At 62.6% G+C, this 55,136-nt stretch carries 58 protein-coding genes, 1 tRNA gene and 3 riboswitches (2 of these 62 cut by a window edge); of the genes, 22 read left to right on the top strand and 37 right to left on the bottom strand.

Going from position 1 to position 55,136, the window contains the following annotated elements; translation table 11 throughout:
• Positions 1-90, bottom strand: partial view of an aldo/keto reductase gene (locus tag H6M51_RS06540; protein WP_185809086.1) — the 5' end (the start) only. It extends 741 nt beyond the left edge of the window; only the first 90 of its 831 coding nucleotides appear in the window; it begins with the start codon at positions 88-90; the stop codon falls past the left edge of the window.
• Positions 91-240: 150 nt separating this feature from the next.
• Positions 241-798 carry a L,D-transpeptidase family protein gene (locus tag H6M51_RS06535; protein ID WP_348644415.1) on the bottom strand — a complete coding sequence of 186 codons (558 nt, stop codon included), beginning with the start codon at positions 796-798 and terminating at the stop codon, positions 241-243.
• Between the two features lie 124 nt (positions 799-922).
• Here H6M51_RS06535 and H6M51_RS06530 point away from each other — a divergent pair, with 124 nt between their 5' ends.
• Together H6M51_RS06530 and H6M51_RS06525 are read left to right on the top strand one after the other, a co-directional pair.
• On the top strand, positions 923-1,606 hold the full coding sequence (locus H6M51_RS06530) for a response regulator transcription factor (protein WP_185809085.1): 684 nt from the start codon (positions 923-925) through the stop codon (positions 1,604-1,606).
• A gap of 117 nt (positions 1,607-1,723) precedes the next feature.
• Positions 1,724-2,179: a cyclic nucleotide-binding domain-containing protein gene (locus tag H6M51_RS06525; protein WP_185809084.1), complete on the top strand. Its 456-nt coding sequence runs from the start codon at positions 1,724-1,726 to the stop codon at positions 2,177-2,179.
• Positions 2,180-2,250: 71 nt separating this feature from the next.
• Here the strand turns inward: H6M51_RS06525 and H6M51_RS06520 are convergent, their stop codons facing one another.
• From H6M51_RS06520 to tesB, 6 genes are all read right to left on the bottom strand, one after another.
• Positions 2,251-3,057 (bottom strand): exodeoxyribonuclease III, encoded by an 807-nt coding sequence (locus H6M51_RS06520; protein WP_185809083.1) that lies wholly within the window; start codon positions 3,055-3,057, stop codon positions 2,251-2,253.
• Between the two features lie 116 nt (positions 3,058-3,173).
• Positions 3,174-3,842 (bottom strand): outer membrane lipoprotein carrier protein LolA, encoded by a 669-nt coding sequence (locus H6M51_RS06515; protein WP_185809082.1) that lies wholly within the window; start codon positions 3,840-3,842, stop codon positions 3,174-3,176.
• A gap of 108 nt (positions 3,843-3,950) precedes the next feature.
• Positions 3,951-6,602 carry a DNA translocase FtsK gene (locus H6M51_RS06510; RefSeq protein WP_185809081.1) on the bottom strand — a complete coding sequence of 884 codons (2,652 nt, stop codon included), beginning with the start codon at positions 6,600-6,602 and terminating at the stop codon, positions 3,951-3,953.
• A gap of 203 nt (positions 6,603-6,805) precedes the next feature.
• Complete coding sequence (locus H6M51_RS06505; protein WP_185809080.1) at positions 6,806-8,167, bottom strand: ammonium transporter; 1,362 nt, start codon at positions 8,165-8,167, stop codon at positions 6,806-6,808.
• Between the two features lie 27 nt (positions 8,168-8,194).
• Positions 8,195-8,545 (bottom strand): P-II family nitrogen regulator, encoded by a 351-nt coding sequence (locus tag H6M51_RS06500; RefSeq protein WP_076396987.1) that lies wholly within the window; start codon positions 8,543-8,545, stop codon positions 8,195-8,197.
• 215 nt (positions 8,546-8,760) lie between these two features.
• A complete protein-coding gene (gene tesB / locus H6M51_RS06495; protein ID WP_185809079.1) occupies positions 8,761-9,645 on the bottom strand; it encodes an acyl-CoA thioesterase II in 885 nt (294 codons plus the stop codon).
• A gap of 53 nt (positions 9,646-9,698) precedes the next feature.
• Between tesB and H6M51_RS06490 the strand changes: the two genes are divergently transcribed.
• Entirely contained in the window at positions 9,699-10,943 is a 1,245-nt protein-coding gene (locus H6M51_RS06490; protein WP_348644427.1) for a ubiquinone biosynthesis hydroxylase, read from the top strand.
• Between the two features lie 39 nt (positions 10,944-10,982).
• On the opposite strand, the gene H6M51_RS06485 is transcribed toward H6M51_RS06490, so the two are convergent.
• From H6M51_RS06485 to H6M51_RS06470, 4 genes are all read right to left on the bottom strand, one after another.
• Positions 10,983-11,180, bottom strand: a complete 198-nt coding sequence (locus H6M51_RS06485; RefSeq protein ID WP_185809078.1) for a Trm112 family protein — start codon at positions 11,178-11,180, stop codon at positions 10,983-10,985.
• Positions 11,181-11,183: 3 nt separating this feature from the next.
• On the bottom strand, positions 11,184-11,861 hold the full coding sequence (locus H6M51_RS06480) for an LON peptidase substrate-binding domain-containing protein (RefSeq protein WP_185809077.1): 678 nt from the start codon (positions 11,859-11,861) through the stop codon (positions 11,184-11,186).
• A gap of 86 nt (positions 11,862-11,947) precedes the next feature.
• The gene (gene trxA / locus H6M51_RS06475) at positions 11,948-12,922 is read right to left on the bottom strand and encodes a thioredoxin (protein WP_185809076.1); all 975 of its coding nucleotides are present in this window, start codon (positions 12,920-12,922) and stop codon (positions 11,948-11,950) included.
• A gap of 67 nt (positions 12,923-12,989) precedes the next feature.
• Positions 12,990-13,493: a prolyl-tRNA synthetase associated domain-containing protein gene (locus H6M51_RS06470; protein WP_185809075.1), complete on the bottom strand. Its 504-nt coding sequence runs from the start codon at positions 13,491-13,493 to the stop codon at positions 12,990-12,992.
• A 276-nt stretch (positions 13,494-13,769) separates the two neighbouring features.
• Here H6M51_RS06470 and H6M51_RS06465 point away from each other — a divergent pair.
• Positions 13,770-13,844 (top strand) — tRNA-Gly (locus H6M51_RS06465).
• Between the two features lie 111 nt (positions 13,845-13,955).
• Here H6M51_RS06465 and H6M51_RS06460 read toward each other — a convergent pair.
• The 5 genes from H6M51_RS06460 to H6M51_RS06440 form a co-directional block, all read right to left on the bottom strand.
• A complete protein-coding gene (locus tag H6M51_RS06460; protein ID WP_185809074.1) occupies positions 13,956-14,966 on the bottom strand; it encodes an aldose epimerase family protein in 1,011 nt (336 codons plus the stop codon).
• Between the two features lie 39 nt (positions 14,967-15,005).
• Positions 15,006-16,190 carry a VWA domain-containing protein gene (locus H6M51_RS06455; RefSeq protein ID WP_185809073.1) on the bottom strand — a complete coding sequence of 395 codons (1,185 nt, stop codon included), beginning with the start codon at positions 16,188-16,190 and terminating at the stop codon, positions 15,006-15,008.
• A gap of 93 nt (positions 16,191-16,283) precedes the next feature.
• Complete coding sequence (gene metA / locus H6M51_RS06450; protein WP_185809072.1) at positions 16,284-17,213, bottom strand: homoserine O-succinyltransferase; 930 nt, start codon at positions 17,211-17,213, stop codon at positions 16,284-16,286.
• A 92-nt stretch (positions 17,214-17,305) separates the two neighbouring features.
• A riboswitch (SAM riboswitch) is annotated at positions 17,306-17,383 on the bottom strand.
• 1,588 nt (positions 17,384-18,971) lie between these two features.
• Positions 18,972-19,178, bottom strand: a complete 207-nt coding sequence (locus H6M51_RS06445; protein ID WP_136539253.1) for a DUF1737 domain-containing protein — start codon at positions 19,176-19,178, stop codon at positions 18,972-18,974.
• Positions 19,175-20,095 carry a CoA ester lyase gene (locus tag H6M51_RS06440; protein WP_185809071.1) on the bottom strand — a complete coding sequence of 307 codons (921 nt, stop codon included), beginning with the start codon at positions 20,093-20,095 and terminating at the stop codon, positions 19,175-19,177. Before H6M51_RS06440 ends, H6M51_RS06445 begins: the two co-directional genes overlap by 4 nt.
• 110 nt (positions 20,096-20,205) lie before the next feature.
• On the opposite strand from H6M51_RS06440, the gene H6M51_RS06435 reads away from it, so the two are divergent.
• Positions 20,206-20,436 carry a hypothetical protein gene (locus H6M51_RS06435; protein ID WP_185809070.1) on the top strand — a complete coding sequence of 77 codons (231 nt, stop codon included), beginning with the start codon at positions 20,206-20,208 and terminating at the stop codon, positions 20,434-20,436.
• A gap of 164 nt (positions 20,437-20,600) precedes the next feature.
• Positions 20,601-21,206, top strand: coding sequence for a 3-isopropylmalate dehydratase small subunit (leuD, locus tag H6M51_RS06430; protein ID WP_185809069.1), 606 nt, complete (start codon positions 20,601-20,603; stop codon positions 21,204-21,206).
• Between the two features lie 58 nt (positions 21,207-21,264).
• On the opposite strand, the gene H6M51_RS06425 is transcribed toward leuD, so the two are convergent.
• Positions 21,265-22,197, bottom strand: coding sequence for a pyridoxal-phosphate dependent enzyme (locus H6M51_RS06425; protein ID WP_185809068.1), 933 nt, complete (start codon positions 22,195-22,197; stop codon positions 21,265-21,267).
• Positions 22,198-22,385: 188 nt separating this feature from the next.
• On the opposite strand from H6M51_RS06425, the gene leuB reads away from it, so the two are divergent.
• Positions 22,386-23,498 carry a 3-isopropylmalate dehydrogenase gene (gene leuB / locus H6M51_RS06420; RefSeq protein ID WP_185809067.1) on the top strand — a complete coding sequence of 371 codons (1,113 nt, stop codon included), beginning with the start codon at positions 22,386-22,388 and terminating at the stop codon, positions 23,496-23,498.
• Between the two features lie 319 nt (positions 23,499-23,817).
• Positions 23,818-24,690, top strand: coding sequence for an RNA polymerase factor sigma-32 (locus tag H6M51_RS06415; RefSeq protein ID WP_185809066.1), 873 nt, complete (start codon positions 23,818-23,820; stop codon positions 24,688-24,690).
• 70 nt (positions 24,691-24,760) lie between these two features.
• Here H6M51_RS06415 and H6M51_RS06410 read toward each other — a convergent pair whose 3' ends face one another.
• The 4 genes from H6M51_RS06410 to thiB all read right to left on the bottom strand — a co-directional run bounded on the left by H6M51_RS06410 (position 24,761) and on the right by thiB (position 29,880).
• Complete coding sequence (locus H6M51_RS06410) at positions 24,761-26,260, bottom strand: M48 family metalloprotease (RefSeq protein WP_185809065.1); 1,500 nt, start codon at positions 26,258-26,260, stop codon at positions 24,761-24,763.
• 249 nt (positions 26,261-26,509) lie between these two features.
• Positions 26,510-27,253, bottom strand: a complete 744-nt coding sequence (locus H6M51_RS06405) for an ATP-binding cassette domain-containing protein (protein WP_185809064.1) — start codon at positions 27,251-27,253, stop codon at positions 26,510-26,512.
• Positions 27,246-28,901, bottom strand: coding sequence for a thiamine/thiamine pyrophosphate ABC transporter permease (gene thiP, locus H6M51_RS06400; RefSeq protein WP_185809063.1), 1,656 nt, complete (start codon positions 28,899-28,901; stop codon positions 27,246-27,248). Before thiP ends, H6M51_RS06405 begins: the two co-directional genes overlap by 8 nt.
• Positions 28,902-28,908: 7 nt before the next feature.
• Positions 28,909-29,880 carry a thiamine ABC transporter substrate binding subunit gene (gene thiB / locus H6M51_RS06395; RefSeq protein WP_246780437.1) on the bottom strand — a complete coding sequence of 324 codons (972 nt, stop codon included), beginning with the start codon at positions 29,878-29,880 and terminating at the stop codon, positions 28,909-28,911.
• 93 nt (positions 29,881-29,973) lie between these two features.
• Positions 29,974-30,088, bottom strand: a riboswitch (TPP riboswitch).
• Between the two features lie 125 nt (positions 30,089-30,213).
• On the opposite strand from thiB, the gene H6M51_RS06390 reads away from it, so the two are divergent.
• Entirely contained in the window at positions 30,214-32,004 is a 1,791-nt protein-coding gene (locus H6M51_RS06390; RefSeq protein WP_185809061.1) for an ABC transporter ATP-binding protein/permease, read from the top strand.
• A 6-nt stretch (positions 32,005-32,010) separates the two neighbouring features.
• Here the strand turns inward: H6M51_RS06390 and H6M51_RS06385 are convergent, their stop codons facing one another.
• The 4 genes from H6M51_RS06385 to H6M51_RS06370 form a co-directional block, all read right to left on the bottom strand.
• Positions 32,011-33,843, bottom strand: a complete 1,833-nt coding sequence (locus H6M51_RS06385) for an ABC-F family ATP-binding cassette domain-containing protein (protein WP_185809060.1) — start codon at positions 33,841-33,843, stop codon at positions 32,011-32,013.
• Positions 33,844-33,847: 4 nt separating this feature from the next.
• Positions 33,848-34,501 (bottom strand): thiamine diphosphokinase, encoded by a 654-nt coding sequence (locus H6M51_RS06380; RefSeq protein WP_185809059.1) that lies wholly within the window; start codon positions 34,499-34,501, stop codon positions 33,848-33,850.
• A gap of 118 nt (positions 34,502-34,619) precedes the next feature.
• The gene (locus H6M51_RS06375; RefSeq protein WP_185809058.1) at positions 34,620-34,757 is read right to left on the bottom strand and encodes a hypothetical protein; all 138 of its coding nucleotides are present in this window, start codon (positions 34,755-34,757) and stop codon (positions 34,620-34,622) included.
• On the bottom strand, positions 34,721-35,002 hold the full coding sequence (locus tag H6M51_RS06370) for a cold-shock protein (protein WP_185809057.1): 282 nt from the start codon (positions 35,000-35,002) through the stop codon (positions 34,721-34,723). The genes H6M51_RS06375 and H6M51_RS06370 overlap by 37 nt, the downstream gene beginning before the upstream one ends.
• 360 nt (positions 35,003-35,362) lie before the next feature.
• On the opposite strand from H6M51_RS06370, the gene H6M51_RS06365 reads away from it, so the two are divergent.
• Positions 35,363-36,202: a MoxR family ATPase gene (locus tag H6M51_RS06365; protein ID WP_185809056.1), complete on the top strand. Its 840-nt coding sequence runs from the start codon at positions 35,363-35,365 to the stop codon at positions 36,200-36,202.
• A gap of 137 nt (positions 36,203-36,339) precedes the next feature.
• Here H6M51_RS06365 and rplS read toward each other — a convergent pair whose 3' ends face one another.
• Entirely contained in the window at positions 36,340-36,858 is a 519-nt protein-coding gene (gene rplS / locus H6M51_RS06360; protein WP_185809055.1) for a 50S ribosomal protein L19, read from the bottom strand.
• A 277-nt stretch (positions 36,859-37,135) separates the two neighbouring features.
• On the opposite strand from rplS, the gene H6M51_RS06355 reads away from it, so the two are divergent.
• A complete protein-coding gene (locus H6M51_RS06355) occupies positions 37,136-37,882 on the top strand; it encodes a sulfite exporter TauE/SafE family protein (protein ID WP_185809054.1) in 747 nt (248 codons plus the stop codon).
• Here H6M51_RS06355 and trmD read toward each other — a convergent pair.
• The 5 genes from trmD to ffh all read right to left on the bottom strand — a co-directional run bounded on the left by trmD (position 37,864) and on the right by ffh (position 41,603).
• Positions 37,864-38,556, bottom strand: a complete 693-nt coding sequence (gene trmD, locus H6M51_RS06350) for a tRNA (guanosine(37)-N1)-methyltransferase TrmD (RefSeq protein ID WP_185809053.1) — start codon at positions 38,554-38,556, stop codon at positions 37,864-37,866. The two genes, H6M51_RS06355 and trmD, sit on opposite strands and share 19 nt — an antisense overlap.
• A 6-nt stretch (positions 38,557-38,562) precedes the next feature.
• Complete coding sequence (rimM, locus tag H6M51_RS06345) at positions 38,563-39,141, bottom strand: ribosome maturation factor RimM (RefSeq protein WP_185809052.1); 579 nt, start codon at positions 39,139-39,141, stop codon at positions 38,563-38,565.
• 119 nt (positions 39,142-39,260) lie between these two features.
• Positions 39,261-39,635, bottom strand: a complete 375-nt coding sequence (rpsP, locus tag H6M51_RS06340) for a 30S ribosomal protein S16 (protein WP_113377842.1) — start codon at positions 39,633-39,635, stop codon at positions 39,261-39,263.
• A 65-nt stretch (positions 39,636-39,700) separates the two neighbouring features.
• A complete protein-coding gene (locus H6M51_RS06335) occupies positions 39,701-40,021 on the bottom strand; it encodes a chorismate mutase (RefSeq protein WP_185809051.1) in 321 nt (106 codons plus the stop codon).
• 10 nt (positions 40,022-40,031) lie between these two features.
• Entirely contained in the window at positions 40,032-41,603 is a 1,572-nt protein-coding gene (ffh, locus tag H6M51_RS06330; RefSeq protein WP_185809050.1) for a signal recognition particle protein, read from the bottom strand.
• Positions 41,604-41,911: 308 nt separating this feature from the next.
• Here ffh and H6M51_RS06325 point away from each other — a divergent pair, with 308 nt between their 5' ends.
• The 11 genes from H6M51_RS06325 (at position 41,912) to H6M51_RS06275 (ending at position 52,588) form a co-directional block, all read left to right on the top strand.
• Entirely contained in the window at positions 41,912-42,997 is a 1,086-nt protein-coding gene (locus H6M51_RS06325) for an MBL fold metallo-hydrolase (protein WP_185809049.1), read from the top strand.
• Positions 42,998-43,058: 61 nt separating this feature from the next.
• Positions 43,059-43,179, top strand: a riboswitch (TPP riboswitch).
• A 91-nt stretch (positions 43,180-43,270) separates the two neighbouring features.
• Positions 43,271-45,109: a phosphomethylpyrimidine synthase ThiC gene (thiC, locus tag H6M51_RS06320; protein WP_185809048.1), complete on the top strand. Its 1,839-nt coding sequence runs from the start codon at positions 43,271-43,273 to the stop codon at positions 45,107-45,109.
• Positions 45,106-46,089 carry a glycine oxidase ThiO gene (gene thiO / locus H6M51_RS06315; RefSeq protein WP_185809047.1) on the top strand — a complete coding sequence of 328 codons (984 nt, stop codon included), beginning with the start codon at positions 45,106-45,108 and terminating at the stop codon, positions 46,087-46,089. The genes thiC and thiO overlap by 4 nt, the downstream gene beginning before the upstream one ends.
• Positions 46,086-46,283, top strand: coding sequence for a sulfur carrier protein ThiS (thiS, locus tag H6M51_RS06310; RefSeq protein ID WP_185809046.1), 198 nt, complete (start codon positions 46,086-46,088; stop codon positions 46,281-46,283). Before thiO ends, thiS begins: the two co-directional genes overlap by 4 nt.
• A 1-nt stretch (position 46,284) precedes the next feature.
• Positions 46,285-47,061, top strand: a complete 777-nt coding sequence (locus H6M51_RS06305) for a thiazole synthase (protein WP_185809045.1) — start codon at positions 46,285-46,287, stop codon at positions 47,059-47,061.
• Positions 47,058-47,663, top strand: a complete 606-nt coding sequence (locus tag H6M51_RS06300; protein ID WP_185809044.1) for a thiamine phosphate synthase — start codon at positions 47,058-47,060, stop codon at positions 47,661-47,663. The genes H6M51_RS06305 and H6M51_RS06300 overlap by 4 nt, the downstream gene beginning before the upstream one ends.
• A gap of 87 nt (positions 47,664-47,750) precedes the next feature.
• Entirely contained in the window at positions 47,751-48,659 is a 909-nt protein-coding gene (gene dapF, locus H6M51_RS06295; RefSeq protein ID WP_185809043.1) for a diaminopimelate epimerase, read from the top strand.
• Positions 48,656-49,948 carry a tRNA (N(6)-L-threonylcarbamoyladenosine(37)-C(2))-methylthiotransferase MtaB gene (mtaB, locus tag H6M51_RS06290; RefSeq protein ID WP_185809042.1) on the top strand — a complete coding sequence of 431 codons (1,293 nt, stop codon included), beginning with the start codon at positions 48,656-48,658 and terminating at the stop codon, positions 49,946-49,948. Before dapF ends, mtaB begins: the two co-directional genes overlap by 4 nt.
• 19 nt (positions 49,949-49,967) lie before the next feature.
• Positions 49,968-51,332 (top strand): signal recognition particle-docking protein FtsY, encoded by a 1,365-nt coding sequence (gene ftsY, locus H6M51_RS06285; protein WP_185809041.1) that lies wholly within the window; start codon positions 49,968-49,970, stop codon positions 51,330-51,332.
• A gap of 27 nt (positions 51,333-51,359) precedes the next feature.
• A complete protein-coding gene (locus H6M51_RS06280) occupies positions 51,360-52,001 on the top strand; it encodes a septation protein A (protein WP_185809040.1) in 642 nt (213 codons plus the stop codon).
• Positions 52,002-52,006: 5 nt separating this feature from the next.
• A complete protein-coding gene (locus tag H6M51_RS06275) occupies positions 52,007-52,588 on the top strand; it encodes a DUF2585 domain-containing protein (RefSeq protein ID WP_185809344.1) in 582 nt (193 codons plus the stop codon).
• Between the two features lie 10 nt (positions 52,589-52,598).
• Here H6M51_RS06275 and H6M51_RS06270 read toward each other — a convergent pair whose 3' ends face one another.
• The 5 genes in view from H6M51_RS06270 to ccmA are tightly spaced (at most 59 nt apart) and all read right to left on the bottom strand, a layout consistent with a single transcriptional unit that may run on beyond the window.
• On the bottom strand, positions 52,599-53,192 hold the full coding sequence (locus tag H6M51_RS06270; RefSeq protein WP_185809039.1) for a DsbE family thiol:disulfide interchange protein: 594 nt from the start codon (positions 53,190-53,192) through the stop codon (positions 52,599-52,601).
• Positions 53,189-53,362 (bottom strand): heme exporter protein CcmD, encoded by a 174-nt coding sequence (gene ccmD, locus H6M51_RS06265; RefSeq protein WP_185809038.1) that lies wholly within the window; start codon positions 53,360-53,362, stop codon positions 53,189-53,191. Before ccmD ends, H6M51_RS06270 begins: the two co-directional genes overlap by 4 nt.
• The gene (locus H6M51_RS06260) at positions 53,359-54,126 is read right to left on the bottom strand and encodes a heme ABC transporter permease (protein ID WP_185809037.1); all 768 of its coding nucleotides are present in this window, start codon (positions 54,124-54,126) and stop codon (positions 53,359-53,361) included. The genes ccmD and H6M51_RS06260 overlap by 4 nt, the downstream gene beginning before the upstream one ends.
• Positions 54,127-54,185: 59 nt before the next feature.
• Positions 54,186-54,845 carry a heme exporter protein CcmB gene (gene ccmB, locus H6M51_RS06255; protein ID WP_185809036.1) on the bottom strand — a complete coding sequence of 220 codons (660 nt, stop codon included), beginning with the start codon at positions 54,843-54,845 and terminating at the stop codon, positions 54,186-54,188.
• Positions 54,842-55,136, bottom strand: partial view of a heme ABC exporter ATP-binding protein CcmA gene (gene ccmA, locus H6M51_RS06250; RefSeq protein WP_185809343.1) — the 3' end only. Its footprint extends 353 nt past the window's final position; 295 of the gene's 648 nt are visible here — the last part of the coding sequence; the start codon falls outside the window, past its right edge — the gene reads right to left on this strand; the stop codon is at positions 54,842-54,844. Before ccmA ends, ccmB begins: the two co-directional genes overlap by 4 nt.

Raw genomic sequence — 55,136 nt, 5'->3', positions numbered from 1 at the left:
CGCCTCATCGTTGGGTGTCTGCCAGACGCCGAGCCCCACCTGGGGGATGCGAGCGCCGTCATTCAGGGCAATATGGGTTTGATCTGTCATTTGCTGATATCTCCGGATCGGAAAGTGTCTGCGCTGGAGCGCGAAACCGGTGGCGGCGGCGAAGAGAAAGACGTACCGGCCGCAAGTCGTATTTAGGCCGGTGAGCCCCCGATGAAAGAGGACAAGCGGTCAAAAGGACTGAAGTTCCAATCAGAGAACCTGAAGGGATGTCCGTCGACCAAGATGGGGGAGAATCCGCCGCATGTCGCGAAGGCTGATCGCCACACAACCCTCTGTCGGCGTGTAGCCGGGTCTGGCGATGTGAAAGAAGATCGCGGAGCCACATCTGCGCTTCCGACAGCGGAAATTCCAGTCGAGTACGATGCAGACATCATAGAGCTCGTCGGCACGCTCCAGTTTCTCGTGGCTCGGGCTGAACGGCGCACGGACAGGCCGATTATAGTTCGGGTCGCTGACCGCGTCGCACCAGAGCATGTCGGGTAGCGATCGGCGCATGGCGAGCGGCGTTGCCGGCAGGGGACCTCGATCCCCACGCCGATAGCCGAACAGGAGCGGCATGGTGGCGATCGGCGTTGCGCCGTCACCCTCGCGCTTGCGGCTCGAGCGTCCGCTGCGTCCAAGAGCAGCACGAAAGGTCAGCGGGCCTGCCTGCAGGATGGCCTGTCTCGGATTGCCGGGCGCCGGGCGAACCAGAAGCCGACTGACGGTCTTTCCGGACCTTTTCAGTGCAACTGGCCTCTTGGTCACGACTTTTTGCCTTCTTCGTGAATATTGTTGTATTCATGGCCCTTAAACGGCTGCGAGTTAGGCTTACATGCGGTTTACTTGGGCAGCAAGACCCGAGGACGGGATCAATCTGGAAGGATGACGGATGACGACGCGGACCATTCTGCTGGTAGATGATGACGACGATCTGAGGCAGATCCTGGTCGAGCAGCTTTCGCTCTACGAAGAGTTCGCGCTGCTGCAGGAGAGCAATGCCACCCGCGCCATGCAGACAGCGAAGACAGCCCAGGTCGATCTGATGATCATGGACGTGGGCCTGCCGGACATGGATGGCCGCGAGGCCGTGAAGCTTCTGCGCAAGGGCGGCTTCAAGTCGCCGGTCATCATGCTGACGGGGCACGACACGGATTCCGATACGATCCTTGGTCTTGAAGCCGGCGCCAATGACTATGTGACGAAACCTTTCCGCTTTGCGGTTCTGCTGGCGCGCATCCGTGCGCAGCTGCGCCAGTTCGAACAAAGCGAAGACGCGACGTTCGGGGTTGGCCCCTATCTCTTCAAGCCGAGCCAGAAGCTGCTCACGACCGAGGACGGCAAGAAGATCCGCCTGACGGAAAAGGAATCCGCGATCATTCGCTACCTCTACCGTGCAGGCCAGAAGGTGGTGACGCGTGACGTCCTTCTGGAGGAAGTCTGGGGCTACAATTCCGGTGTCACGACGCACACGCTGGAAACCCATGTCTATCGCCTGCGCCAGAAGATCGAACGCGATCCATCCAATGCCGAAATCCTGGTGACCGAGAACGGCGGCTACAAGATCGTTCCCTGACTGTAGAGATGATTGCGACGGGGATGAAGAGGGCTCACGGGTCGTCTTCATCCCCGTTTTGCGTTATGCACGGACCACGGGCGGACCAGCCAGACCCGATCCGACCAGGGAAACGCCATGTCACTCAGCGACGATATAGAGCTTCTGTCGGCCCTGCCGCTCTTCTCGGGTCTCGACAAGGATCAGTTGAAGTTGATTGCCTTCGGGGCCGAGCACAGGCAGGTCGCGGCGGGTCAGGCTCTCTTTCGGGAGAAGGCGCCTGCCGAATGCGCCTATGTGATCACGCGTGGCGATATCGAGCTCTACGTGATCGGCCGGGACGGCAAGCCGCATCTGGAGGCCCGCGTCGGGCCGGGCGTGATGTTGTCGGAACTCGCACTGATCACCATGGTTGAGCGGAAATACACCGCCGTCGCGGTCGACGATGTCGATGTCATCAGGATCACGCGAGCGCTGTTCCACAGACTGCTCGAGGAATACCCGCAAATGGCCCGCCAGGTCGAAGGTCGCATCAAACAGTCTTTGGCCGCCCTGATCGAGGGCGCCGAAACCCTGGCACCGAAATTCTCCTGATACCACGTGTCAACCAGGGGCCCAGGGCCCGGTCACCATGAAAAATTAAAGAGCCGGCTGTCTATAGCAGGCTATGGAGTCTCGAAATAGGCCGTGACCGGGACATGATCGGAAGGCTGGTTCCAGCCTCTGGCTTCCTTCAGGACATCGATGCGCGCCAGAAGCGGGGCAAGATCGGCCGACGACCAGATATGGTCGAGACGCCGGCCGCGATCCGCGGCAGCCCAGTCCTTCGCCCTGTAGCTCCACCAGGTGTAGAGCTTCTCCGATGCCGGGACATGCTGGCGCATGAGATCCACCCACTTGCCCTGCCGCATGATGTCGAGCAGCCCCTCGGTCTCGACCGGCGTGTGGCTGACGATCTTCAGCATCTGCTTGTGCGACCAGACATCATGCTCCAGCGGCGCGATGTTGAGGTCGCCCACGAGGATCGACGCCGTGTTCGGCTCGGCCTCCGCCGAAAGCGCCTTCATCTCCTCGACGAAATCCAGCTTGTGGCCGAACTTCGGGTTCACCTCGCGGTTCGGTTCATCGCCGCCAGCCGGGACATAGAAATTGTGCAGGCGGATGCGCCGGCCCGCCCACTCGAAGATCGCCGAGATATGGCGGCTATCGCCGACGCCGCAATAGTCCTGACGATGGTCTTCCGCCAGGGGCAGCTTCGAGCAGATCGCCACCCCGTGATAGCCCTTTTGCCCGTGGATGACGATGTTGGAATAGCCGAGCTCGGCGATCTCCGCGGCCGGGAACTGGTCGTTCTGGCACTTGATTTCCTGAAGACACAGGATGTCGGGGTTCACACGCCGGAGGAAGTCCACGACGATGGGCAGACGCAGCCGGACCGAATTGATGTTCCAAGTGGAGATTGCAAGGCGCATGGCTGGTCCCTTCCTGTCCATAACCGCCTCTTAGGGGATTTGCCTCCCCCTGAACAGAAAAAGGCGGCGTAGCCTGCCGGACACGCCACCTTCTCCACAATGAGATCAGACGAGGGTCAGCCGCGCTTCTGGCTGTGCACGTCCGCATAGGGAATTTCAAAGACGCTCGGATCCAACTGCACACCGTTTTGCACGTTGAAGATCATCACCGACGTGTCCTTCTTCTGCACATCCGTGATCGTCCATTGGCGCAGCTCGAACGACTTGGGGTCGAACATCAGCGTGATCGTCGAATCGCCGAAGACGGTGCGGTCACCCAGGACGATCGTCGTCAGGTCCGCCTCCTGCTTGACGTCGCGCACCATCTGGTTGCTCAGATCGATGCGGTCCGCCAGAAGCAGGCTGAGCGGCGTCTTGTTCAGCGGGTAAAGATCCCAGGTTTTGAGCTTGGTATTGCCGATGACGACATTCTTGCCGTCGGAAATCACCCGCATCGGCGACGGCTTTTCATAGTTGAAGCGCAGCTTGCCGGGCCGTTCGATGAAAAACTTGCCGCCGGTCTGTTCGCCGCGCGGGCCAAACTGGACGAATTCGCCCATCATTGTCTTCACGCTGGAGAAGTGGTCGGCAATCTGCTGAGCAGCGCTCGGTGCGGCCCAAACGGGAAACGGCATTGCTGCGCAGGCCATGACCGCAGCCGTCCCGAGCACGAACTGGCGACGGCTGGCCATCTTCGGCTGGTGGACGTCGCTAACTTTGATCTTTGTCATGCTGTGCTCCTTCATATGCTTCCGGTTTCGCCGAAAAAGGCGGCGGCTTCATGGCCATCAACGCCCTGCCGCTGCGGCAACTCGTCTTGAGGCCTGTTGTTCCATCAACGGACCATTTGCCACTCACTCTTCCGTCGGCACTAGGATCTCGCGCTTTCCGGCATGGTTTGCGGGGCCGATGATCCCCTCTTTCTCCATGCGCTCGATCAGCGAGGCGGCCCTGTTGTAGCCGATGCCGAGACGGCGCTGCACATAAGAGGTCGACGCCTTGCCGTCACGCAGCACAATCGCCACCGCCTGATCATAGGGATCGTCGGATTCCCCAAGATTGCCGGTACCGACAGGGCCTCCGCCGTCTTCGCCGTCCTCGTCATCATCGATGGTGATCGCTTCGAGATACTGGGGCGATCCTTGAGTCTTGAGATAGGCGACGATCTCCTCGACCTCGTGATCCGAGACAAACGGGCCGTGGACACGCTGGATGCGCCCGCCGCCGGCCATGTAGAGCATGTCGCCCATGCCGAGCAGCTGTTCGGCGCCCTGTTCGCCCAGGATCGTCCGGCTGTCGATCTTCGACGTCACCTGGAAGGAGATGCGCGTCGGGAAGTTTGCCTTGATCGTACCTGTGATCACGTCGACCGACGGGCGCTGGGTCGCCATGATCACATGGATGCCGGCCGCACGCGCCATCTGCGCGAGACGCTGAACCGCGCCTTCGATGTCCTTGCCGGCCACCATCATCAGGTCGGCCATCTCGTCGATGATGACGACGATATAAGGCAGCGGCTGCAGGTCGAATTCTTCGGTCTCGTAGATCGCTTCGCCCGTCTGGCGGTCAAAGCCCGTCTGCACCGTACGGGTCAGAACCTCGCCCTTTTCCAGCGCCTGGGCAACGCGTGCGTTAAAACCGTCGATGTTGCGCACGCCGATCTTCGACATCTTCTTGTAGCGCTCTTCCATCTCGCGGACGGTCCATTTGAGCGCCACGACCGCCTTCTTCGGGTCGGTGACGACGGGCGAGAGCAGGTGCGGAATGCCGTCATAGACGGAGAGCTCCAGCATCTTGGGATCGATCATGATCAGGCGGCACTGCTCGGGCGTCATCTTGTAAAGAAGCGACAGGATCATCGTGTTGATCGCGACCGACTTACCCGAGCCGGTGGTACCGGCAACGAGCAGGTGCGGCATCTTGGCGAGGTCGGCGATCACAGGCTCGCCGCCGATCGTCTTGCCGAGTGCCATGGCGAGTTTGGCCTTGTTGCCGTCGAAGTCGCGGGAACCGATCAACTCGCGAAGATAGACGGTCTCGCGCGTCTGGTTCGGCAGTTCGATACCGATCGCGTTGCGTCCAGGCACGACGGCAACTCGGGCAGCGATCGCGCTCATCGAGCGGGCGATATCATCGGCAAGACCGATGACACGCGACGACTTGATGCCCGGTGCCGGCTCCAGTTCGTAAAGCGTGACCACGGGACCCGGGCGGACATGGATGATCTCGCCCTTGACGCCGAAGTCGTCGAGAACGCCCTCGAGCAGACGGGCATTGTGCTCCAGAGCCTCGGCCGACAGGGTCGCATCGCGGGTGATCGCCCGTGGCTCGGCGAGCAGATGGACGGATGGCAGCTGGAAGCCCTCGGGCCGCAGCAGCGATCCCTGGGCATCGCGATCGACACGCGGTCCGGGTTTCGGCCGGGCAGCGGGTGCTGCAACACGCGCCGAGGCCGCACCTGCCTTGGCCGGTGCAGGCCGAACGCCATCATCGGACAGAATGCCAACAGGCCGCGGCAGGTCATCAAGGTCGATATCGTCGTCGTCGTCCTCGAAGTTGCCGGCAGACATGGGTGGCGGCGAGACGATCGACCGGCCGGTGCCGCGTACGGATCCGCCATCGAGCGACGGCTCGACGCGGGCGTTGAGCGGCAGTGCCTTGGCACGGACCGGCTCGTTCAGCGTCCCGAACTCGTCATCGTTGAAATCATAGGGCTGCTCGAAGTCACGCTCTCTGCGATCACTCGGCTTCAGCCCGAACAGCCGTCGCACGCGTGCCCGCGTGGTGTACCAGTTATGCGTGACCGCACCGATGACGACGGCGATCGGGCCCTCCCGTTCGTCCTCTTCCTCGTCATCGTCGAACACCGGTGCCTTGGGCTTGGCTCGCGCAATCGGCGCGACCGGCTCCTCATCATCGATGTCTTCGGCCGGCTTGCCGACGATGCCGGCGGCAAACAGCATCAGCCACGTCGCTGGCAGGGCGAGGACGACACCCAGGATCATGGCAAATGTCGAGGTCGGGTAGGCGCCGATGAAGAGCGCGGGAAACCGCAGGATGAGATCGCCGAGCACGCCACCGGTCCCGCTGGGAAGCGGCCAGGTCGTTGGCGGCGGAAAGCAGCCGACGGCGGCAGCAGCCACCAGAGCCCCGGCGATCCAGGCGCCGAGACGGGCAGGCACACGGTTCAGCTTGCGTCCGCCGATCAGCGCAAAGGACCACGCCAGAACCGGCAGCAGGGCGAGCAGACTGCCCAGCCCGAAGAACTGCATCATCAGGTCGGCGAAGACGGCGCCAGAAAGCCCGAGAATGTTGGTCGGTTCGTTTTCCGTGGCATAAGACAGGCTTGGATCGGAAACGTTCCAGGTTGCAAGCGCCGCGACGGCAAGCACCAGCAGCAGGAAGAGCGCAAATCCCGTCAGGGCGAGCACCTGCCGGAACAGGAACGCTGACAACGCGGAGCGGGCGGAATGCTCCGGAAGCGCTGCAGAATGGCCTCTATTCATGGAATGTCTGTCCGTCCGGTTACAGGTGATGGGTCCCAATCCCCTTTCAGCGCGGGGATATCCACTCCGCACCCTACAGGAGGGAGGGTTAATGGTGCATTAACCATGCGCTTGCCGCGGCTACATGGCAGCTTCAACAGAAAACGCCCGGGCGATGAGACCCGGGCGCTGCCGCATTTGGACGTTGAGATCCGCCAGGGATCTTAGCTGTGGTAGGCCGCTTCGCCGTGCGAGGCGAGGTCGAGACCTTCGCGTTCGGCTTCGACCGGAACACGCAGGCCGACAATCATGTCGACAACCTTGTACAGGATGAACGAACCGATACCGCACCACAGAAGTGTTACGACGACGGCGTAGATCTGGGTCATGACCTGACCACCCATGGTCACCCCTTCGGCGTAGCCGATGCCACCGAGCGAAGCGGACGCGAAGACGCCGGTCGCGATCGCCCCAAAGAGGCCGCCGACACCATGAACGCCGAAGACGTCTGCCGTATCATCATAGCCGAACTTGTTCTTCACGACGGCGACGAAGAAATAGCAAAGCGGCGAAACCATCAGACCCATGACGATGGCACCCATCGGGCCGGCGATACCGGCGGCCGGGGTGATCGCGACGAGGCCGGAGATCATGCCCGAAGCTGCGCCCAGCATCGAGGCCTTGCCGCGGGTGAAGGTTTCAACCAGGCACCAGGAGACGATAGCAGCCGCAGTGGCGATGAAGGTGTTGACGGTGGCGAGCATCGCGCCGCCGGAAGCTTCGAGGTTGGAACCGGCATTGAAGCCGAACCAGCCGACCCAGAGCATGGCTGCTCCGACAAGCGTGAGCGTCATGGAGTGCGGTGCCATCATGTCCTTGCCGTAGCCGGTACGCTTGCCGAGCATGATCGCGCCGATCAGACCGGCAACGCCGGCATTGATGTGCACGACGGTACCGCCGGCGAAGTCGAGCGCGCCCCAGCCGAAGATCAGGCCCTTGGCATCCCAGACCATGTGGGCGATCGGAAAGTAGACGACGGTGACCCAGAGAAGGCAGAACAGGACAGCTGCGGAAAACTTGATGCGTTCAGCAAAGGCGCCGACGATCAGAGCGGGGGTAATGGCTGCGAACGTCATCTGGAACAGCATGAAGATGTATTCCGGAATGACCGCGTCCGAGAAAGTCGCGGCCGTGCTCTCCGGTGTGACACCGGCGAGGAAGAGCTTGGCGAAGCCGCCGAAGAAGGGGTTTTCCGAACCGCCGAAAGCGAAGGAATAGCCGTAGATCACCCAGACGAGCATAACTGCCGACCCGATGACCGTGCACTGCATCAGCACGGAGAGCATGTTCTTCGCGCGAACCAAGCCGCCGTAGAACAGAGCCAGACCCGGGATCAGCATGAACAGAACGAGGATGGTGCAAAGGAACATGAAGGCGGTATCGCCCTTGTTCGGAACCGGCGCGGCCGCGACCGCTTCGGCAGCAGCGGGCGCCGCTTCCTGCGCAAAGGCGACGACCGGCGCCAGCAGGGCTGCAGACGCGGCGCCAACGCGCACGAGATTGGAATTCAACTTGGCAAATGACATCAGTAACAACTCCCCTTACAGCCGCTCTTACAGCGCTTCGGTATTGGTTTCGCCGGTGCGGATACGCACGGCCTGATCGATCGCGTAGACAAAGATCTTGCCGTCGCCGATCTGGCCGGTCTTGGCGGCAGAAGCGATGGCTTCGACGGCCTTGTCGGCAAGTTCGGACGAGACAGCGATCTCGATCTTCAGTTTCGGCAGAAAGCTGACGGCATATTCGGTGCCGCGATAGATTTCGGTGTGCCCCTTCTGGCGGCCATAGCCCTTGACCTCGGTGACGGTCAGGCCCTGGATGCCCACAGCCGTCAAGGCCTCGCGTACCTCGTCCAGCTTGAACGGCTTGATGATAGCCATCACAATCTTCATCTGGTTTCCCATCCTTTGCTTGTCCTCGGCTCGGAGCCGACTCTCCTTGCCGCCGGCAGGAACTTTCGCGCAGCGACTGAGAAGGGACATTCAAAAGGCGTGCCAGATTCAAGAAGCTCTATAAGTTATTGAAATGTAAAGCTTCTGTCACACTTACCCAAGAAACAGGCAAATGAGTGCACAATGTGCGCACAAAAAAGACGCAGAAAAATCTTGTTGCTCAGGATTTAATCATTTGCCCGTTTGCGGATCAGGCCTTCCTGAGCCACGGAGGCGATGAGCCGACCGTCCCGGGTAAAAATGCTGCCGCGGGTCATCCCGCGGGCGCCGGCAGCGCTCGGGCTGTCCTGCGTGTAGAGCAGCCAGTCGTCCAGTCGGCAGGCACGATGGAACCACATGGCGTGGTCAAGGCTTGCTACCTGCAGTTCGGGATCGAAGATCGACGTGCCATGGGCATAAAGCGATGTGTCGAGCAGGGTCATGTCCGAAAGATAGGCAAGAATGGCTGCCTGGTAATGCCTGTCATCCGGAACGATGCCCGAAGCGCGAACCCAGATATGCGCTTCCGGCTCCAGCTTCTCGCGGGAGAGATAATGGGTGAGCGATGTCGGACGGATCTCGATCGGCCGCTCGCGACCCCAGTATTTCTTCACCGTCTCGGGCGCCTGGGCAAGGAAGGCCGCGCGGAATTCGGCCTCACCCATCAGCGTCTCGGGCGCCGGCACGCCAGGGATTGTCACCTGATGGTCGAAGCCGGGCTCCTCCACCTGGAACGAGGCCGACATGGAAAAGATCGCCTTGCCATGCTGGATCGCCACCACCCGGCGCGTGGTGAAGGACGAACCGTCCCGGATGCGTTCGACCTGGTAGACGATGGGGATCGACGGGTCGCCTGGGCGCATGAAATAGGCGTGAAGCGAATGCACGATGCGATCCGGGTCGACGCAACGCTGTGCGGCCATCAGGGCCTGGGCAATCACGAGACCGCCGAAAACACGCTGCCAGCCGTTCTGCGGACTGCTTCCGCGAAACAGGTTTTCCTCCAGCTTTTCTAGATCGAGACGCTCGATCAGCTCCTGCATGGGTTTGGTCTGGCCCGATGGCTGCGACATAATGCATTGCTCCGCTTATAGGCACCCGTTCAAGGCTGATCTATATAGGTGACATCAGGTCTACAAGAACAAAGGAATTCGCCATGCTGGATGTACTCGTCGTCGGCGGTGGCTATGTCGGCCTTTCGGCAGCGGTCGCCATCAAGCAAGCCGCACCGCATCTTGCGATCGAAGTTGTCGAAGCAGCACCCGAGGAGGCCTGGAAGAAGGATCCCCGCGCCTCGGCAATCATTGCGGCCGCCACGAAGATGCTCGACGTCTTCGGCCTGTGGGACAGGATCGAGCCGGATGCGCAGCCGATCAACCGGATGATCGTGACCGATTCGAAAACCTCCGATCCGGTTCGCCCGGTTTTCCTGACCTTTGACGGCGCGGTCGAGGACGGGCGGCCCTTCGCGCACATGATCCCGAATGTCAGCATGGTCGCAGCTCTCAGAGACGCCTGCGCCGAGCGCGGCATCACCATCCGCCACGGCCTTCGGGCGACCGGTTTTCGCGACACCGGACCGAGCGCGGAACTGACGCTTTCGGATGGCAGCGTCGTTTCGACGCGGCTTGTGGTCGCCTGCGACGGCGTGCGCTCGAAGCTTCGGGATCTGGCGGGCATCAAGACGGTGGCCTGGCAATACGGGCAGTCGGGCATCGTCACGACGGTGGAGCACGAGCGTCACCATGACGGCGTGGCCGAGGAACATTTCCTGCCGGCCGGGCCGTTTGCCATTCTGCCGCTCAAGGGCAACCGCTCGTCGCTCGTCTGGACCGAGCGCACCGAAGATGCCGATCGCCTCGTCGCCTCCGATGATCTGCTTTTCGAGGCGGAACTCGAGCGCCGCTTCGGCCACAAGCTCGGCACCATCCGCGCGACTCCCGATCGCCGCGCCTTCCCGCTCGGCCTGACGCTTGCCCGCGCCTTCGTCGCCCCGCGCCTGGCGCTGGCCGGCGACGCCGCCCATGGCATTCATCCGATTTCCGGCCAGGGGCTCAATCTAGGCTTCAAGGACGTCGCGGCACTGGCCGAAACCGTGGTGGAGGCCGATCGCCTCGGGCTCGACATCGGCTCGGTCAACGTGCTCGAGCGCTATCAGGTCTGGCGGCGGTTCGATACCTTCCGCATGGGCGTGACCACCGACGTCCTGAACCGCCTCTTCTCCAATGACGTGACGCCCATTCGCGTGCTCCGGGACTTCGGCCTCGGTGTCGTGGATCGTATTCCGGCGCTGAAGACCTATTTCATCCGCGAAGCGGCCGGATCTTCAGGCCACGACCGTCCCCGGCTTCTCGGTGGACAGACCATCTGAAAAGCCACACGGCTTCAGGACAATGGCCGCTGTCCGCCATCAGGCCGGCATGTCGAGCTTGCGCGCCTCTGAAACCAGCATGATCGGGATCCCGTCGCGGATCGGATAGGCAAGCCGCGCCTTTTCCGAAACGAGTTCGTTCTTCTCGCGATCCCATTTCAGCATGCCCTGCGTCAACGGACAGACCAGAAGCTCCAGCATCTTGGGGTCAACGAGACTGGTTGGATTATCGGGCATCGGTCACTGCAGCATGGTGTCGGCATCGCCGAAGGTCCGTGCAAGCACGATTTCGGTGATGGCAATCAGGGTCTCGGCGCGGGTCTTGAGGTCGGGCGCCTCCAGAAGCGCCTGCTTTTCAGGCGGGCCAAAGGGCGACATCATCGACAGGGAATTCACCAGTGTCAGGTTGGAAGCGCGCTCCACGCTTTCCCAGTCCGCCTCCAGCTTGTTCGCATCGAGATAGGCTTTGAATGCCGCAAGCAGCCCCTCGCGATTGACCTGGCCTTCATCCTCCGCCGATGTCAGGTCAGCGATGAACGGCGCGATGTGAAAACTGCGGAAGGGTTTGCTGGTCGCCGCCTCGTCCATCAACCGGAAGCGGCAGACCCCGGCAAGCGAGACGATATAGCGTCCATCGCCGGTTTCGGTGAAGGATGTGATGCGTCCCAGGCAGCCGACCGGCGCCAGCTGCGGGCGCTCGGGCAAAATATTGGCCTGCACTTCCGACATCGCCGGCTGGATCATGCCGATCAGCCTGTTGCCCGCCAGCGCCGCGTCGAACATCGCGAGATAACGCGGCTCGAACACGTTGAGCGGCAACTGGCCGCCTGGCAGCAGCAGCACGCCGGAGATGGGGAAGACCGGGACCGTCTCTGGAAGGTCCGCAGCCGTCAGATATCGGGCATTTCCCACTTGCATCGAAGCACATCCTGTCCGGAAAATCCGGTGTTCATTCTTGGCTTCTATCTGGGTCGCGCCGGCCAAAACTCAAGACCGGTCGCGGCTCACGAAAACAGGATCGAAGAGAGCTTGCGCCGTGCCATGACTGTGGCCGGATCCTTGGGTCCCCAGACCTCGAAGAACTGCAGCAGCTGCTTGCGCGCGCCGTCATCCTCGAAGCTGCGATCCCGCTTCATGATCAGCAGCAGATGTTCGGCCGCTTCCTCGCGCCGACCCTCGACATTGCGGATCTTGGCAAGCTTCATCCGCGCCTCATGATCGTCCGGATTGAGCGACAGCGTATGTTCGAGCGCCACGGGATCGCCGAGCTTGCGGGCCTCGTCGATCTGGTCGAGACGCTTGAGGATTGCCTGGATTTCGGCAGCCTTGGCCAGATCTTCCGGCAACTGGCTCACGAGTTCGCGCGCACGCTGGTGCTGGTTCGCTCCGATCATGCAATCGGCAAGCCCGGCAATCGCCTTGGTGTTGTCGGGGTCGGCCTGCAAGACCGCCGCAAACAGCTGGGCAGCGCCGTCGATATCGCCTGCCGCAAGCATCCCTGCGGCTTCTTCAAGCACGGCCGCGATCTCTGCAGCCTGGTCCGCACCGGCCGGACCGGCAACCTTGTCGATGAAGGCCTTGACCTGGCTTTCGGGCAGCGCGCCCATGAACCCGTCGGCGGGGCGACCATTGACGAACGCAACCACCGCCGGGATCGACTGGATGCCGAGCTGGCCGGCGACGGAGGGATGGTCGTCGATATTCATCTTGACGAGCTTGACCCGGCCACCGGCTTCCTTGACCGCCTTTTCGATGACGGGCGTCAGCTGCTTGCACGGGCCACACCACGGCGCCCAGAAATCGACGAGCACCGGCTGGTTGCGCGATTCGTCCATTACGTCACGGGCGAAGTTCGCCGTCGTCGTGTCCTTGATCAGCTCGCCGGCCGGAGCCTGACCCTCGGGAGCGCCGCCAAACTGTGCCTTGGCCGTCATGGTCTGGTTGCCATAGCCGCCGTAAGGGTTGCCGTAGTCGCTCATGCTCTGCATCTCCCGCCTGATTCGCAGCCTTCGGAGAGGCTGCCGTCCTTGCCGTTAAGATCGTATGTCAGGCCGTGACTTTCAAGACAAGCGGCGTATGCCCGGTCGCCTCCATGAAGCGGATCAGGTCATCCCGGCCGATCGAGGTCGTCGCGTCGTTGGAGAGCGGATGGCAGTTGATGATCTCGTGCTCCATCAGATCCTTGTCGAGCACGAAGGTGACATTCTTGCCGGTATCGTTGATGGCACCGAGCGCCGTGACGGAGCCGGGAACGACGCCAAGATATTCCATCAGCTTCTCCGGCTTGCCGAAGGAGACCTTGCTCGCCGCACCGATGATCGTGTGGACGGTCTTGAGGTCGACGGACGCATGTTCCTCGACGGTCAGCAGGAAGAAATTGTCCTTCTTGTCCTTCACGAACAGGTTCTTGGTATGGCCGCCGGGGATCTCGTCGCGCAGCGACACCGATTCGGCGACCGTGAACACCGGCGGATGCGTCTTGGTCTTGTGGGCAATTCCCAGCTCGTCCAGAAAGCGGAAGAGATCGTCAGGCGTTTTCGGCGTCGTCATGATGGCCTCGCATGGAATGTCGGTATGTTCATGCCCCGTGCTTAACGGGATTTGCAGAGAGGCATAGGCCCAAGACCGACATCCTGCAATCTTTCAAGACTCCCAAAACCCTGCGAAAGCTCAGCTTTCTCAGCCTCTTGGCCCGACCTCAAATTTTTTTCGCGCTGATCCGTCATTTCCCTGTTGCATTTGAAAATCGATTGGGCCATATAGCGCCCGTCGCCGCAAGACGGACGGCCCACGATCCAGACACTACCCCAGGATCGCGGTTGATGAGCGGGTGTAGCTCAGGGGTAGAGCACAACCTTGCCAAGGTTGGGGTCGAGCGTTCGAATCGCTTCACCCGCTCCATTCTTCCTCCAGATATCTTCTGACTATGCAGGATCGATGGCGCCTTTGCGCCTCGCTCGACGAGACGCGTGACCGGCCACAGGTCACCCCGCAGCCGATCCCCTCCTGACCTCAACTCTTCGAGAAGACGTAATCGGTCTCCTGGCGCAATACCTCGCCCGGCCGTAGCACCGCGTTCGGGAAGTTCGGATGATTGATCGCATCCGGCCAGACCTGGGTTTCCATGCAGAAGCCGGCAAAGGCTCCGTAGCGGCGCCCTTCGAGGCCCGGAACGGCCGGCGAGACCTTGCCGCCGGCATAGAACTGCACGCCCGGCTCCGTCGTCAGGATCTCCATGGTCACACCGGAATTGACGCTGCGCGCCAGAGATACGCTGCGCTTGGCAACGCGGCTGCTCGAAAAGCAGAAATTATGGTCGTAGCCGAGCTGTTCGCCATCGACCTCCAGACGGATCGGCCGCATGTCGCGGAAGTCGAAGGCGGTGCTTTCGACCGGGCGGATTTCACCCGTCGGAATGAGGCGCTCGTCGACCGGCGTGTAGTGGTCGGCAGCGATCATCAGGTCGTGGCCGAGGATATCCGGGCGACCGTCGAGATTGAAATAGGCGTGGTGGCAGACATTGGCGATGGTCGGCTTGTCGGTCACCGTCTCGTAAAGCGCCGAGAACACGCCGCCGGGCTTGAGTGCAAAGGTCGCACGGGTGCGCGTCGTACCCGGATAGCCGGCGCGTCCATCCGGATCGGTCACCTCCATCACGACGGAATCCGCAGCGTGCTCCAGGATCGTCCAGTTCTGCCGGCCCATCCCGTCGGAGCCGCCATGCAGGTGGGAGACACCCCGTTCATTCAGCTCCAGCTGGTAGTCGGTGCCATCGAGCGTGAAGCGCCCGTCACCGATGCGGTTGGCGCAGCGGCCAGGCGTCGCGCCGAAATAGGGCGAGTGGTCGAGATAGCCGGCGAGATCGTCGAAGCCGAGCACCAGCGGAGCGTCGTGGCCGTCGAGCCGCAGGTCCTGCAGGACCGCGCCAAAGGTGATGATGGAGGCGGTCAGGCCACCGCCCGTCAGCACAACCTTCTCTACCGCTTCCCCCGTTGGCATCACGCCGAACACCGTCTTCGTCATCTTGTCGTTTCCTCGCCTCTTGTCATGATTGTTTGTCGTTCACCGCGAAAGCTCGCGGGCTGCCGCCTCAAGACCACCCAGCGTCAACGGATACATCCGGTCGCCGATCAGCCGGCGAATCAGTCCGACCGACATGGTATAGTCCCAGTTCGCCTGTGGCAGGGGATTGATCCAGAGATGTCGCCGGAAATGGTCGGTCAAGCGTGTGAGCCAGGCCGCCCCGCTCTCCGTGTTCCAATGCTCGACCGAACCGCCAGGATGGGTGATCTCATAGGGGCTCATCGCCGCATCGCCGACGAAGATCAGCCGGTAGTCCGCGCCGAATGTCCTGATCACATCCACCGTCGGAATGGTATCGGCATGGCGGCGCTGGTTGTCCTTCCAGACGCGCTCATAGGGGCAATTGTGGAAGTAGAAATACTCCATGTGCCGGAATTCGGAGCGTGCCGCTGAAAACAGCTCCTCGACCTCGCGCACATGGTCGTCCATCGAGCCGCCGATGTCGAAGAACATCAGGAGCTTCACGGCATTGCGGCGCTCCGCTTGCGTCTTCACATCCAGATAGCCGTGCTCGGCAGTCGATCGGATCGTGCCTGCGAGATCAAGTTCCTCGGCCGCCCCTTCGCGCACGAAGCGGCGCAGCCGTCGGAGCGCCACCTTGATGTTGCGCGTGCCGAGTTCGACGCGGTCATCGAGATTGCGGAATTCTCTGCTGTCCCAGACCTTGACCGCCCGTCGATGGCGGCTTTCCTCCTGGCCGATGCGCACGCCTTCCGGATTGTAGCCATAGGCGCCGAAGGGCGAGGTGCCGGCCGTGCCGATCCACTTGTTGCCGCCCTGATGGCGCTCCTTCTGTTCGGCCAGCCGCTTTTTCAGCGTTTCCATCAGCTTGTCGAAGCCACCGAGGCTCTCGATCAGCTTCTTGTCCTCGTCCGACAGATGCTTTTCCGCCAGCCTGCGCAACCAGTCTTCGGGGATCAGCTGCTGATCGACGGCGTCCGCAGCCCCCTCGCTCAGGATACCGCCGAAAATCTCGGAAAACACCCGGTCGAAGCGATCGATGAAGCGCTCGTCCTTCACCAGGGTGGTGCGGGCGAGATAGTAGAAGCCTTCCGGATCGAAATCGACGAGACCCGCTTCAAGGCCTTCGAGCAAAGCCAGGTATTCCCGCAGGGTCACGGGAACCTTCTCTTCTCTCAGGCGCAGAAAAAACGGCAGGAACATCGGACGAAAATGGCTCGGTTCATCGGCGGCGGCATCCTGTCATAGAGGAACCCGCCTGTCCTCACAAAATCGGCTCCCGTCCCCGTACCGCCGTCAGCCCGCCAGATCCTTGCCGATCTCACTCAGATCATAGGGCGTCATCTGGTAGATCTCGTTGATCCAGTTGCCGAACAGGAGATGCGCATGGCCGCGCCAGCGGTTGAGCGGCGTCAGCGTGTCGTCATTGTGCGGGAAATAATTGTGCGGCAGCTTGATCGGGATCCCCGCCGATTTGTCGCGGAAATACTCGTCCCCCAGCGATGTCGAGTCGTATTCGACGTGGTTGAACATATAGAGCCGGTTTGCCCGCTTCTCCTGCACCAGGCAGACACCCATCTCGTCGGATTCCAGCAGGATCTTCAGATCCGGCACCTTCTCGATGTCTTCCCGGCGCACTTCCGTCCAGCGCGACACCGGCACCTGGAAATCGTCGGAGAAGCCGTTGAGATAGACCGAGGACGGGGCTAGGTTGCGGTGGCGATAGACGCCGAATGCCTTTTCCTTCAGCGGATGTTTGGGCACCCGATGGAAGTGATAGATCGCCGCCATGCCGCCCCAGCAGACATTCATGGTCGAATGAACGTTGGTCTCCGTCCAGTTCAGGATGTCTTCCAGCTCCGGCCAGTAGGTGACCTCCTCGAAGGGCAGCGTTTCCACGGGCGCACCGGTGATGATGAAGCCGTCGAACTTGCGGTCCTTCACCTCGTCCCAGGTCTGGTAGAAGGAGAGGAGATGCTCTTCCGGCGTGTTCTTGGCCTTGTGGCCACCGACGCGCACCAGCGTCAGCTCCACCTGCAGCGGCGATGCACCGATCAGACGGGCAAATTGCACCTCGGTCTTGATCTTGTTGGGCATGAGGTTGAGCAGGCCGATCTGCAGCGGGCGAATGTCCTGGCGAATGGCCACGGTTTCGGTCATGACCCGCACGCCCTCGTGCACGAGGGTCTCAAAGGCGGGCAGCGTATCGGGGATCCTGATCGGCATTTGACTCTCGACTTTCCTTGTCACGGCGGCTCCAGACCGCGGAAACAAAAACACCGGCAGCTTTTCTATCGCCACCGGTCCTCGGAAAGTCTTGTTAACTCGCCTCGGCCCTTTAGCGACTTATTTTACGTGGCTGCAAGCCGGCCGGCCAAATCACCACGGAACACGTGGCCTTTTACGCCTGTCGGGGACGCGAATCAATGGGGAAGGCGAGGGCCCCTCCCCCCATGCGGGGGAGGACGGAAAATCGAAGGCTTAGGCGAGTGTAAGCCGCCTAAACTTCAGATTTTCCAGGAGAGGGGCACAGTTCCGTTGGCACTCACCTCACCGAGCCCCCCTCTTGCGAAATCTGAGGTTTGGCCCTGATCGGGCCAATTCCTCTTCCAGCCTTCGCGCGACGTCGCGCTCAGGCCTTCGTTCGCTGAAATCGATTCACGGGATCGATTTCTGGCCTTCGGCCACCGCTCCGAAGTCTCCCCCACCAAGGGGGAGATGGGCGTCGCGCTTGCAGCCTTTGCCCCTCATCCCAATCACTTCAGCCCCTCATCCGCCCTTCGGGCACCTTCTCCCCGCCTGCGGGGAGAAGTCCGAGACCTCAACCGCGCGTGCCTCCCTCTCCCCGCCTGCGGGGAGAGGGTAGGGTGAGGGGCAAAGCCACGAATTCGACGCCAACTCCCGAAAAAAGGGGGGACGACTTTCACAAATCTCTTAACAAAATCAACAAAACAAAGTTTTTTCATCCCCGCCCATTTTTCCTCTCCTAGACTCAAAGCTGTCCCGCCCTCGGATACACCTGACGATGCGATGTCAGGCGAGGCGGGGCCGGCGCCGGGGTGGAGGGTTGTCGCAGACCTGAAGTCCCGGCCCGCTGCAACGGTCTCCCTCCGGACGAAGGGCTTGACGAGGGTGATGGGGTCGGATGCGTCCCAAAACCTGGATACCCTGATCGGAAGGACGTGCCTCAGAGGCACACAGACAAGGCGCCCGCGCTGTCGCGAACATCCAGACAGCGGGGCGAAACAAACGGTGGGGATGAGGACCGAGGTCGCAAATGACGAGAGCCCCATCCCCCGGGCGAGGGTCCCGGTCGGAATGGTGCACCATCCGGCGGGAACCTCCCGGGCCACCGGCCAGGCTGAAGCGTCATCTCACGGTGATGCCAAAGCCGGACCCGCGCCCGGTCGAACGTCGGACGGATCGAAGGATCGTCACGACGCCCGTCGCCGCCTTGCCAGAGAGACGCATGCAGCGGGAAAAAACGCCGAACGAGGCGCCGGAAGGAGCCACATATTTACTTAGACAGGTTGCTTCTGGCGCCTCGTCCGATCCTCGGGCTTAACCCGAGGGCAAGCATGACCCGAACCGGAGGGAGATGATCCCGACCGATGGCGAAGCTTGCGCTTTTTGACAGCAACAGATCACCCCTCATGCTGAGGTGCCGGGCTTGCCCGGCCTCGAAGCACGAGGCCACAGGTACGGAAAAAAGAGGGATGCTTCGAGGCCCGCGCTTCTCGCGGGCACCTCAGCATGAGGGCGCCGAGATGCAAGCGCGGAGCCCGATCTCCCCCCTTGCGGGGGAGAAAGCGAAATCGAGGAATTGGCCCGATCAGGGCCAAACCTCAGATTTCGCAAGAGGGGCGCTCGGTCAGGTGAGCACCAGCGGAACGCTGCCCCTCTCTTGGAAAATCTGAAGTTTAGGCGGCTTGCGCTCGCCTAAACCTTCGATTTTCCGTTCTCCCCCGCAAGGGGGGAGAAATGCTACTGCTCGCCCAGCTTCATGCTGGGATCATAGTCCTTGCCATGCACCGTCTTCACCACGGCCTGGCCGCAATACATGCGGTTTTCGGCGGCGTTGAAGGTGTGGCTCGGCGAGCCGTGCAATTCCCAGCCCTTGTTCAGCGCGTCGGTGACGCGGTGGCAGAAGCTCGAATCATCCGGGCCGGTGAGGAAACGATAGACTTTCATGGCTTGTCCTTTCTGGCGGTGAGCAGCGCGACTTTGGCGAGAAGGCGGGCAGCCTCCTCGGCATGCAGGCGTTCGATCATCCGCCCATCGATGTTGATGACATTGAGGCCCGCATGGGCCGGGTCGGAAAAGGCGTCGACCACGAGACGGGCCTCGGCGACAGCGGCATCCGAGGGGCCGAAATGGCGATTGGCGGGTTCGATTTGTGCCGGGTGGATCAGCATCTTGCCGTCAAAGCCCATGGCCCTGCCCTGCCCGCATTCGTTCGAGAAGGCTTCGAGGTCGCGAAAATCGTTGGACACGCTGTCGATCACGTCGAGCCCATAGGCGCGGGCAGCGAGCACGACCTGCATCAGATAGGGCACGAGATAGGTGCGTCCGGGGGCTGCCGGAATGGCGGTCGCCTTGCGCAGATCGTTGAGTCCAACGACGAAGGCGTCGAGCCGGCTGTCGCTGGTGCGCCCTGATGAGGCAATCGCCGCGGCATTGAGAACGCCGCGCGGCGTTTCGATCATCGCCCAGATCCTGAGACCATCCGCCGCATCGCTCTCGCCGAGCAGATCCGCCACGTCCTGAACCGTCACCGGCTCCTCGACCTTCGGCAGCAGCACGGCGTCGGGCAGGACATTCAGAACAAGCGCCATATCCTCGAGATGGAATACGGTATCGGCAGCATTGACCCTGATGATCCGCTCGCGGTGGCCAAGGTCCTTATCCCGCAGGAAATTCAGGAGGTTGGCGCGTGCATCCGCCTTGCGGTCTTCGGCTACGGAATCTTCCAGGTCGAAGATGACCGCATCGCAGTCCAGGCTGGTGAGCTTGTCGAGCGCACGGTCGTTGATCGCCGGAACCGTCAGGATTGAACGGCGGACACGGGACGGGTGATGTGCCCGGAAGGAGGAGGCCTCTGACGTCATGGCCGAGTTCTGGCAAGCTTTGCCCGGCCATGCAAGATGACAATTGGGTGAAAGGCCCTTGCAATGCCTGGGAATTAGGACCACCTTGGTGATCGAGAAAGGACATGATCATGCAGAATCTTCGATCCGCCGTTTACGCCCTTGCTGGCCTCGCCTTTGTCGGTCTTGCTGCCGCTTTCGCGGTTTCGCTGACGCTGGTGGTCGGTGCGCTCCTGACGGTAACGCTCGGCGCCCGTATGCTGATGGGCAAGACCAAGCGCGCTCCGGTCTACGTCAAGGCGAAGCGTCGCGATGACGTGCGCGTCTGGAATGACGGCAAGGGCACGATCATCGATCTGTGATCCCACCTCCGGGCGATCCTTCATCTCATCCGACATTCGGGTGAGATGAATTTGCTGCGCATAGAGCGCCGAAAGAGCCTTTCTAAGATTCTCCTTCAAATTATTCCGGTTTTGCTCTATGGGCGGGTCATCAAACGCGCATTAGCCAGATCGAAGGCAGACTGATGGACAAGTTCGTAAAGCTCACCGGTGTCGCGGCACCGCTTCCGGTCGTCAACATCGACACGGACATGATCATCCCCAAGGATTACCTGAAGACCATCAAGCGCACCGGTCTCGGCACCGGCCTGTTCGCCGAGGCGCGCTACAAGGAAGATGGTTCGGAGAACGCGGATTTCGTTCTGAACAAGCCGGCTTACCGGAATGCCCAGATCCTCGTGGCCGGCGACAATTTCGGCTGCGGCTCCTCGCGCGAGCATGCACCGTGGGCCCTGCTCGACTTCGGCATCCGCTGCGTGATCTCCACGTCGTTCGCCGACATCTTCTACAACAACTGCTTCAAGAACGGCATCCTGCCGATCGTTGTCAGCCAGTCCGATCTGGACAAGCTGATGGACGATGCCTCCCGCGGCTCCAATGCCGTGCTGACGGTCGATCTGGAAGCCCAGGAAATCACCGGCCCGGATGGCGGCAAGATTTCTTTCGAGATCGACGCCTTCAAGCGCCACTGCCTGCTGAACGGTCTCGACGACATCGGCCTGACGCTCGAAAAGGCATCGAGCATCTCGACCTTCGAGCAGTCCAACGCCGCCCAGCGCCCCTGGGCCTGAGGCTTGCTCGAAAACTGACGTGATGAAGCCGGGCTCACGCCCGGCTTTTTCGTTGGCCTCAAAAGAATCGAGCCCGCCAGGCTTCCAGCGTTGCGAGCGACACGCCGATGCCGCCGCAGATCTCGATCAGCGGCGCCTTGAAACGCGACAGCCGATAGGCATGCACATCGGTCACAGCGAGTGCTGCACCGCAGGCGGGCTCGACGAGGATCCGCTGCGCATCGGCAAACTTCAGGCAGGCCGCAACCGCCTCAGCGTCGGTGACCGTAACGCTTTCGATCGGATGCTGGCCCAGTAGGTCGAAAACATGTTGCGCGACCTGGCGCGCACCGAGCGAATTGGCAATCGAGGTGATGGCCGGTAGCGTGACGCGTTCCTTTGCGAGAACGGCAGCGTTGAGCGAGGCGGCCCCTTCCGTCTCGACGGCAATGACGGGGATCTCGCGCAGCCCGTTGCGCCTGAGGCCCTCGACGATACCGGCGAGCAGCCCGCCTCCGCCGACGCTGGTGACGACGCAGTCGAATTCGGCGCCGGCCTTGACCACCTCGTCGATCAGGGTCGCGTGGCCTTCCCAGAGCAGCGGATGATCATAGGGGTGGACGTAAGCGGCCTTGCGTTCGGCGGCGAGTGCGACGGCATGGGCATTCGCCTCATCGAAGACGGCGCCATGCACCAGCACATTGGCGCCGGTTGCGGCAATCCGGGCGCGGACCTCCGCGGATGTGGTTTCCGGCACGACGATCGTCACCGGCACGCCGAGCGCCTTGCCGGCAACGGCGGCCGCGATGCCGGCATTGCCGCCGGAGGCGCAGAAGATCTCGCGCGCGCCCTTGGCGACTTCATGCTGGCAGAGAAGGCCGACGCCGCGCAGCTTGAAGCTGCCGGATGGCTGCAGGGCGTCGAGTTTCAGCCAGAGCGGCAGGCCGCTTTTGCTGTTGTCGGCGGAGGTGCGCAGAAGTGGCGTTTCGATGTGAAGGGGAGAAAGCGGCATGGGGCACTCGAAAGGGGACTAGGGATACTGAAGGTGTGGCGTGTTTTGAACCTCCAAACCTTCAGGGTCAACCATCCCTTGCCCTTCGGTAGGCGCGCCAAACCGTACCGTTTCCGGCCTATCTCGCTTGAAATGCCCCTGCCCCGCGCGTAAGACACCGCGACTTCTTTTTCGAGTGGAGGGTTTCCATGACGGCTCGCAATCTTCTCCTTTTGCCCGGCGACGGCATCGGCCCCGAGGCCATGGCCGAAGTTCGCAAGATCATCGGCTACATGAACGAGGCGCATGGCGCCGGTTTCGTCACCAACGAAGGTCTCGTCGGCGGTTCCGCCTATGATGCCCATGGTTCGGCGATTTCCGAGGAAGACATGGCAAAGGCGCTCGCCGCCGACGCCGTGCTCTTCGGCGCTGTCGGCGGCCCGAAGTGGGACGACGTGCCCTATGAGGTGCGCCCGGAAGCCGGCCTGCTTCGTCTGCGCAAGGATCTCGAACTCTTCGCCAACCTCCGTCCGGCGATCTGCTATCCGGCGCTCGCCAACGCCTCCTCGCTGAAGCCCGAGCTGGTCGAGGGTCTCGATATCCTCATCGTCCGCGAACTCACCGGCGGCGTATACTTCGGGGAGCCGAAGACCATCACCGATCTCGGCAATGGCCAGAAGCGCGCCGTCGACACCCAGGTCTATGACACCTACGAAATCGAGCGCATCGCCGCCGTCGCCTTCGAACTTGCACGCACCCGCAACAATGCCGTCTGCTCGATGGAAAAGCGCAACGTCATGAAGTCGGGCGTCTTGTGGAACCAGGTCGTTACCGCGACCCACAAGGAGAAGTTCTCCGACGTCCAGCTCGACCACATGCTGGCCGATGCCGGCGGCATGCAGCTGGTGCGCGCACCGAAGCAGTTCGACGTCATCGTCACCGACAACCTGTTCGGCGACATGCTTTCTGACGTTGCCGCCATGCTGACCGGCTCGCTCGGCATGCTGCCGTCGGCTTCGCTCGGCGCTCCCGATGCCAAGACCGGCAAGCGCAAGGCGCTTTACGAGCCGGTGCATGGTTCGGCACCCGACATCGCCGGCAAGGGCATTGCCAACCCGATCGCCATGATCGCCTCCTTTGCCATGTGCCTGCGCTACTCCTTCAACATGGTCACGGAAGCCGATCGCCTCGAGAAGGCCATCGCCAATGTGCTCGACAAGGGCATCCGCACCGGCGACATCATGGCCGAGGGTTGCCGCCAGGTCGGCACCGTCGAAATGGGCGATGCGATCCTCGCAGAGTTCAAGGCTCTCTCGGCCTGAGCCGCACCAACTGAAGTTTCAAGCGACGGCGCGGGGTAACCCGCGCCGTTTTGCATTCCTGGCTTCTGGTTGTGGCGCTCACCCGCCTTTTCTCTCACTTCCCCGTGATCGCCTCGGCTCGACAGAAGGTCGCACCCCCTGCGGCAATCCGATGGCGCATGGGCCGCGTAGTATTGGTCAGACAAGCAGATGAGAGCGACGCAACCACCGCCCTTGCCGGACATCATTGGAACCTGACCGAGGCTCAGCCGTTCAGGGTGCAATGCCGGCAAATAGGCCTGCGAGGGCCAGCGGTCCCGAGAGACCATGGAGATGTTCGATGAAAGCCACATCCGCTGACAGACACATCATCAAGTATGCCATGTCACAGCCCTACCTGGAGCGCGAGGAGGAACTCGACCTCGCCATCCGCTGGAAGGAGCATGATGACCAGGGCGCGCGCAACCGTATTGCCCAGGCGCATATGCGTCTGGTCATCGCCATGGCGTCCAAGTTCCGTGGTTTCGGCCTTCCCCTCAACGACCTGATCCAGGAAGGTTACATCGGCCTTCTCGAGGCGGCCGCCCGCTTCGATCCAGGCCGCGAAGTCCGCTTCTCGACCTATGCCGGCTGGTGGATCCGGGCCTCAATGCAGGATTACATCCTTCGCAACTGGTCGATCGTGCGCGGCGGCACGAGCTCCAGCCAGAAGGCCCTGTTCTTCAACCTGCGTCGCCTGCGCGCGAAGCTTGCCCAGGGCGACAATCGTCTGTCCGACCAGGCGATCCATCGGGAAATCGCCTCGGCGCTCGGCGTGAGCCTTGCCGACGTGCAATCAATGGACGCGCGCCTCTCCGCCAACGACGCCTCGCTGCAGACCCCGGTCGCAGGGCGCAACGGCGAAGGCACCGAACAGCTCGATATGCTGGAAAGCGACGAAGCTCTGCCGGACGAGCAGGTCTCCTCGATTATCGATGGGGAGCGCTGGAATGGCTGGTTGAAGGACGCGATGAATAGGCTCAACGAGCGCGAAAGCCGCATTATCAAGGCCCGCCGCCTGACGGAGGACGGTGCCACCCTCGAGGAGCTCGGCGCCGAGCTCGGCATCTCGAAGGAGCGGGTTCGCCAGATCGAAACCCGGGCGCTGGAAAAGCTGAAAATCGCACTGACGGACAAGGCACCCGCTGCTACGCGCTACGAAATGGCGTATTGAACAACCGCACGTCACAAGCGACAAAGTCGGCCTTCGAGCCGGCTTTTTTGTTTGTCCGAGCTTCAGTGCGTTACTCGGAGATGATCTTGACCCGCATGCCCGGCGTGACCGTCGAGGTCGGGCCGAGTGCGTTGATCAGGCGGAAGAGCTCAAGCTTGCGATCCGTGCCCATCATGCGCGCAGAGAGCGTGCCAACGGTATCGCCGGAGCCTACGGTCACGACGCGGACGCGCAGCGGCTTCAGGGATGCTGCTTCCTGAGACGTGATCCGGCGGAAGGACGCACGCAGTTGTGCCGCCGTCGATTCCAATGCCGGACTGCCCTTCGGCACGGCCGTCAGGAAACGGAAGATCTGCGGGCCGATGCGGATGACGGTGATGTCGAAGTCCCAGCGATCGGCCGAGGCACGCGCGGTTGCGGCTTCCAAGCCGTTGACGGTGATCGTGCGGATCGTATCGGGCAGCAGGCCTGTCACCCAGCCGCTCGAAATATAGTTCGGCAGGCTGATCTTCTGACTGTCAGCCACGCCATCGAAACGAATAGCGACGTCGCCCGGTCCTGTTGCCAGGACGGCCTCGACCTTGTTGTCGATCTGGAAGCCGGGCGGCACGTCGAAGCGGATGCCGAGCTGCCCGTGCAGGAAGGTCTGGCCGCGGACGAAGCCTTCCTGCGGGCTGTCGCCATAGAGCAGGCCGTCGATGCCGTTCAGGTAATAATCGCGACCCGTCTCGCCATGGGTGCCTTCCGGGCCGAAGGCGCGGGCATGCCGCTTGGCAAGCTCGACGCGCTGCGGTGCGTTCGGGTGGCTCGAGAGGAAGTCCAGGCTCTGGTCTGCATCGGGATCGACAGAGGTGAACTGGCTGTAGCGCGCCATGGAATCGAGGAAGCGGGCGGCGGCGTAGGGGTCATAGCCGGCTTCGCCCAGCGTGCGCACGCCAATGACATCGGCCTGTAGTTCCTGCTGACGCGAGAAGGCGGCGAGGCGCAGCTTGCCGCGGGCGAGCGCCTGCTTGCCGGCGAGATCGCTGGAGAGCACTTCCGCCACGACGCGGCTTGCGATGACTTCCGCTTCTTCGCGGCGCTGACGCTCGATGCCATGGTTGGCCGTCACGTGGGCCATCTCGTGGCTGAGCACGGCTGCGACTTCCGAGGCGTCGTTGGCAAGCGCCAGCAGACCACGCGTCACGTATAGATAGCCGCCCGGCAGCGCGAAGGCGTTGATCGCCGGTGAATTCAGGATGGTGATGCGGTAGGACTGGTTCGGATTTTCCGAGACAGCCGTCAGCGCGCCGGCGATCCTGGCGACGAGGCGTTCGGTCTTGGCGTCGGAATATTCCCCGCCGTAGGAAGCAACGATGCGCGGATGCTCGCGGGCCCCCATCTGGGCGCGCGGATCGCCCTTCTGAACTTCGTCGACGATCTGCGGATTGCTCGACGGGGCGACCGAGGGCTCATAGGCCTGTTCGAACAGCGACTGGCATGACGACAGCACAAGACCAGCGCTCACGAGCGCGGCAACGCTCGCCGCGAGCCTTGCAGGCCGGCGCCGCCGATCTCGATCGGCAGTCATCGTGCTGTTCCGGCTCAAAAACTGCATCCTGCCCCTTCACGCTGTGCCCCGATCTCGCCGATATGGCCGAAATCCGGGTGCAGCATCCAATTGCCATCTGCCGAGATCGCATCATGCCGATCCGGCAGCCCTTCACATAATGCGAAATTGCCGCATGCTCCAGAAGATAGTCACGCCAACGGAAATGACCAATGGTCTTGCCGGGGGAACAACCATTCCCTACGCGCATGGCAGGCGGGGGCGACCAAATTAAGGCGATTTGCCTGCAAAAACCGTGTCGCCGAGGAAGTCGCGGACCGGCTTTAGGTCAGTTGTTGCGAGAAACTGCGCCTTCGGCGCCTGCAAGAACACCTGCCCGTCATTGATAAAGAGGACGTGATCGGCAAGCCGCACGACGTCACGCGGGTCGTGGGTCACGAGCAGGATCGTGGATCTGGTTTCCGCATGGAGATCGCCCAAGAGTTCCACCATGGCGGCCCGCAAGCCGGGATCGAGCGCTGCGAAGGGCTCGTCGAGCAGCAGCACCGGACGTCTGCGAACCAGAGCCCGGGCAAAGGCTGCCCTTTGCCGTTCTCCGCCGGAAAGCGACCCTGGCAGCCGTCGCTCGTAGCCTTCCAATCCGACGCGGGCGAGAGCATCGGAGATCGCCTTGCGATCGGCCGGCGTCAGCCGCAGGCCAGGATGGATGCCGAGGCCGATATTGGTGAAGAGATCGAGATGCGAAAACAGGTTGTTGTCCTGGAAGACCAGCGATACGGGGCGCTCCGCCGGCGCAAGACCCGTCACATCGTCGCCCGCGATCTCGATGCGGCCGGATATCGGCTGTTCGAAACCTGAGACGAGATTGAGGAGGGTCGACTTGCCCGAGCCAGAGGGGCCGACAATGGCCGTGATGCCCCCGCTGTCGAAGGCGCAATCGAAATGGAAGCCGCGATTGCCGAGCGTTAGGCGCGCGTCACACAGGCGGATCGCGCTCAAAACTTCGTCACGCATCGCGTCTCTCCCGCTGATCGCTGTTTTTTTGTAACCCCGGAGCACCGATCAGGGCAAGTGCCAGACAGACGACACCCAGCAGCAAGGCCAGCCCATCGGCATCCGTACTGCGATAACTGCCGATCTGGGCGTAGATGAGGGCTGGCAGGGTCGAGATGTTTTCCGAGCCGAACAGGGCGACCGCGCCGAGATCACCGAGCGACAGCGCCATGGCAAAGGCAAGCGCCATCAACAGAGGACGTTTCAGGACCGGCCAATCGATGCGGCGCAGGCGCTGTGCGACCGACAGGCCGAGACTTTCGGAAAGGCGTCCGGTGCGCGCCCGATGCTCGCGATAGGCCGGCTCCAGAACGCGGACGGCAAAAGGCAGGGCCATCAGCGCGTTGATACCGGCAACCACGAAGGGCGCAAAGCCGGCGACGTCGGCGCGCGGCCTCAAGGCCAGGAACCAGCCGGTGGCGAGCACGCTGGTCGGAACGAGCAGGACCAGCGACGAGGCGGCGGCCAGCGCAACGGAGAAGATGCGGCTGCCGGCATTGCGGTTTCGGATCGTTGCGATTTCGGCTCTCGCGGCCACGGCGCCATAGGCGAGCAGGACAGAAAGTAGGCCTGATGTGATCGCCACGACAAGGCTGGTCAGCGCTGCCTGATGAACACTCGCCTGCGAGACAAGCCGCCCGAGATCGGCCTGAAGCCCTGATACGACCACCTGACCCAGCGGCAGAACGAGGAAGAGACCGGCCAGCAGCAGCAGCAAGCCATCGATCAGCCGTACCAGAGGCCGCTCTCCATCGAAGCGCTGATAGCGGCGGCCGGTGGTCACGCCGGTATCGGAGGCGGCCGGCAGAAAGCTCAGGGCTGCGAGGATGACGGCCGTGACCGTGATCTGCAGGAGGGCCAGCGAGACAGCGCGCTCGGGATTAAAATCGAAGCGCAGCGCCTGATAGATGGCGACCTCGATCGTGGTTGCGGCCGGTCCGCCGCCAAAGACCAGAACAAGCGTGAAACTCGTGACGCAGAGCATGAAGACCAACCCTGCCGCGCCGGGGATGACGCGAGCGAGCACCGGCCATTCGATGAAGCGGAAGGTGGAGAGTGGCGAAAGGCCGAGGCTCGCCGACATGCGCCAGTATTCCGCCGGCACCCGTTCGAGCGCCGAGAGCATCAGCCGTGTCGCGAGCGGCAGGTTGAAGAAGACATGGGCGACGAGGATGCCGGTCAGCCCGTAGATCGAGATCGGCTGGGAAAGGCCCATATAGCGCAGCGCATCATTGACGATGCCGCTGCGGCCGAAGATGCCGATCAGGCCGAGCGCGCCGATCAGAACGGGCAGGCCCATCGGTACGGCCATCAGGCGGATCAGCCAGATCCGACCGGGGAAATCCCGCTGTCGGGCCAGTGCACTGGCAACAGGTAGGGCAAGGCCGACGGAGATGACCGTAGAGAGGAAAGCCTGCCAGAGGGTGAAGGAGAGCACCGACCGCACGACCGGATCGGCAAAGGCTGACAGAAGGCCGCCGGACAGCCGGCCCGCTAAGAGTGCTGCGAGCGCCACGCCGACAAAGCCCGCCACCACCAGCAAAACGAAAAGGCCGCCCGCGAAAGCGGGCAGCCTCTGGCGTCTCGACTGGTGAAGCGGACGGAGCATTTCGGTCCTACTTCAGCGTCATGGCTTTCAGCCACTCGTCGATCCAGGCCTGGCGGTTGGCGGCGACTTCGGCCGGATCCATCAGGAAGGTGGTCTTCGGCTGCACGAGCTTGCCGAAGGCCTCCGGCAGGGGCTCGGAGGTGGCGGCGACCGGCATCATCCAGTTGTTGGTCGGGATGGTGTCCTGGAAACCGGGCTCAAGCATGAAGGCGAGGAACTGGCGGGCGAGCTCCTTTTCCGGCGCATTCTTCAAAACGCCTGCGACCTCGATCTGGATGTAATGCCCTTCGGAGAATTCGGCAGCCTGATAGCGATCGGTCTCTTCGGCAATCATGTGGTAGGCCGGCGAAGTGGTGTAGGAGAGCACCATCGGCGCCTCACCCTTGGTGAACAGGCCGTAGGCTTCCGACCAGCCGGGAGTGACGGTCAGGACGCGGTCCTTGAGCTTGGCCCAGGCTTCCGGTGCCTTGTCGCCATAGACCGACTTGACCCAGAGCAGCAGGCCGAGACCCGGCGTCGAGGTTCGCGGATCCTGGATGACGATCTTCTGGGCCGGATCGCCCTCGACCAGTTCCTTCAGGCTTGTCGGCGGTGTCTTGATCGTCTCGGTGTCGTAGATCACGGCGAAATGGCCGTAGTCATAGGGCAGGAAGACATCGTCGCTGAAGCCGCCCGGCACTTTCAGAGCAGCGGCTTCAACGCCATGCGCTTCGAAGAGACCGGTCTGCTTGGCTTCCTCGACGAGATTGGTGTCGAGCCCGAGAACGACATCGGCCTTGGATGTCTCGCCTTCCAGCTTCAGGCGGGTCAGAAGCGCCACACCATCGGCGACGCCGACGAAGTTGACGGTGCATTCGCAGGTCTTCTCGAAGGCTTCCTTGACCTTGGGGCCGGGACCCCATTCCGAGACGAAGCTTTCATAGGTGTAGATAGTCAGCGTCTTGCCTGCGGAAAGTGCCGGCGAGGCGAAGCCGATCATCGCGGCGGCAACGCCGCCGATAAACATGGAAACAGTCGTGGGTCGCATGGCGCCCTCCTCCTTCATCATCATAACGTTCGGGATAGGGCGTTTGCGATCGACGCGTCTAATCCCTCCGCCGGTGTTAACCGGATCAGGTTCCGCGGGTTGGCTGACGCCTCTCAGCATTCCGATCGTTGGAGATCGGAAGGCACCCCGTTAGAGCAATCTTGAGATAGCGCGCCGCTTTGCAGAGCGCAAGGTGGGGACAATTCACCGCATCGTCACAGCCATGGGGAAACTGACACGTTGCGCGTGTTACAAAGGTATCGGGATAAGTGAGAACCGGTGCGCATGGCAGGCTTGCAGTCGAAGGGCTTTACTGAAACGGACCGCGTCGTAGCCGAGGTCGAGGCCAGTTTCAGCCGTCAGCTGGCCATGGCGTTGGACAGCTTCTGGAAATCCGACGCCCGCAACCGCATTCTCGGCTTTGCCTTTGCGCTTGTGGTGGTGATCCTTGCCACCGTCTACGGCACCGTCCAGCTCAACCACTGGAACGCACCCTTCTACAACGCGCTCGAACGCCGCGACCTGCCGGCATTTCTGACGGAGCTGCGCAACTTCGCGATCATTGCCGGCGTGCTGCTGGTGCTGAATGTCGTGCAGGCCTGGCTGAACCAGATGACAGCGCTCTACATGCGCGAGGGCCTGTCGCGCGACGTCGTGGATCAGTGGCTGAACGGCGCGCGTGCCTACCGGCTTTCGGTGTCGAGCGCGCTTGGCGTCAATCCGGACCAGCGGCTGCATGAGGATGCGCGCAAGCTGGCGGAGATGACGACCTCGCTTTCGATCGGCCTGTTCAATGCCACGATCCTGCTCGTCAGCTTCATCGGCGTTCTCTGGGGCCTGTCCAGCGCGTTCACCTTCAAGATCGGCGACTGGAGCTTCCAGATCCCGGGCTACATGGTCTGGGGTGCACTCCTCTATGCGCTCGCCGCATCGCTGCTCAGCCAGCTGGTCGGACGCAAGCTGTCGCGGCTGAATGCCGATCGTTATGCCCGCGAGGCGGATCTGCGCTTTTCGCTGATGCGCGCCAACGAGAATCTCGAGGCGATCGCCGTCACGCGCGGCGAGGCGACCGAAAGGCAGCATATCAACGAGTCATTGGATGGCGTGCTGCTGTCGATCCGCCATCTGGCGCTGGCGCTCACCAATCTGACCTGGGTAACCGCCGGCTTCGGATGGCTTGCGATCATCGTGCCGATCCTGATCGCTTCACCGGCCTATTTTGCCGGCACCATTTCCTTCGGTGGCCTGATGATGGCCGCTGCCGCCTTCACCCAGGTCTATTCGGCGCTGCGCTGGTATGTCGACAATTTCGGGGCGATTGCCGACTGGCGGGCGGCCCTGATGCGGGTCACGGTGCTCCGAGCCGCCCTGACCACGATGAACGACAACGAAGGCGGCAGCGGGCGGCTGACGCTCGCCCGCAGTGAGGATGGGACGCTCAGGCTGGAAAATCTCGAGATCTGCGCTCGCGTCAACGGCGACGCCTGCGAAAGCGCCTTCCATCTCAAGGAAAGGGATGTCGTGATTTCCGCCGGCGATCGCGTGATGGTGAATGGCGACCACGGCGTGAACCGCAAGCTGCTCTTCCACGCCATGGCCGGGCTCTGGCCTTTCGGCGAGGGACGCATCCTCCTGCCGGAGGAGGAACTCGTCTTCGTGCCGCAGGCCGGTTACCTGCCCGAGGGGCGCCTGCGCAGCCTTCTCACCTATCCTTCGCTCTCCGGCACTGTCGACGACGCCGCTCTCGTCTCGGCCCTGCAGAGGGTCGGGCTTGGCGAGTATGCCCGCCGTCTCGATGAAAAGGGACGCTGGGAGAGGATCCTCGACAAGGACGAGCAGATGGCGCTGGCTTTCGCCAATATCCTCATCCGCAAGCCCCGCTGGCTGGTGATGCAGGATGTGCTGGAAGGGCTGGAGCCGGAAACCGAAAGCCGGCTCACGAAAATTCTGGCGACGGATCTGGCCGAGACAACGCTCATCTATCTCGGCCGGTCGCTTGCCTTTGCCAATGCGACGGGGGCGAGGGCGCTTCACCTTGAGAAATCAGGTTTGCTCTGGCCGGACGCGGCCACCTGAGGGCAATCAGCCCTCGAGTTCCTCGCGCAGCATCTCGAGCTCGAGCCATTCCTCTTCCATGCGGGTAATATCGGCGCGCAGCTTTTCCATTTCGGCGGCGAGCTTGTTGAAGGTTGCCGGATCCTTGGTGAAGAGGTTGGGGTCGGCCATCTTCGCCTCCCGCGCGGCGATCTCCTTCTCGGCCTTTTCCATTTCCTTCGGCAGGTTTTCCAGCGCGAACTTCTGCTTGAAAGAGAGCTTGCCCTTGCCCTTCGAGCCGGCCTCTGCGGGCTTGCCGCCGGAGGCTTCCTGGGCCTTCGCCTTCTCGGCCTTTTCGACCCGCTTGCGCTCGTCCTCGACGCCCTTGCGCTGGGCAAGCATATCGGAATAGCCGCCGGCATATTCGATCCAGCGACCATCCGGGGCATCCGGATAGGCCGGCGCGATGGTCGAGGTCACCGTACGGTCGAGGAAGTCACGGTCGTGGCTGACCAGGATGACGGTGCCGGAATAGCCGGCGACGATCTCCTGCAGCAGGTCGAGCGTCTCGATGTCGAGGTCGTTGGTCGGCTCGTCGAGGATCAGGAGGTTCGAGGGCTTGGCCATGATGCGCGCCAGCATCAGGCGCGCGCGCTCGCCACCCGAGAGGTTGCGGATCGGCGTGCGGGCCTGTTCCGGCTGGAAGAGGAAGTCCTTCATGTAGCCGGTGACATGCTTCTGCTCGCCATTGACCAGAAGGTTTTCGCCGCGACCGTCGGTCAGGTAATGGGCCAGCGTATCGTCGGGGTTCAAGTCCTCGCGCTTCTGGTCGAGAACCGCAATCTCCAGATTGGTGCCGAGCTTCACCAGACCTTCGTCGGGTTCGAGCTGGCCCGTCAGCATCTTCAGGAGCGTCGTCTTGCCGGCCCCGTTCGGGCCGATCAGGCCGATGCAGTCGCCGCGATGGACGCGGATGGAGAAGGGCGCGACGATCGGGCGATCGCCATAGGTCTTGGTGATCTTGTCCGCCTCGATGACGAGCTTGCCGCTTTCCTTGCCCTCAGTCACCGATGCCTGGATCGTGCCCTGGGGTCCCTTGTGCCCACGATAGTTGGCGCGCAGCGCCTGAAGATTGCCGAGACGCCGCATGTTGCGCTTGCGCCGCGCGGTGACACCATAGCGCAGCCAGTGTTCTTCGCGTTCGATCTGGCGACCCAGCTTGTGCTGCTCGATTTCCTCTTCTTCCAGCACCTGGTCGCGCCATTCCTCGAAATGGGCAAAGCCGCGATTGAGCCTTCGCGACTGGCCGCGATCGAGCCAGACGGTGGCGGTCGAGATCTTTTCGAGGAAACGGCGGTCGTGGGAAATCAGGACGAGCGCACTGCGGCTCTTCGACAATTCGCCTTCCAGCCATTCGATCGTCGGCAGGTCGAGATGGTTGGTCGGCTCGTCGAGCATCAGGATGTCGGGCTCGGGCGCGAGAACGCGGGCAAGGGCCGCGCGGCGGGCTTCGCCGCCTGAGAGGCGAGCCGGATCTTCCTGGCCGGTCAGCCCGAGATGTTCGAGCAGATAGGTGACCCGATAGGGATCGTCTCCCGGTCCAAGACCGGCCTCGGCATAGGCCTGCACGGTCGTGAAGCCCGCGAAATCAGGGGCCTGTTCCAGATAGCGGATCGTCGAGGCCGGATGACGGAAGACCTCGCCCGACTGCGCTTCCACAAGTCCGGCTGCGATCTTCATCAGCGTCGACTTGCCGGATCCGTTGCGGCCGACCAGGCAGATGCGGTCGCCGGGTTCGACCTGCAGGCCGGCGCCGGCGAGCAGCGGCGTGCCGCCGAAGGAGAGTTGGATATCGTCGAGTTTCAGAATGGGAGGCGCCAAGGCATCAGGCTCCGGAAAGGTCATAGGGGCGGGCGAGCAACATGGCTCGGCCACGGGACAGCGAGACCGAGATCGGCCCCTCGGCGATATTGGATATGGTGCGCGACGATCCGAAGGGCAGTTTGAAATCCTGCAGCGGATAACGTGCATTGCGGATCGTCAGGCCTTCGAGCGCCGTAAAGCCGAGGACCGAAAAGAGGGCGCCCCTGGGCAGTTGCAGCGCAAGCTCGCTTTCCTCCGAGAAGGGATAGGCCTCCTCTTCACCCGATGTCAGCACCACCTCATAGCCGTCTTCGACAAGGCCAAGCGCGTTCAGATAGTGCTGCAGGGCGTGGTCGGAGCGTTCGCCGGCGAGCGCACCAGCGAAGATGAGCCGGGTGGCACCGCGTGCGATGGCCTCGGCGACCGCGATCTCGCCGTCGGTGACGGCCTTCGCGGCCGGATAGGTGCGGCGCTCGACCGACGGGAAACGGTCGATCAGGGCGGCGTCGGTGCTGTCGAAATCACCGACCCAAAGCTCAGGCGTCAGGCCGAGGCCGACGGCATGGCGCATGCCGCTATCGGCCGCGATCACGCGGCTGCCCTGGGTCAGGGCCCGCAGGCGATCCGTGACGGTCAGGTTGCCGCCGAGCAGAAGGGTAAAGGAGGTCGCGTTCATGCGCCTGCCCATACCGCATCTTCGGCAAAAAGGGAAAGCCGAAAGCTTGGGCGATCAGGAGGTTCGGAGGATGCAGGGGCGGGGATGGCGGACTGCGATGAGACCGCCGCCCCGTGGGTCAGCGCTTCTTGGGCGAAGCGGCCTCGGCATTCTTGATCTGGGTGGTGAAGCTCGACACCGGAGCCGTGGAGGGCTTCGGCTTGTCCTGCTTCGGTTTTCTCACTTCGCGGTTCGAACGCTGCTGGCCTTTAGCCATGATGTGCTTTCCTTTTTCGGAGTGGCCGGTGCCCGGGCGGATGCCTTGCTGCGGCTTGGGTCGATGTCGGTTTCGGCGATGCAGCGGTCAAAGCTCTCGCTTTCGAAACGCACGCGGTATTGTCGGCTTCCACCCGTCTCTGGCAGGGTCGCCAGCACCTTGCAGGTGCCGGTGCTGCGGGCCAGGCGGACGGGGCCTTCCTTGAGGACGAGCAGGTCGCCGATCGAATAGATGTGTCTGGTCAATGCTGTCTCCTGCAGTGGGATGCTGCGATCGGGAAAGCCTTCCGGCGCGACATGGCCGAAAGAATCTGTGGGACGGTGTGGCCGGGCAAACGGCTGGCCATGGCGGCCAAACCGAGCGTTCGGCCTGCGAGATCTTGGTCGTGGGAAGGTCGGTGATGCCCGGCGCCCGATGTTCCGACCTCGCGGAATGGGCAATTGCAAACTAGGCACGCATCAGCTTTCGTCCACTCAGGGTGTCAGAACGTGGCAAAAACACAAGCTTTATCTGCGCTGTCGGGTGAAACTCTGCACTTGCCTTGCGCTTGCGCCGCCAGGGCCTGCTCACTAGTTTCTGCGTATCGTGGAAGAGGTTGAGACATCATGCAGTTTACCGGAACCGCCGACTATGTGGCCGACAAGGATCTGATGATCGCCGTCAATGCGGCCATCCGCCTCGAGCGGCCCCTGCTCGTCAAGGGAGAGCCCGGCACCGGCAAGACGGAACTGGCGAAGCAGGTGGCGTCGGCTCTCGGTCTCGATATGCTCGAATGGAATGTCAAATCGACCACGAAGGCACAGCAGGGGCTTTACGAATATGACGCCGTCTCACGCCTGCGCGACAGCCAGCTCGGCGACGCTCGCGTCAACGACGTGAGCAATTACATCCGCAAGGGCAAGCTCTGGCAGGCCTTCGTCGCGGAGCGGAAATGCGTCCTGCTGATCGACGAGATCGACAAGGCGGATATCGAGTTTCCCAACGATCTCCTGCAGGAACTCGATCGCATGGAGTTTCACGTCTACGAGACCGGCGAGACCGTGACTGCGAGGGTAAGACCGATCGTGATCATCACCTCGAACAACGAGAAGGAGCTGCCGGACGCATTTCTGCGCCGCTGCTTCTTCCACTATATCCGTTTTCCCGAGGCGGAGACCCTGGAGCGGATCGTCGAGGTCCATTATCCCGGCATCAAGAAGACCCTGCTGCGCAACGCGCTAACGCAATTCTACGAAATCCGCGAAACACCGGGGCTGAAGAAGAAGCCTTCGACCTCTGAGGCGCTCGACTGGATCCGGCTGCTGGTTGCCGAGGACGTCGACCCGGCGGATCTGCGCGGCGAGGCCAAAAACGCCCTGCCCAGACTGCACGGCGCGCTCCTGAAGAACGAACAGGATGTTCATCTGTTCGAACGGCTTGCCTTCATGGCCCGGCGCGACCGCTGATCGCCTGCACCGTCACGTGTTGGCTTGCGAGCGCGGCACTCATTGCATCGCGCAGCGTCTGATCATCCGGATCGGTGCGCAACGAAAAAAGGCTCCGGAAACCAGAGCCTTTGATCATGCGATAGGACGGCTGCTGCTTATTCGGCAGAAGCTTCAGCGGCAGCGGCCTTTTCGGCGGCTTCTGCTGCGGCCTTCTCGGCTGCGAGAGCCTGAGCGGCTGCAACCTTTTCAGCCTCGATGCGTGCCTTTTCCTCGGCGATCGCAGCGCGCTCGTTTTCGTTGAGCTTGCGGGCACGGGTGCCGGTGTTCTCGACGATACGAGCCGACTTACCGCGACGGTCGCGCAGGTAGTAGAGCTTGGCGCGGCGGACCTTGCCGCGACGGACGACTTCGACGCTTTCGACGAGCGGCGAGTAGACCGGGAATACGCGCTCGACGCCTTCGCCGTAGGAGATCTTGCGAACGGTGAAGCTTTCGTTGATGCCAGCGCCCGAACGAGCGATGCAAACGCCTTCATAGGCCTGCACGCGGGTACGGTTGCCTTCCTTGACGGTGACGTTGACGCGGAGCGTGTCGCCCGGGGAGAATTCCGGGAGCTTGCGCTTGGCTTCGATCTTGGCGGCCTGTTCGGCTTCCAGCTGCTGAATGATGTTCATGTCTAACCTCGGTTTCTTCTGAAACAGCCAGAGCGCTCGACGATGATCCCTTGGAACGATGCCTGAGGATTTTGACCCTGATGGGCCGGAGCGAATTCGCAGTTCTTTGTTGTGGCAGACGGGCGAAACGCCCATTTCCGAGGCGGCCAATACACCAAGACATGCGCCTTGTCACCCCTCTGGCACCGATTATTTGCGTCGCCGGAGAGGGTTCATCGCCTTGCAGCGCAGGATCTCTGCCCCTATCACGGTACAGTCTTGGAGGAGATAGGGTCTGATGTCCATTGCATTGATGCTTCTGCTGTTCGTGGCAGGTTTTCTATCAGGGGCGGTCAACGCGATCGCGGGCGGCGGAACCTTCCTGACCTTCGGCGCGCTGACGCTTGCCGGCCTGCCGCCGATCAGCGCCAATGCCACCTCATCGGTCATCCAGTTTCCCGGCTACATCACCTCGACACTGGCCTATGGCAAGGAGCTGAAGGCCATGGGACGCGGTGTGTGGGTCCTGGCGGCCGTCTCGGCTGTCGGCGCGCTCGGTGGCGCACTCTTTCTGATCTCGCTTTCCAACCCGGCCTTTCGCGCCATGGTGCCCTGGCTGCTCTTGGGCGCGACCGTGATCTTCGCAGCCGGGCCGAAGCTCCGGCCAAAGACCAAGGGGGAAAGCCATCCGGCCACCCCGCTGGGCCTGACACTCCAGGCTGCGACCTCCTTTTATGGCGGCTTCTTCGGTGCCGGCATGGGCATCATGATGCTCGCATCGCTCGGGCTCGCAAGCGGTGGCGATTATCACCGCCTCAACGCGCTGAAGAACTTCCTGTCGATCGTGATTGCAGCCGTGGCGATCATCGTCTTTGTCGGCGCGGGCGCGCTATCCTGGCTGCATGCCGCGATCATGATCCCGGCCGTGGCAGCCGGCGGCTATGCCGGTGTTGCCGTGGCGAAGAAGGTGCCGCAGGCGATCCTGCGCTGGATCGTGGTGGCGGCCGGCCTGGCGCTCGCCGTCTACTACTTCTTCACCGGCTGATCGGGCAAAAGGTCTGGACGCCGTTCACGAGTGAGCGCAACAGCCTGCTCGCGGCGCCATTTTTCGATCGCCGCATGATTGCCGGAGGTCAGCACCTCGGGAATCTCCCTGTTCTCGAAGACTTGCGGGCGGGTGTATTGCGGGTGTTCGAGCAGACCGCCCTCGAAGCTCTCATGCACGCCGGAAAGCTGGTTGCCCATGACGCCGGGGAGGATGCGCACCACCGCATCCAGCAAAGTCAACGCCGCCGGCTCGCCACCGGACAGAATATAGTCGCCGATGGAAACCTCTTCGAGCTGACGGGCATCGATCACCCGCTGGTCGACACCTTCGAAACGGCCGCAGACAATCACCACGCCCTCGCCTTCCGCCAAGGCGCGCACCCGCTCCTGGGTCAGCGGCCGGCCACGTGGGCTCATCAACAGCCGCGGTCGTCCATCGTCGGCTATGGAATCGATGGCCCGCGCCAGGACATCGGGACGCAGCACCATGCCGGCACCACCGCCAGACGGGGTATCATCGACGCTGCGATGCTTGTCCTCGGCGAAATCGCGGATCTGCACCGCTTCGATCGACCAGTCGCCACGCTCCAGCGCGCGTCCGGCAAGCGCCAGGCCGAGATGCCCGGGAAACATGTCAGGGTAAAGCGTCAGGATGGAAGCCTTGAAGGGCATGGGCGCTCAGCGACCGTTGTTCGGCCGCGGCTTACCGCCGGCATTGCCGTAAGGCTTTTCCTCGCCGTCGTCCTTCAGGCCGGCGGCGATCGGATCGACGAGCAGGCGTCCGCCTTCGAGATCGATCTCTAGCACGGCGGCCTCGGAGAAGGGAATGAGCACGGGCCGCTTGCCGGGGCCCTTGAGCTCCAGCAGATCGCCGGCGCCGAAATCATAAACGGCAGTTACCGCGCCATAGTGATTGTTCTCGGCGTCATAGACCTCGAGCCCCTCGAGGTCTGCATAGTAGAATTCGTCTTCGTCCAGATCATCGTCCGGCAGCGCATCACGGTCGACGAAAAGCTCGGTACCGTTGAGCGCTTCGGCGGCATTGCGATCGTTCACGCCACGGAAACGGACGATGGCGACCGTCTTGCCGTCACGGATTTCGAGGATCTCGAACTTGCGGCCATCGGCGGCATAGAGGAACCCGTAGTCGCCGAGACCCAACGGATCCTCGGTGAAGGTCTTGACCCGCACCTCGCCCCGGAGGCCTTGGGCGGCACCGATCACGGCCATCAGTATCGGGTTTTCAAGCTTGCTCATCGGTGAGAACGATCCTGCACATCGGTTCGACATCCCTTTTAGGCGGAAGCGACCGGAAAGAAAACGCAAAAACGGGCGGTGGGATGACCCACCGCCCGCTGGAAACGGCTGAATGCCGATTATTCTGCGGCAGCTTCCGAAGCAGCGGCAGCAGCGTCGGCTGCCTTCTGTGCCTTCTCGGCAGCGCGCTCCTGGGCCTTCTTGCCCGGCTTTGCCTTGTCCGGGTTGCTGCGGGCAGCGCGCTCGGCAATGCCGGCTTCTGCCATGAAGCGCAGAACGCGGTCGGTCGGCTGTGCGCCCTTGGCAACCCAGGCCTTGATGGCGTCTACGTCGAGCTCGACGCGCTTTTCGTTGTCCTTGCCGAGCATCGGGTTCCAGGAACCAACCTTGTCGAGGAAGCGGCCATCGCGCGGCGAGCGGGCGTCGGCGACGACGATCTGGTAGTAGGGGCGCTTCTTGGAACCACCGCGGGCGAGACGAATCTTGAGGGACATGTGAATACTCCTTGGGTTTTCAGTCCGGGCCGCCGGAGCGAACCCTGTTCTTGTTGAGGCCGCCGTCAGGCGGTCTTTTCGGTGACACCGCCATGTTCGGCGGCTATGGCTTCATGATGCCGGATGACTTCCTTGATGATGAAGTTCAGGAACTTCTCGGCGAAATCCGGGTCCAGATTGGCATCCTGGGCCAAGCGGCGCAGGCGGGTGATCTGGTATTCCTCGCGCGCCGGATCGGCGGGCGGCAATTCGTGGGTGGCCTTCAGCACGCCGACGGCCTTGGTGCAGCGGAAGCGTTCCGCCAGCATGTGGACCAGCGCCGCGTCGATATTGTCGATCGACTGGCGATAGCCGGAAAGCTGCTCCTTGACGGACGAATCAATCATCGGCGCCCTCTCACTTCTTCTTCGGCAGACCGGGAAGACCCGGGAAACTGCCGCCACCGAGGCCGGGAAGCTTGGGGCCTCCGAGGCCCGGCAGGCCGCCAGCGCCCAGACCGGGCAAACCGCCCGGCTTGATACCGGCGGCTTCGGCCTGCTTGGCAAGCGCTTCGAGCTGCTTCGGGTCCATCTTCGACAGATCCGGCATGCCCATGCCGCCACCCATGCCGCCGAGGCCCATTTTCGAGGCAAGGCCGCCCATCATCTGCTTCATCATGCCGCCTTTGCCCTTGCCGCCCATGGCCTTCATCATGTCGGCCATCTGGCGATGCATCTTCAGAAGCTTGTTGATGTCGGACGCATCCGTACCCGAGCCGGCCGCGATGCGCTTCTTGCGGGAATGCTTGAGCAGGTCGGGATTGGCGCGCTCGGCCTTGGTCATCGAGGAGATGATCGCGAGCTGGCGCTTGAAGATGCGGTCGTCGAGGCCGGCAGCGGCCATCTTGTCCTTCATGCCGGACATGCCCGGCATCATGCCCATGATCCCGCCCATGCCGCCCATGGCCTGCATCTGCTTGATCTGTTCGGCGAGGTCGTTGAGGTCGAACTTGCCCTTGGCCATCTTCTCGGCCATGGCGCGTGCTTTTTCGGCATCGATGTTTTCGGCGGCCTTTTCGACCAACGAAACAATGTCACCCATGCCGAGGATACGGTCGGCGATACGGCGCGGGTGGAACTCGTCGAGTTCCGTCATCTTCTCGCCGACACCGATCAGCTTGATCGGTTTCCCGGTGACGGCACGCATCGAGAGCGCTGCACCGCCGCGGCCGTCGCCGTCCATGCGGGTCAGCACAAGGCCGGTGATTCCAACGCGTTCGTCGAAGTTGCGCGCGAGATTGACGGCGTCCTGACCGGTGAGCGAGTCGGCAACGAGCAGGATTTCATGCGGCTTGGCGCGAGACTTGATCTCGGCCATCTCGATCATCAGCGGCTCGTCGATATGCGTACGGCCGGCGGTGTCGAGGATGACGATGTCATGACCGCCGAGCTTGGCCGCCTGCACAGCACGCGATGCGATATCGGTCGGTGACTGGCCTGCGATAACCGGCAGCGTATCGATGCCGGTCTGCACGCCGAGCTGGCGAAGCTGTTCCTGAGCGGCCGGACGACGCGTGTCGAGCGAGGCCATCAGGACCTTCTTCTTCTCGCGATCCGTCAGGCGCTTGGCGATCTTGCCGGTGGTGGTTGTCTTACCGGAACCCTGCAGGCCGACCATCATGATGACGACGGGGGCTGCGGCATTGAGGTCGATGGAAACCCCTTCCGTGCCGAGCATCTCGACCAGCTCGTCATGGACGATCTTGACGACCATCTGCCCGGGCTTGATCGACTTCAGAACCGCCGCACCGACGGCCTTTTCGCGGACCTTGTCGGTGAAGGCGCGGACCACTTCCAGCGCCACGTCGGCTTCGAGAAGAGCACGACGGACCTCGCGCAGAGCAGCCGAGACATCCGCCTCGGACAGTGCGCCACGGCCGGTCAGTCCATTCAGAATGGATCCAAGACGGTCCTGGAGGTTCTCAAACATCGGCTCTTCCTTGCATGGTCAGGGGAAACCCAAACCTCGGTCTTCTCCGCGCGGAAAACAAGACGCAAAGCCAAAAAGCACCCGAGGGCGCAACGCGCTGTCGGGTGTTGACCTCCGGGATCTCTTTATACCTTCTCGGGTCCCGGTCGGCGGCTCGGAGTTCTCGTCTCTTCGCAGATTGCGGCGGATAAACAGGAAAACGGCCCGGAAGTCAAGCAAAGTCCCGATTTTTCGGGAGATGCGCAGCACCCGGCAATCTGCGGCAGCGCTATTGCCGTAGAATTGACAAAACCACATATGGGTAAGCCATGAACAGACGCAGCTTTCTCAAATGGTCGGGCTTCGGCCTGGTTGCCGCAACGCTGGGAGGTCTCGGCATGCGCGAAGCGCAGGCGGGCAACCGCTATTACACGGGTCCCGTCTCCGATCATTTCGACGGCAAGGTGTTCTTCAACCCAGGTGGAGAGGAGCCGCGCGGCTTTGCTGACCTGCTGCGCTGGCAGTTCGGCGGCGGCAAGATCGACTGGCCCAAGGCGGTGGCAGCAGCGGATTTCGTCACGACCAAACCCGAGCCGCGCGTCGATGGCAGCCGGCTTGTCGTCAGCATGGTCGGCCATGCGACCCTGCTCATCCAGACGGCAGGGCTGAACATCCTGACCGACCCGGTCTGGTCGGAACGGGCAAGCCCGGTTTCCTTTGCCGGACCAAAGCGCAACAATCCGCCGGGTGTCGCCTTTGACGACTTGCCGAAGATCGATATCGTCATCGTCACCCACAATCACTACGACCATCTGGATACCGCAACGCTGAGGCGCCTTTTCAGGCGGGACAATCCGCGCATCGTCACCCCCCTCGGCAACGACACCATCATGCGCGACGACATGCCGGGCATGGTGGCAAGCGTCATGGATTGGGGTGATCGGGTCGATCTCGGCAATGGGGTCGTGGTTCACTGCGAGCCCTGCCACCACTGGTCGGCGCGCGGCATGGGCGACCGGCGCATGGCGCTCTGGGCTGCCTTCGTGATTGAGACGCCGGGCGGCAAGATCTACCATATCGGTGACACCGGCTATGCCGAGGGTAAGCACTATCGCGAACTCAAGGCCAAGCATGGCGACATCAGGCTCGCGATCATGCCCATCGGCGCCTATGAGCCACGCTGGTTCATGAAGGCGCAGCATCAGAACCCGGAAGAGGCGATCGAAGGCTTCCGCTTGAGCGGGGCGGCCTTTGGCATCGGCCACCATTTCGGCACCTTCCAGCTGACCAATGAAGGCATCGACGATCCGCCGAAGGCGCTCGTGACGGCCATGTCTGCGGCCGGGATCGGCAATGAGCGCTTCAAGGGATTGCGACCCGGCCAGCAGTTCGAGGTGCCTCTCACAAACGCTTGAGGGGCAAGACCCAAGAGACACGAGCCGCGTTGACACGGCTCACGCTTTTGACCAGACTTGACGCATTCACCAGGGGTGTCCCGACAAGGGGCTGAGATATCGCTACGCCGAGATGGCAGCGCGGTGACCCGTTGAACCTGATCCAGTTCATACTGGCGTAGGGACGGTGCGAGCGCTGCTAAACGATGATTCGAAAACCCGAATCCCGTGGCGTCTTTCCATCATTCCGGCTGACATGACTGGGTCTCCAACCTGAACACTTGGAGCTCCATGATGAACATTGCCCCTAACTTCCCAAAGCCCGACGTCACCACCGGGCCGCTTCCCGCCTCGACCAAGATCTTCTTGGCGGGGGACATGCACCCGGATATCCGCGTGCCCCTGCGAAAGATCGCGCTGCACCCGACCTCCGGCGAACCGCCTGTCAATGTCTATGACGCGTCAGGACCCTATACCGACCCACAGGCGACCATCGCCATCGACCAGGGGCTTGTCCGGCACCGGACAGCCTGGGTTACGGCACGCGGCGATGTCGAGGCCTATGACGGCCGCGCGGTCAAACCCGAGGACAACGGCTTCGTCTCTGCCGACAAACTGACACCAGCGTTTCCCGTGAAACATCAGCCGCTTCGTGCCACGGGCGGCAAGGCCGTGACGCAGCTTGCCTACGCCCGCGCCGGCATCATCACGCCGGAAATGGAATATGTGGCGATCCGCGAAAACCTTGGCCGCAAGGCTGCGAAGGAAGCGCTTGTGCGTGACGGCGAAAGCTTCGGCGCCGCGATCCCCGACCACGTGACGCCGGAATTCGTCCGCCAGGAGATTGCCCAGGGACGGGCGATCATCCCGGCCAATATCAACCACCCGGAACTGGAGCCGATGATCATCGGGCGGAATTTCCTGGTGAAGATCAACGCCAATATCGGCAACTCGGCCGTCACCTCTTCCATGGCCGAGGAAGTCGAGAAGATGGTCTGGGCGATCCGCTGGGGGGCCGACACGGTTATGGATCTCTCGACCGGCCGCAACATTCACAACATCCGCGACTGGATCCTGCGCAATTCACCTGTCCCGATCGGCACCGTACCGCTCTACCAGGCGCTGGAAAAGGTCGGCGGCATTGCTGAGGACCTGACCTGGGAGGTCTATCGCGACACGCTGATCGAGCAGGCCGAACAGGGCGTCGACTATTTCACCATCCATGCCGGCGTGCGGCTGCATTACATCCCGCTCACCGTCAACCGCGTTACCGGCATCGTTTCGCGCGGTGGTTCGATCATGGCTAAGTGGTGTCTGCATCACCACAAGGAGAGCTTTCTCTACGAGCATTTCGAGGAAATCTGCGACATCTGCCGCGCCTACGATGTCTCCTTCTCGCTGGGCGATGGGCTGCGCCCCGGCTCGATTGCCGATGCCAATGATGCCGCCCAGTTTGCCGAACTGGAGACGCTGGGTGAGCTTACGCAGATTGCCTGGGGGAAGGATTGCCAGGTGATGATCGAGGGCCCCGGCCATGTTCCCATGCACAAGATCAAGGAGAACATGGACAAGCAGCTGAAGACCTGCGGCGAGGCCCCCTTCTACACGCTGGGGCCGCTGACGACGGATATTGCACCCGGTTACGACCACATCACCTCCGGGATCGGGGCTGCGATGATCGGCTGGTTCGGCACGGCGATGCTTTGCTATGTCACGCCGAAGGAGCATCTGGGTCTGCCCGACCGCGACGACGTGAAGACCGGCGTCATCACCTACAAGATTGCGGCTCATGCCGCCGACCTCGCCAAGGGTCATCCGGCAGCGCAGCTGCGTGACGATGCACTCAGCCGTGCCCGCTTCGAGTTCCGTTGGGAAGACCAGTTCAACCTGTCGCTCGACCCGGAAACCGCCCGAGCCTTCCATGACGAAACCCTGCCGAAGGAGGCGCACAAGGTCGCGCATTTCTGCTCGATGTGCGGGCCGAAATTCTGCTCGATGCGCATCTCGCATGACATCCGCGCCGAGGCCCAGAAGGAGGGCCTGACCGCCATGGCGGAGAAATACCGCGCCGGCGGCGATCTCTACATGACGGCGGACGAGGTCGCAGCGCTCGAAACGGGAGAGCGGCCATGACAGTTCTGATAAAGGGCGCCGGTGTCGCAGGGCTGGCGACGGCCTTGGAACTGGCGCGAAGAGGTATGCCTGTCGAGGTCGTGGAGCGCCGGGCCGATATCGGGCTTGGCGCCTCCCATTGGGCGGGCGGCATGCTCGCCCCCTATTGCGAGCGGGAGGCGGCGGAGGAGATCGTGCTGACATCAGGTCTCTTGGCCGCCGACTGGTGGGACGAGGCAGTGCCCGGTCTCGTCCAGCGCCAGGGCACGCTGGTGCTGGCCAATCCGCGCGATCTTGCCGACCTCAAACGCTTTGCGAGCCGCACGCGCGGCCATCGCTGGCTGGGCGAGGACGAGATCGCAGAGCTTGAGCCGGATCTCACCGGGCGTTTCGGCACCGGCCTCTTCTTCTCAGAAGAGGCTCATCTCGATCCACGCAAGGCTCTGCGGGGTGTTTATCAGGCGGCGCGGCAGCTCGGGGTCTCCTTCCGCTTCGGGGAGGAGGCAGGTGATGCGGCAGGCTACGCGAGCGTGGTGGATTGCCGGGGACCACAGGCGATCGGTGAGATCGACGGATTGCGCGGCGTGCGCGGGGAGATGCTCTATCTGGAGACAGGCGATGTTGCCCTCTCCCGGCCCGTCCGCCTTCTGCATCCCCGCCACCCCCTCTACATCGTGCCGCGCGGCAACGGGCTGTTCATGCTGGGCGCGACCATGATCGAGGCTGAGGATGACGGGCCGATCACCGCGCGTTCGATGATGGAACTGCTCAACACAGCCTATGCGCTGCACCCGGCCTTTGCCGAGGCGCGCATCGTGGAAACCGGCACCGGCATACGCCCGGCTTTCCCTGACAATGTGCCTCGCCTCGTCGAAACCGCCGAAGGCCTGGCCGTGGCGGGCATGCACCGCCATGGTTTTCTGCTCGCTCCGGCACTGGCGCGTGAGGCGGCGGAGAGGCTGACGACCACACACGCATCTGAGAGAAGGAGGAGCGCATGAAGCTCACCGTCAACGGAGAAGCCCTGGAGCTCGATGCGGGCAACCTCGCCGATCTCCTGGCAAAGCTCGACTACGAGGGCGACTGGCTGGCAACCGCCGTCAATGGCGACCTGGTTCATCGCGAGGAGCGTGCCGCCCATGCTTTGAAGGAGGGCGACCGGATCGAGATCCTTTCGCCCATGCAGGGAGGCTGAGATGGCCCTGGAACTCTATGGAAAGACCGTCTCCTCGCGCCTCTTGCTCGGCACCGCGCGCTACCCCTCGCCCGCGATCCTGGCCGAGGCCGTAAGGCGATCGAAGACCGAGATCGTCACCGTCTCGCTGCGCCGGGAAACCGCGGGCGGCAAGGCGGGTGGGGCCTTCTTCCAGCTGATCCGCGATCTCGGCGTCCACGTCCTGCCCAACACCGCCGGCTGCCACAGCGCCCGCGAGGCGGTGCTGACGGCAAAGATGGCGCGGGAGGTCTTCGGCACCACTTGGATCAAGCTCGAGGTGATCGGGCATCACGACACGCTGCAGCCCGATGTTTTCGAACTGGTGGAAGCGGCGAAGATCCTCGGTTCCGAGGGCTTCGAGGTCTTCCCCTACACGACAGACGATCTGGTGGTCGGGGAGAAGCTGCTCGCCGCCGGCTGCCGAGTGCTGATGCCCTGGTGCGCCCCGATCGGCAGTGCCATGGGGCCGCAGAATCTGCCGGCACTCAAATCCATGCGGGCGGAATTTCAAGACGTGCCGCTGATCGTCGATGCCGGCATCGGTCGTCCCTCCCATGCGACAGCGGTGATGGAACTCGGCTATGACGCCGTGCTGCTCAACACCGCCGTTGCCAGCGCCGGCGATCCGGCTGATATGGCCGAGGCCTTTGCCAAGGCGATCGAGGCAGGACATATGGCCCATCAAGCCGGCATGCTGGAGCCGCGCGACATGGCGGTACCGTCAACACCCGTCATCGGAAAGGGGGTCTTCGCATGAAGCTCGATCCCTTCTACCTCATCGTCGACAGTGCCGACTGGATCGAGCGGCTGGTGCCGCTGGGGGTCAAGCTGGTGCAGCTGCGGATGAAGGACGCCGAGGAAAGCGTGCTTCGCCAGCACATCCGCCGCGCCCGGCAATGCTGTGCCGATCATGGCTGCCAGCTCATCGTCAACGACCACTGGCAAATCGCCATCGACAAGGCCTGCGACTTCGTGCATCTCGGCCAGGAGGATCTGGCAACGGCGGATCTCACCGCCATCCGCAGCGCGGGCCTGAAGCTCGGTCTTTCGACCCATGACGAGGCGGAACTCGAAACGGCGCTGGCCGCCAAGCCTGAGTATATCGCCCTCGGCCCGGTCTATCCGACGATCCTGAAAAAGATGCCCTGGGCACCGCAGGGCCTGGAACGGCTGACGGTGTGGAAGGAAAAGATCGGCCCCCTGCCCCTGGTCGCCATTGGCGGGCTTCGGCCCGACCGGCTTCCGGGCGTCTTCGCAGCAGGGGCCGAATGTGCGGCAGTAGTGACGGACATTACCTTGCATGCCGATCCCGAGGCGCGAACCCGGGAATGGCTTGACGTGACCGAACCATGGCGTTGACCATGCACGCGCGGTTTTGGTCGCTCTACTGGTAATTCGGCTGCTTTTCCGCCATATAGGCTGAAAATGCAGCTTTCTGGAGTGACGATGTCGGATCGGGTCGAATTCGCGAGGATGAACGGGCTTGGCAACAAGATCCTGGTCGTCGACATGCGCGGTCGCATCGACCGGTTGACGCCGGCTGCGGCAATCGCGCTCGCCGCCGACCCGGCGACCGCCTTCGACCAGATCATGGCGATCCACGATCCGAAGCTCGACGGCACGGACGCCTATATCGACATCCTGAATTGCGACGGCTCAAAGGCGCAGGCCTGCGGCAACGGCACGCGTTGCGTGGTGCAGGCGCTCGCCAGCGAAACCGGCCGCAAGAGCTTCACCTTCCAGACCATCGCTGGCATTCTGAACGCCGTCGAGCATCAGGATGGCACGATCTCCGTCGACATGGGAAAGCCCGTGTTTGCCTGGGACAAGATCCCGCTCTCGGAAGAATTCCACGACACCAGCCGCATCGAGCTGCAGATCGGCCCGATCGACGCGCCGATCCTGCATTCGCCCTCGGCCATGTCGATGGGCAATCCCCATGCTGTGTTCTGGGTCGATCGCGATCCGATGACCTATGATCTGGAACGCTTCGGTCCGCTCCTCGAAAACCACCCCATTTTCCCGGAAAAGGCCAATATCACGCTCGCCCAGATCACCTCGAAGACATCAATGGTGACGCGCACCTGGGAACGCGGCGCCGGCCTGACGCTTGCCTGCGGCTCTGCCGCCTGCGCCGCTGGTGTATCCGCCGCGCGTACCGGTCGCACCGAGCGCAAGGTGACGATCACGGTGGCGTCGAGCCCCAATCGCGGCATGCTGACCATCGACTGGCGTGCCGACGACAAGGTCGTCATGACCGGGCCCGCCGAATGGGAATGGTCCGGCACGGTCGATCCGGTGACCGGCAGCTGGCAGCGCGATGTGAGCGCCGATGCAGAGGCCGCCACCCCGTGACCTCTGCGCGACAAGGCGCCGTCGAGGTCATCACATTCGGCTGTCGCCTGAACACCTATGAATCCGAGGTCATGAAGGCGGAAGCGGCCAAGGCCGGGCTGAACAATGCCATCCTCGTCAACACTTGTGCGGTCACCTCCGAGGCCGTGCGCCAGGCCCGCCAGGCAATCCGCCGGGCGCGACGGGAAAACCCTGAGGCCTGCATCATCGTCACCGGCTGTGCTGCCCAGACGGAAGCGCAAAACTTCGCGGATATGCCCGAGGTCGACGCCGTCCTTGGCAACGAGGAAAAGCTAAAGGCCGAGCACTATCGCCGCCTGCCGGATTTCGGCGTCTCGGCGGAAGAGAAGGTTGCCGTCAACGACATCATGAGCGTGACCGAGACGGCACCGCAGATGGTGGCGCATATAGACGGCCATGTGCGCGGCTTCTTGCAGGTGCAGAACGGCTGCGATCACCGCTGCACCTTCTGCATCATTCCCTATGGCCGTGGCAATTCGCGCTCCGTGCCGATGGGCGCCGTCGTCGAGCAAGCGCGCAAACTCGTCGAGAACGGCTATCACGAAGTGGTGCTGACGGGGGTGGACGCGACGAGTTATGGCGCGGACCTGCCCGGCACTCCGACGCTTGGCCTTCTGGCCAAAACATTGCTGAAGCAGGTGCCGGAAATCCTGCGCCTTCGCCTTTCCTCGATCGACAGCATCGAGGCAGACAGCCATCTCTTCGACCTGATTGCCGATGAGCCGCGTTTCATGCCGCATCTGCATCTATCGCTGCAGCATGGCGACGACATGATCCTGAAGCGCATGAAGCGGAGGCATTCGCGCGCCGATGCGATTGCCTTTGCCGAACAAGTCCGGCGCCTGCGCCCCGGCTTTGCCTTCGGCGCCGACATGATTGCCGGTTTCCCGACGGAGACCGAGGAGATGGCGGCAAACTCTGCCCGCCTCGCCGAGGAAATCGGCATCGCGCATCTGCATGTCTTTCCCTACAGCCCCCGCCCCGGCACGCCGGCAGCCCGGATGCCGCAGCTCGACCGTACGCTCGTCAAGGCACGGGCGGCGGAACTCCGCGCGGTAGCCGATCGATTGCAGGCTATGCATCTCGCCTCGCATGCCGGCACACTTCAGAAGCTGCTGGTCGAGCGCAACGAAATGGCGCATACGGAAGACTTCACCCTCGTTGCAGCGCCCGGGATGACACCCGGCAGCCTCATCGAGGTCTCGATCGGCGGCCACAACGGTCGCCATCTGACGATTGCATCGGCAGCGGCAAGCGCGGCTGACTGACACACGGAATAGAGCGACCATGGCCCTCGGCTTCATCAAGAAAGTCTTCACCTTCGGCAAGGAGAAGCCGGCAGAAACGCCTGCAGCGCCGGTGGAGCTGACGTCCGAGGAGAAGGCCGCGATCTCGGCTGAAAGCGAGCCGAAGGGTCGCGACGAAGACCTTCCCCTGGCAGAGGATCCGGTTCTCGCCGAGGAAATGGAAACGGCAGGCGGTCCATCCGACGATCTGTCGCCTGAAGATCTATCCATGGTGCCGCTCGAACTGCTTGAGGCGGAAGCCGAAGAAGAGGCTGAAGACGCCTCGGTTCAGCAAGCCGCACCGGCCGCAACGGAACCGGAGGAAGAGCAAGTCGCCGCCGCCGTCGCCGAGACTTCGGCGGAACCGGTTGTCCCCGTGCTGCCCAAAGGTTTCGCCACCGCTGAGGCGAGAGCGCCAGAACCCGAAGCCCCTGCCCCGACTGAGAAGCTCAGCTGGTTCCAGCGCCTGAAGGCTGGCCTCTTCCGCACCTCTTCCCAGCTGACGAGCCAGATCACCGCGCTCTTCACCAAGCGCAAGCTGGACGACGAGACGCTGGAGGAACTGGAAGACCTGTTGATCCAGGCCGACCTCGGCGTCGAAACGGCACTCCGCGTCACGGACACGCTGGCCTCGGAGCGCTATGGCAAGGATGTGACCGGCGAGGACGTCACCAAGACCATGGCGACAGAGATCGTCAAAGTGCTGAAGCCGGTCGCCAAGCCGCTGGCCCTTGATCTCAGCCACAAGCCGCATGTCATCCTCGTCGTCGGAGTGAACGGCACCGGCAAGACGACGACCATCGGCAAGCTCGCCGCCAAGCTTTCGGGCTCGGGGCTGAAGGTAATGCTCGCAGCCGGCGACACCTTCCGTGCCGCGGCCATCGAACAGCTGAAGATCTGGGCCGACCGCACCGGTTCGACCTTCATCGGCACCAAGCTCGGCGCCGACGCGGCCGGCCTCGCCTACGAAGCCTTCGAGCGCGCCAAGGCGGAGAAATCCGACGTGCTGATCATCGACACCGCCGGTCGCCTCCAGAACAAGGCGGAACTGATGGCGGAACTCGAAAAGATCGTCCGCGTTCTCGGCAAGCTCGATCCGGATGCGCCCCACACCGTGCTGCAGACGCTCGATGCGACGACGGGCCAGAATGCCCTGCAGCAGGTCGAGATCTTCCGCAACGTCGCGGGCGTCAACGGCCTGATCATGACCAAACTCGACGGCACGGCGCGCGGCGGCATTCTTGTTGCCATTGCCGCCAAGCATAAGCTGCCCGTCTATTTCATCGGCGTCGGCGAAGGCATCGACGACCTCGAACCCTTCGAGGCGGAAGACTTCGCCAGCGCCATTGCCGGCATCGCGCGCTGAGCGCCGGAAACATCAGGAAGCGACATCATGTCGGACACATCCACCGATACCCATGCATCCAAGGCTGAAAGACAAAATCCTCTGCTGAAGATGGCGCTCGAACTCGGGCCGCTCTTGATCTTCTTCTTCGGCAACCTGCGCGGCGAATGGCTGGCGAAGACCTTTCCGGAGCTCACCGCCATCGGCGGACCGCTCCTGATCGCGACCGCTCTTTTCATGGTCGCAACGGTCATCTCGCTGATCATCTCGAAGATCGTCTTCAAGCACCTGCCGGTCATGCCCTTCGTCTCGGGCATTGTTGTCCTGGTCTTCGGCGGCTTGTCGATCTGGCTGCAGGACGAGACCTTCATCAAGATGAAGCCGACCATCGTCAATACGCTCTTCGGCGTGGTCCTGCTCGGCGGGCTCGTCTTCGGCACTTCGCTTCTCGGCTACGTCTTCAACGCCGCTTTCCAGCTCGATGCGGAAGGCTGGCGCAAGCTGACGCTGCGCTGGGGCATCTTCTTCCTCTTCCTTGCGGTCTTGAACGAAGTCGTCTGGCGCAATTTCTCCGATGATGTCTGGGTCAGCTTCAAGGTCTGGGGCACGATGCCGATCACCATCCTCTTCACGCTGGCCCAGATGCCGCTGATCATGAAGCATTCGCTGGAAGACAAGGATCAGAAATGAACAGTATGACCGGCCAGAGTAGCGACCATTCAACGACGCGTTTCTGGCTGGTGGTGACCTTCGTCATCATCGCGGTTCAGGTCGTCTCGCAACATCTGATGGGCCGCATCTGGATCTGCGAATGCGGTTACGTGAAGCTCTTCGAAGCCGGCGTGAACACACCAGGCAATTCGCAGCACCTGTTCGACTGGTACACGCCGTCGCACATCATCCACGGCTTCCTGTTCTATGGCCTGGGCTGGTTGGTGATGCGTAACAAGCCAATCACCGCGAAGCTTGCGCTCGCCGCCTTGATCGAGGCAGGCTGGGAGATCCTGGAAAACTCGCCAATCGTTATCGACCGCTACCGCACCGCGACCATGGCGGTCGGCTATACCGGCGACAGCATCCTGAATTCCGGCATGGACATGGTGGCGATGATCGCCGGCTTCTTCTTCGCCGCCCGCATGCCCATCTGGCTGACCGTCGTCATTGCGCTGGGCTTCGAGGTACTGACCGCGATCATCATCCGGGACAATCTGACACTCAACGTCGTCATGCTGGTCTGGCCGGTCGAGGCCGTCAGAACCTGGCAAGGCGCGCTCTGACCGGAACGGATCAGCTTTTGCTGAGCGCCTTCTCGATTGCCGGCATCAGCTGAGTCCGGAAGCTTTCTGCATCGAAGGGGCCGACCTTCTTGTAAAGGATCGTCCCGTCTGGGCCGACGAGATAGCTCTCCGGAATGCCATAGACACCCCAGTCGATCGCTGCCTTGCCGTTCGGATCGACACCGATCGCCGCATAGGGATTGCCGAGCTCGCCCAGGAACCTGAGCGCGTTGTCGTTGCGGTCCTTGTAGTTGATCCCGACGACATTGACGCGTGGATCCTTGGACAGCTCCAGCAGCATCGGATGCTCCTGGCGGCAAGGGACACACCACGAGGCAAACACGTTGACGAGAGTCAGCTTGCCCGAAATCGCGGCCGTCGTCAGGGCAGGGCGCTCGGATCCCTCAAGCGCGACGAGCGAGAGCTCCGGTGCCTTGGTACCGATCAGTGCCGAGGGAATTTCAGAGACATCCCGACCCGATTGCAGTTGGGTCATGAAAACGGTTGCAAGTCCGGCAAACAGGACGAGCGGCAGGGCAGCGACCACATAACGCCCGCGTCCCTTGGCCAAAGATGCGGTATTGCCGTCACTGTCCCCGGTCATGATTGGGCGCCCTGCGGTGGAGCGCTCGAACGCCGGCGGATGCCTTGCGTCTCAAGCGTCTTGAGTTCGCTCCTGCGCGCCCGACCGTCGAGATAGACCCAGACGGTCAGGCTGAGACAGATCGCGGCCGTCATCACATAGGAGCCGATCACATAGAAGGCGTGTGTCATGCCTGATGCTCCCGACCGGCCTGACGCGCCGCCATCCGCCTCTGGGCGCCGACGCGACGGCGCCAGATCTCGTTGCGCATGGCCATCAGGTGCAGGGTGAAGAAGAGAAGGGTGAAGGCTATCGCCATGACCAGGAGCGGCCAGAGGAACTCCGGATGAATCGTTGGCCCGTCAAGCCGCATGACGCTCGCCGGCTGATGCAGCGTATTCCACCAGTCGACCGAGAACTTGATGATCGGGATGTTTACGAAGCCGACCAGGATCAGCACGGCGCTGACGCGTGCAGCCTTGGACGGATCGTCCATGGCGCGGTTGAGCGCAATCAGACCGAGATACATCAGGAAGAGCACGAAGACCGATGTAAGACGCGCATCCCAGACCCACCAAGTGCCCCACATCGGCTTCCCCCAGAGGGAGCCGGTCACAAGCGCAATCAGTGTGAAGGCAGCGCCAAGCGGTGCAGCAGCCTTGTGGCTGACATCGGCCAGCGGATGGCGCCAGACCAGCGTCCCGATCGCCGACAGTGCCATCACGGAGTAACACATCATCGAGAGCCAGGCAGCTGGCACATGCACATACATGATCCGCACGGTGTCGCCCTGCTGGTAGTCGGTCTCGGACGTGAAGCCGAGATAGAGCCCGACGGCGAACAGAATGACGGTCAGCCCGACGAACCACGGAAGAACCCGCTCGACAAAAGCGAGGAATCGCGTCGGGTTGGCGAGGTCGATGATCTTGGTTACGGCGAGGCTGTTGTCGGTCATGTCTCGTTCTAGCCTGTCTCAAGCGGGCCTGCAATTGATCCTGGTCAAGCCGAAATGTCTCAGTCTGCAGAACTGCGCAGCGCTGCGGCGGCACCAACCGGTCCGATCACGGCGAAGAGAAGGGTGATGGCAGACAGGAAGAGAAAGGGCGGCAGGAACGGCGCCGGATCTTCGACAGCTGCATAGGACGCGCTGACGCCAAAAATCAGCACGGGAACGGCGAGCGGCAGCACGAGGATGGAGACGAGCAGACCGCCGCGCGGCAACGCGACAGCAACGGCGGCACCCGCCGCACCGATGAAGGTGATGGCCGGCGACCCGACCAGCAGCGTCAGCATCACCGCCCCGATGGCGATCTCGTCCATGTTCATGAACAGACCGAGCAGCGGCGAGGCGATCACGAGCGGCAGACCGGTCGCGACCCAATGGGCCAGGCATTTGACGAGCACTGTCAGCACCAGCGGCGTTTCCTGCATTAGCAGGATGTCGAGCGAGCCATCATCCCGTTCGGCCTGGAACAGACGGTCGAGGCCGAGCAGGGCCGAAAGCAGGGCACCGATCCAGACGATCGCGGGTCCGATCCGTGACAGGAGATTGAGATCCGGCCCGACACCAAAGGGAATGACAGCGACAACGGTGGTAAAGAACAGCACCCCGATCAGTGCGCCGCCGCCGGCACGGACGGAAAGCTTCAGGTCCCTCAGGAAAAGCGCCATCATCCGGCATACTCCATGTCGACACCATCGAAGCCGAGCATCTCCAGCGATTGCGCACCCTCGAGACCGAGCGGCTGATGGGTCGCTGCAATGGCAATCCCGCCGGATTGACGGTGATGACGCACGAGACCTTCGAACATCGCGTCCGCCTTGCGGTCGAGGGCGGCGGTGGGCTCATCAAGGATCCAGACAGGACGATGCGCAACGAGCAGCCGGGCCATGGCGAAGCGCCGCTGCTGGCCGGCCGAGAGATAGCCATAGGGCAGGTGGGTGATGCCGGAAAGATCGACGGCG

It is taken from the genome of Rhizobium sp. AQ_MP, from assembly GCF_014237835.1.
GTDB lineage: Bacteria > Pseudomonadota > Alphaproteobacteria > Rhizobiales > Rhizobiaceae > Allorhizobium.
Note: the sequence above shows the minus strand (reverse complement) of the source record. Positions and strands in the feature narration are given on the sequence as shown.

Bases quoted from the DNA above. Each gene is read 5' to 3' on its own strand.
- ccmD (WP_185809038.1), bottom strand. From the start codon at position 53,362: ATGACACACGCCTTCTATGTGATCGGCTCCTATGTGATGACGGCCGCG.
- leuB (WP_185809067.1), top strand. From the start codon at position 22,386: ATGACGGCTCGCAATCTTCTCCTTTTGCCCGGCGACGGCATCGGCCCC.
- H6M51_RS06380 (WP_185809059.1), bottom strand. From the start codon at position 34,501: ATGAACGCGACCTCCTTTACCCTTCTGCTCGGCGGCAACCTGACCGTC.
- dapF (WP_185809043.1), top strand. From the start codon at position 47,751: ATGTCGGATCGGGTCGAATTCGCGAGGATGAACGGGCTTGGCAACAAG.
- H6M51_RS06505 (WP_185809080.1), bottom strand. From the start codon at position 8,167: ATGTCATTTGCCAAGTTGAATTCCAATCTCGTGCGCGTTGGCGCCGCG.
- H6M51_RS06325 (WP_185809049.1), top strand. From the start codon at position 41,912: ATGAACAGACGCAGCTTTCTCAAATGGTCGGGCTTCGGCCTGGTTGCC.
- ffh (WP_185809050.1), bottom strand. From the start codon at position 41,603: ATGTTTGAGAACCTCCAGGACCGTCTTGGATCCATTCTGAATGGACTG.
- H6M51_RS06500 (WP_076396987.1), bottom strand. From the start codon at position 8,545: ATGGGAAACCAGATGAAGATTGTGATGGCTATCATCAAGCCGTTCAAG.
- H6M51_RS06480 (WP_185809077.1), bottom strand. From the start codon at position 11,861: ATGCAAGTGGGAAATGCCCGATATCTGACGGCTGCGGACCTTCCAGAG.
- H6M51_RS06300 (WP_185809044.1), top strand. From the start codon at position 47,058: ATGAAGCTCGATCCCTTCTACCTCATCGTCGACAGTGCCGACTGGATC.
- H6M51_RS06455 (WP_185809073.1), bottom strand. From the start codon at position 16,190: ATGTTCCTGCCGTTTTTTCTGCGCCTGAGAGAAGAGAAGGTTCCCGTG.
- thiS (WP_185809046.1), top strand. From the start codon at position 46,086: ATGAAGCTCACCGTCAACGGAGAAGCCCTGGAGCTCGATGCGGGCAAC.
- H6M51_RS06435 (WP_185809070.1), top strand. From the start codon at position 20,206: ATGCAGAATCTTCGATCCGCCGTTTACGCCCTTGCTGGCCTCGCCTTT.
- H6M51_RS06275 (WP_185809344.1), top strand. From the start codon at position 52,007: ATGACCGGCCAGAGTAGCGACCATTCAACGACGCGTTTCTGGCTGGTG.
- H6M51_RS06485 (WP_185809078.1), bottom strand. From the start codon at position 11,180: ATGCCCGATAATCCAACCAGTCTCGTTGACCCCAAGATGCTGGAGCTT.
- thiC (WP_185809048.1), top strand. From the start codon at position 43,271: ATGAACATTGCCCCTAACTTCCCAAAGCCCGACGTCACCACCGGGCCG.
- H6M51_RS06260 (WP_185809037.1), bottom strand. From the start codon at position 54,126: ATGACCGACAACAGCCTCGCCGTAACCAAGATCATCGACCTCGCCAAC.
- H6M51_RS06440 (WP_185809071.1), bottom strand. From the start codon at position 20,095: ATGACGTCAGAGGCCTCCTCCTTCCGGGCACATCACCCGTCCCGTGTC.
- H6M51_RS06520 (WP_185809083.1), bottom strand. From the start codon at position 3,057: ATGCGCCTTGCAATCTCCACTTGGAACATCAATTCGGTCCGGCTGCGT.
- H6M51_RS06510 (WP_185809081.1), bottom strand. From the start codon at position 6,602: ATGAATAGAGGCCATTCTGCAGCGCTTCCGGAGCATTCCGCCCGCTCC.
- H6M51_RS06530 (WP_185809085.1), top strand. From the start codon at position 923: ATGACGACGCGGACCATTCTGCTGGTAGATGATGACGACGATCTGAGG.
- trxA (WP_185809076.1), bottom strand. From the start codon at position 12,922: ATGAGCGACTACGGCAACCCTTACGGCGGCTATGGCAACCAGACCATG.
- tesB (WP_185809079.1), bottom strand. From the start codon at position 9,645: ATGTCGCAGCCATCGGGCCAGACCAAACCCATGCAGGAGCTGATCGAG.
- rplS (WP_185809055.1), bottom strand. From the start codon at position 36,858: ATGAACATCATTCAGCAGCTGGAAGCCGAACAGGCCGCCAAGATCGAA.
- leuD (WP_185809069.1), top strand. From the start codon at position 20,601: ATGGACAAGTTCGTAAAGCTCACCGGTGTCGCGGCACCGCTTCCGGTC.
- ftsY (WP_185809041.1), top strand. From the start codon at position 49,968: ATGGCCCTCGGCTTCATCAAGAAAGTCTTCACCTTCGGCAAGGAGAAG.
- H6M51_RS06425 (WP_185809068.1), bottom strand. From the start codon at position 22,197: ATGCCGCTTTCTCCCCTTCACATCGAAACGCCACTTCTGCGCACCTCC.
- H6M51_RS06410 (WP_185809065.1), bottom strand. From the start codon at position 26,260: ATGACTGCCGATCGAGATCGGCGGCGCCGGCCTGCAAGGCTCGCGGCG.
- H6M51_RS06460 (WP_185809074.1), bottom strand. From the start codon at position 14,966: ATGACGAAGACGGTGTTCGGCGTGATGCCAACGGGGGAAGCGGTAGAG.
- H6M51_RS06445 (WP_136539253.1), bottom strand. From the start codon at position 19,178: ATGAAAGTCTATCGTTTCCTCACCGGCCCGGATGATTCGAGCTTCTGC.
- H6M51_RS06470 (WP_185809075.1), bottom strand. From the start codon at position 13,493: ATGACGACGCCGAAAACGCCTGACGATCTCTTCCGCTTTCTGGACGAG.
- thiO (WP_185809047.1), top strand. From the start codon at position 45,106: ATGACAGTTCTGATAAAGGGCGCCGGTGTCGCAGGGCTGGCGACGGCC.
- H6M51_RS06305 (WP_185809045.1), top strand. From the start codon at position 46,285: ATGGCCCTGGAACTCTATGGAAAGACCGTCTCCTCGCGCCTCTTGCTC.
- H6M51_RS06375 (WP_185809058.1), bottom strand. From the start codon at position 34,757: ATGGCTAAAGGCCAGCAGCGTTCGAACCGCGAAGTGAGAAAACCGAAG.
- H6M51_RS06355 (WP_185809054.1), top strand. From the start codon at position 37,136: ATGTCCATTGCATTGATGCTTCTGCTGTTCGTGGCAGGTTTTCTATCA.
- ccmB (WP_185809036.1), bottom strand. From the start codon at position 54,845: ATGATGGCGCTTTTCCTGAGGGACCTGAAGCTTTCCGTCCGTGCCGGC.
- H6M51_RS06415 (WP_185809066.1), top strand. From the start codon at position 23,818: ATGAAAGCCACATCCGCTGACAGACACATCATCAAGTATGCCATGTCA.
- H6M51_RS06365 (WP_185809056.1), top strand. From the start codon at position 35,363: ATGCAGTTTACCGGAACCGCCGACTATGTGGCCGACAAGGATCTGATG.
- H6M51_RS06390 (WP_185809061.1), top strand. From the start codon at position 30,214: ATGGCAGGCTTGCAGTCGAAGGGCTTTACTGAAACGGACCGCGTCGTA.
- H6M51_RS06515 (WP_185809082.1), bottom strand. From the start codon at position 3,842: ATGAAGGAGCACAGCATGACAAAGATCAAAGTTAGCGACGTCCACCAG.
- H6M51_RS06335 (WP_185809051.1), bottom strand. From the start codon at position 40,021: ATGATTGATTCGTCCGTCAAGGAGCAGCTTTCCGGCTATCGCCAGTCG.
- rimM (WP_185809052.1), bottom strand. From the start codon at position 39,141: ATGAGCAAGCTTGAAAACCCGATACTGATGGCCGTGATCGGTGCCGCC.
- rpsP (WP_113377842.1), bottom strand. From the start codon at position 39,635: ATGTCCCTCAAGATTCGTCTCGCCCGCGGTGGTTCCAAGAAGCGCCCC.
- H6M51_RS06280 (WP_185809040.1), top strand. From the start codon at position 51,360: ATGTCGGACACATCCACCGATACCCATGCATCCAAGGCTGAAAGACAA.
- trmD (WP_185809053.1), bottom strand. From the start codon at position 38,556: ATGCCCTTCAAGGCTTCCATCCTGACGCTTTACCCTGACATGTTTCCC.
- H6M51_RS06270 (WP_185809039.1), bottom strand. From the start codon at position 53,192: ATGACCGGGGACAGTGACGGCAATACCGCATCTTTGGCCAAGGGACGC.
- metA (WP_185809072.1), bottom strand. From the start codon at position 17,213: ATGCCGATCAGGATCCCCGATACGCTGCCCGCCTTTGAGACCCTCGTG.
- thiP (WP_185809063.1), bottom strand. From the start codon at position 28,901: ATGCTCCGTCCGCTTCACCAGTCGAGACGCCAGAGGCTGCCCGCTTTC.
- H6M51_RS06405 (WP_185809064.1), bottom strand. From the start codon at position 27,253: ATGCGTGACGAAGTTTTGAGCGCGATCCGCCTGTGTGACGCGCGCCTA.
- H6M51_RS06525 (WP_185809084.1), top strand. From the start codon at position 1,724: ATGTCACTCAGCGACGATATAGAGCTTCTGTCGGCCCTGCCGCTCTTC.
- thiB (WP_246780437.1), bottom strand. From the start codon at position 29,880: ATGATCGGCTTCGCCTCGCCGGCACTTTCCGCAGGCAAGACGCTGACT.